At 66.3% G+C, this 57,671-nt stretch carries 49 protein-coding genes (1 of these 49 running past the window's edge); 16 read left to right on the top strand and 33 right to left on the bottom strand.

The genetic code is table 11. The annotated features are described in order from the left end of the window. Positions 1 to 305, bottom strand: a 305-nt coding sequence (locus tag ABD002_RS13185) for a TonB-dependent receptor plug domain-containing protein (protein ID WP_343792155.1), incomplete at its 3' end; no start/stop codon positions are given. 233 nt (positions 306 to 538) lie between these two features. Further along, on the bottom strand, positions 539 to 1,429 hold the full coding sequence (locus ABD002_RS13190; protein ID WP_343791837.1) for an AraC family transcriptional regulator: 891 nt from the start codon (positions 1,427 to 1,429) through the stop codon (positions 539 to 541). Positions 1,430 to 1,714: 285 nt separating this feature from the next. On the opposite strand from ABD002_RS13190, the gene ABD002_RS13195 reads away from it, so the two are divergent. Then, on the top strand, positions 1,715 to 2,482 hold the full coding sequence (locus tag ABD002_RS13195) for a DUF1223 domain-containing protein (RefSeq protein ID WP_343791839.1): 768 nt from the start codon (positions 1,715 to 1,717) through the stop codon (positions 2,480 to 2,482). Positions 2,483 to 2,764: 282 nt separating this feature from the next. Here ABD002_RS13195 and ABD002_RS13200 read toward each other — a convergent pair whose 3' ends face one another. The 3 genes from ABD002_RS13200 to ABD002_RS13210 form a co-directional block, all read right to left on the bottom strand. Continuing rightward, positions 2,765 to 5,008 carry a winged helix-turn-helix domain-containing protein gene (locus tag ABD002_RS13200; RefSeq protein WP_343791841.1) on the bottom strand — a complete coding sequence of 748 codons (2,244 nt, stop codon included), beginning with the start codon at positions 5,006 to 5,008 and terminating at the stop codon, positions 2,765 to 2,767. A 133-nt stretch (positions 5,009 to 5,141) separates the two neighbouring features. Then, positions 5,142 to 7,097, bottom strand: coding sequence for a M48 family metallopeptidase (locus ABD002_RS13205; RefSeq protein ID WP_343791843.1), 1,956 nt, complete (start codon positions 7,095 to 7,097; stop codon positions 5,142 to 5,144). A gap of 83 nt (positions 7,098 to 7,180) precedes the next feature. Beyond that, entirely contained in the window at positions 7,181 to 7,768 is a 588-nt protein-coding gene (locus ABD002_RS13210; protein ID WP_343791845.1) for a LemA family protein, read from the bottom strand. A gap of 83 nt (positions 7,769 to 7,851) precedes the next feature. Between ABD002_RS13210 and ABD002_RS13215 the strand changes: the two genes are divergently transcribed. Continuing rightward, a complete protein-coding gene (locus tag ABD002_RS13215; protein WP_379989123.1) occupies positions 7,852 to 9,234 on the top strand; it encodes a serine hydrolase domain-containing protein in 1,383 nt (460 codons plus the stop codon). Positions 9,235 to 9,470: 236 nt separating this feature from the next. On the opposite strand, the gene ABD002_RS13220 is transcribed toward ABD002_RS13215, so the two are convergent. Further along, entirely contained in the window at positions 9,471 to 10,553 is a 1,083-nt protein-coding gene (locus ABD002_RS13220; protein WP_343791847.1) for an energy transducer TonB, read from the bottom strand. A gap of 253 nt (positions 10,554 to 10,806) precedes the next feature. Between ABD002_RS13220 and ABD002_RS13225 the strand changes: the two genes are divergently transcribed. From ABD002_RS13225 to ABD002_RS13240, 4 genes are read left to right on the top strand one after another with little or no spacing between them, the layout of a single operon-like run. Beyond that, positions 10,807 to 11,103: a hypothetical protein gene (locus ABD002_RS13225; protein WP_343791849.1), complete on the top strand. Its 297-nt coding sequence runs from the start codon at positions 10,807 to 10,809 to the stop codon at positions 11,101 to 11,103. A gap of 1 nt (position 11,104) precedes the next feature. After that, positions 11,105 to 11,503, top strand: coding sequence for a hypothetical protein (locus ABD002_RS13230; RefSeq protein ID WP_343791851.1), 399 nt, complete (start codon positions 11,105 to 11,107; stop codon positions 11,501 to 11,503). Then, positions 11,500 to 11,799, top strand: a complete 300-nt coding sequence (locus ABD002_RS13235; RefSeq protein ID WP_343791853.1) for a hypothetical protein — start codon at positions 11,500 to 11,502, stop codon at positions 11,797 to 11,799. Before ABD002_RS13230 ends, ABD002_RS13235 begins: the two co-directional genes overlap by 4 nt. Then, a complete protein-coding gene (locus ABD002_RS13240; protein WP_343791855.1) occupies positions 11,768 to 11,896 on the top strand; it encodes a hypothetical protein in 129 nt (42 codons plus the stop codon). The genes ABD002_RS13235 and ABD002_RS13240 overlap by 32 nt, the downstream gene beginning before the upstream one ends. 330 nt (positions 11,897 to 12,226) lie before the next feature. On the opposite strand, the gene metJ is transcribed toward ABD002_RS13240, so the two are convergent. From metJ to ABD002_RS13300, 12 genes are all read right to left on the bottom strand, one after another. Then, positions 12,227 to 12,649, bottom strand: a complete 423-nt coding sequence (metJ, locus tag ABD002_RS13245; RefSeq protein ID WP_343791857.1) for a met regulon transcriptional regulator MetJ — start codon at positions 12,647 to 12,649, stop codon at positions 12,227 to 12,229. A 928-nt stretch (positions 12,650 to 13,577) separates the two neighbouring features. Next, positions 13,578 to 13,976, bottom strand: a complete 399-nt coding sequence (gene gcvH, locus ABD002_RS13250) for a glycine cleavage system protein GcvH (protein ID WP_343791859.1) — start codon at positions 13,974 to 13,976, stop codon at positions 13,578 to 13,580. A 203-nt stretch (positions 13,977 to 14,179) separates the two neighbouring features. After that, on the bottom strand, positions 14,180 to 15,268 hold the full coding sequence (gcvT, locus tag ABD002_RS13255; protein ID WP_343791861.1) for a glycine cleavage system aminomethyltransferase GcvT: 1,089 nt from the start codon (positions 15,266 to 15,268) through the stop codon (positions 14,180 to 14,182). Positions 15,269 to 15,356: 88 nt separating this feature from the next. Further along, positions 15,357 to 15,800 carry an NfeD family protein gene (locus tag ABD002_RS13260; protein ID WP_343791863.1) on the bottom strand — a complete coding sequence of 148 codons (444 nt, stop codon included), beginning with the start codon at positions 15,798 to 15,800 and terminating at the stop codon, positions 15,357 to 15,359. A gap of 51 nt (positions 15,801 to 15,851) precedes the next feature. Further along, positions 15,852 to 16,820 carry an SPFH domain-containing protein gene (locus tag ABD002_RS13265; RefSeq protein ID WP_343791865.1) on the bottom strand — a complete coding sequence of 323 codons (969 nt, stop codon included), beginning with the start codon at positions 16,818 to 16,820 and terminating at the stop codon, positions 15,852 to 15,854. Positions 16,821 to 16,977: 157 nt separating this feature from the next. Next, a complete protein-coding gene (locus tag ABD002_RS13270; RefSeq protein ID WP_343791867.1) occupies positions 16,978 to 18,291 on the bottom strand; it encodes a sensor histidine kinase in 1,314 nt (437 codons plus the stop codon). Positions 18,292 to 18,325: 34 nt separating this feature from the next. Continuing rightward, positions 18,326 to 19,672, bottom strand: a complete 1,347-nt coding sequence (locus tag ABD002_RS13275) for a sigma-54-dependent transcriptional regulator (protein ID WP_343791869.1) — start codon at positions 19,670 to 19,672, stop codon at positions 18,326 to 18,328. Positions 19,673 to 19,790: 118 nt separating this feature from the next. Continuing rightward, entirely contained in the window at positions 19,791 to 21,551 is a 1,761-nt protein-coding gene (locus tag ABD002_RS13280) for a DUF885 domain-containing protein (protein WP_379989133.1), read from the bottom strand. 153 nt (positions 21,552 to 21,704) lie between these two features. Further along, entirely contained in the window at positions 21,705 to 22,922 is a 1,218-nt protein-coding gene (locus ABD002_RS13285) for an ABC transporter permease (protein WP_343791875.1), read from the bottom strand. 11 nt (positions 22,923 to 22,933) lie between these two features. Then, positions 22,934 to 24,238 carry an ABC transporter permease gene (locus ABD002_RS13290; protein ID WP_343791877.1) on the bottom strand — a complete coding sequence of 435 codons (1,305 nt, stop codon included), beginning with the start codon at positions 24,236 to 24,238 and terminating at the stop codon, positions 22,934 to 22,936. Between the two features lie 20 nt (positions 24,239 to 24,258). After that, positions 24,259 to 24,987, bottom strand: a complete 729-nt coding sequence (locus tag ABD002_RS13295; protein WP_343791879.1) for an ABC transporter ATP-binding protein — start codon at positions 24,985 to 24,987, stop codon at positions 24,259 to 24,261. 98 nt (positions 24,988 to 25,085) lie between these two features. Then, a complete protein-coding gene (locus tag ABD002_RS13300) occupies positions 25,086 to 26,354 on the bottom strand; it encodes an efflux RND transporter periplasmic adaptor subunit (RefSeq protein WP_343791881.1) in 1,269 nt (422 codons plus the stop codon). A 245-nt stretch (positions 26,355 to 26,599) separates the two neighbouring features. On the opposite strand from ABD002_RS13300, the gene ABD002_RS13305 reads away from it, so the two are divergent. The 3 genes from ABD002_RS13305 to ABD002_RS13315 all read left to right on the top strand — a co-directional run bounded on the left by ABD002_RS13305 (position 26,600) and on the right by ABD002_RS13315 (position 29,081). Further along, positions 26,600 to 27,181, top strand: a complete 582-nt coding sequence (locus tag ABD002_RS13305) for an RNA polymerase sigma factor (RefSeq protein ID WP_343791883.1) — start codon at positions 26,600 to 26,602, stop codon at positions 27,179 to 27,181. A gap of 137 nt (positions 27,182 to 27,318) precedes the next feature. Then, positions 27,319 to 27,915, top strand: a complete 597-nt coding sequence (locus ABD002_RS13310) for a hypothetical protein (protein WP_343791885.1) — start codon at positions 27,319 to 27,321, stop codon at positions 27,913 to 27,915. A gap of 8 nt (positions 27,916 to 27,923) precedes the next feature. Continuing rightward, positions 27,924 to 29,081 (top strand): PDZ domain-containing protein, encoded by a 1,158-nt coding sequence (locus tag ABD002_RS13315; protein WP_343791887.1) that lies wholly within the window; start codon positions 27,924 to 27,926, stop codon positions 29,079 to 29,081. A 24-nt stretch (positions 29,082 to 29,105) separates the two neighbouring features. Here the strand turns inward: ABD002_RS13315 and ABD002_RS13320 are convergent, their stop codons facing one another. From ABD002_RS13320 to ABD002_RS13355, 8 genes are all read right to left on the bottom strand, one after another. Further along, positions 29,106 to 30,992 (bottom strand): ATP-binding cassette domain-containing protein, encoded by a 1,887-nt coding sequence (locus ABD002_RS13320; protein ID WP_343791889.1) that lies wholly within the window; start codon positions 30,990 to 30,992, stop codon positions 29,106 to 29,108. Positions 30,993 to 31,113: 121 nt separating this feature from the next. Next, positions 31,114 to 32,118, bottom strand: a complete 1,005-nt coding sequence (gene dusA / locus ABD002_RS13325; RefSeq protein WP_343791891.1) for a tRNA dihydrouridine(20/20a) synthase DusA — start codon at positions 32,116 to 32,118, stop codon at positions 31,114 to 31,116. 141 nt (positions 32,119 to 32,259) lie between these two features. After that, positions 32,260 to 32,673, bottom strand: coding sequence for a VOC family protein (locus ABD002_RS13330; protein WP_343791893.1), 414 nt, complete (start codon positions 32,671 to 32,673; stop codon positions 32,260 to 32,262). A 283-nt stretch (positions 32,674 to 32,956) separates the two neighbouring features. Beyond that, positions 32,957 to 34,447, bottom strand: a complete 1,491-nt coding sequence (locus ABD002_RS13335; RefSeq protein ID WP_343791895.1) for a S41 family peptidase — start codon at positions 34,445 to 34,447, stop codon at positions 32,957 to 32,959. Positions 34,448 to 34,735: 288 nt separating this feature from the next. After that, a complete protein-coding gene (gene recD / locus ABD002_RS13340; protein WP_343791897.1) occupies positions 34,736 to 36,550 on the bottom strand; it encodes an exodeoxyribonuclease V subunit alpha in 1,815 nt (604 codons plus the stop codon). Next, the gene (locus tag ABD002_RS13345) at positions 36,547 to 40,149 is read right to left on the bottom strand and encodes a UvrD-helicase domain-containing protein (RefSeq protein ID WP_343791899.1); all 3,603 of its coding nucleotides are present in this window, start codon (positions 40,147 to 40,149) and stop codon (positions 36,547 to 36,549) included. Before ABD002_RS13345 ends, recD begins: the two co-directional genes overlap by 4 nt. Beyond that, complete coding sequence (recC, locus tag ABD002_RS13350; RefSeq protein WP_343791901.1) at positions 40,142 to 43,576, bottom strand: exodeoxyribonuclease V subunit gamma; 3,435 nt, start codon at positions 43,574 to 43,576, stop codon at positions 40,142 to 40,144. Before recC ends, ABD002_RS13345 begins: the two co-directional genes overlap by 8 nt. A gap of 278 nt (positions 43,577 to 43,854) precedes the next feature. Beyond that, on the bottom strand, positions 43,855 to 44,238 hold the full coding sequence (locus tag ABD002_RS13355; RefSeq protein WP_343791903.1) for an HU family DNA-binding protein: 384 nt from the start codon (positions 44,236 to 44,238) through the stop codon (positions 43,855 to 43,857). A 259-nt stretch (positions 44,239 to 44,497) separates the two neighbouring features. Between ABD002_RS13355 and ABD002_RS13360 the strand changes: the two genes are divergently transcribed. The 3 genes from ABD002_RS13360 to ABD002_RS13370 all read left to right on the top strand — a co-directional run bounded on the left by ABD002_RS13360 (position 44,498) and on the right by ABD002_RS13370 (position 46,666). After that, a complete protein-coding gene (locus ABD002_RS13360; protein WP_343791905.1) occupies positions 44,498 to 45,190 on the top strand; it encodes an SDR family NAD(P)-dependent oxidoreductase in 693 nt (230 codons plus the stop codon). A gap of 189 nt (positions 45,191 to 45,379) precedes the next feature. Then, complete coding sequence (locus tag ABD002_RS13365) at positions 45,380 to 46,042, top strand: energy transducer TonB (protein WP_343791907.1); 663 nt, start codon at positions 45,380 to 45,382, stop codon at positions 46,040 to 46,042. Positions 46,043 to 46,177: 135 nt separating this feature from the next. Next, the gene (locus ABD002_RS13370; RefSeq protein ID WP_343791909.1) at positions 46,178 to 46,666 is read left to right on the top strand and encodes a DUF456 domain-containing protein; all 489 of its coding nucleotides are present in this window, start codon (positions 46,178 to 46,180) and stop codon (positions 46,664 to 46,666) included. Positions 46,667 to 46,676: 10 nt separating this feature from the next. Here the strand turns inward: ABD002_RS13370 and ABD002_RS13375 are convergent, their stop codons facing one another. The 3 genes from ABD002_RS13375 to ABD002_RS13385 are packed head-to-tail and all read right to left on the bottom strand — an operon-like array spanning position 46,677 to position 47,947. Further along, positions 46,677 to 47,078: a GFA family protein gene (locus ABD002_RS13375; RefSeq protein WP_343791911.1), complete on the bottom strand. Its 402-nt coding sequence runs from the start codon at positions 47,076 to 47,078 to the stop codon at positions 46,677 to 46,679. Between the two features lie 21 nt (positions 47,079 to 47,099). After that, positions 47,100 to 47,762, bottom strand: coding sequence for a PAQR family membrane homeostasis protein TrhA (trhA, locus tag ABD002_RS13380; protein WP_343791913.1), 663 nt, complete (start codon positions 47,760 to 47,762; stop codon positions 47,100 to 47,102). A gap of 53 nt (positions 47,763 to 47,815) precedes the next feature. Continuing rightward, positions 47,816 to 47,947 (bottom strand): hypothetical protein, encoded by a 132-nt coding sequence (locus ABD002_RS13385; RefSeq protein WP_343791916.1) that lies wholly within the window; start codon positions 47,945 to 47,947, stop codon positions 47,816 to 47,818. On the opposite strand from ABD002_RS13385, the gene ABD002_RS13390 reads away from it, so the two are divergent. Then, positions 47,946 to 48,785 (top strand): universal stress protein, encoded by an 840-nt coding sequence (locus ABD002_RS13390; protein ID WP_343791918.1) that lies wholly within the window; start codon positions 47,946 to 47,948, stop codon positions 48,783 to 48,785. The two genes, ABD002_RS13385 and ABD002_RS13390, sit on opposite strands and share 2 nt — an antisense overlap. Further along, on the top strand, positions 48,782 to 49,357 hold the full coding sequence (locus ABD002_RS13395) for a GNAT family N-acetyltransferase (protein ID WP_343791920.1): 576 nt from the start codon (positions 48,782 to 48,784) through the stop codon (positions 49,355 to 49,357). Before ABD002_RS13390 ends, ABD002_RS13395 begins: the two co-directional genes overlap by 4 nt. Before the next feature lie 165 nt (positions 49,358 to 49,522). Here ABD002_RS13395 and gap read toward each other — a convergent pair whose 3' ends face one another. Further along, positions 49,523 to 50,536 carry a type I glyceraldehyde-3-phosphate dehydrogenase gene (gene gap, locus ABD002_RS13400; RefSeq protein ID WP_343791922.1) on the bottom strand — a complete coding sequence of 338 codons (1,014 nt, stop codon included), beginning with the start codon at positions 50,534 to 50,536 and terminating at the stop codon, positions 49,523 to 49,525. Positions 50,537 to 50,733: 197 nt separating this feature from the next. On the opposite strand from gap, the gene ABD002_RS13405 reads away from it, so the two are divergent. Together ABD002_RS13405 and ABD002_RS13410 are read left to right on the top strand one after the other, a co-directional pair. Next, positions 50,734 to 51,534 carry a S1/P1 nuclease gene (locus ABD002_RS13405; protein WP_343791924.1) on the top strand — a complete coding sequence of 267 codons (801 nt, stop codon included), beginning with the start codon at positions 50,734 to 50,736 and terminating at the stop codon, positions 51,532 to 51,534. Positions 51,535 to 51,874: 340 nt separating this feature from the next. Beyond that, positions 51,875 to 52,453, top strand: coding sequence for an outer membrane protein (locus ABD002_RS13410; RefSeq protein WP_343791925.1), 579 nt, complete (start codon positions 51,875 to 51,877; stop codon positions 52,451 to 52,453). 178 nt (positions 52,454 to 52,631) lie between these two features. Here ABD002_RS13410 and ABD002_RS13415 read toward each other — a convergent pair whose 3' ends face one another. The 3 genes in view from ABD002_RS13415 to ABD002_RS13425 are tightly spaced (at most 13 nt apart) and all read right to left on the bottom strand, a layout consistent with a single transcriptional unit that may run on beyond the window. Beyond that, positions 52,632 to 54,710 carry a DUF2961 domain-containing protein gene (locus tag ABD002_RS13415; protein WP_343791927.1) on the bottom strand — a complete coding sequence of 693 codons (2,079 nt, stop codon included), beginning with the start codon at positions 54,708 to 54,710 and terminating at the stop codon, positions 52,632 to 52,634. A 13-nt stretch (positions 54,711 to 54,723) separates the two neighbouring features. Next, entirely contained in the window at positions 54,724 to 56,445 is a 1,722-nt protein-coding gene (locus tag ABD002_RS13420; protein WP_343791929.1) for a BatD family protein, read from the bottom strand. Beyond that, positions 56,442 to 57,671: the 3' portion of a tetratricopeptide repeat protein gene (locus tag ABD002_RS13425; protein WP_343791931.1), read on the bottom strand. 738 nt of this gene lie beyond the right edge of the window; 1,230 of the gene's 1,968 nt are visible here — the last part of the coding sequence; its start codon lies off the right edge, out of view; the stop codon is at positions 56,442 to 56,444. Before ABD002_RS13425 ends, ABD002_RS13420 begins: the two co-directional genes overlap by 4 nt.

Raw genomic sequence — 57,671 nt, forward strand, 5'->3', positions numbered from 1 at the left:
CTGAGGAAGCGGTGGCCATTGATCAGGACCAGCGTGCGCTGCGAGCCGAGGCCGCGCAGGCCAATGCTCGACGAACCGGTACCGCCGCTGTTGTTGACCTGCGGGTTCATGTTCGGACCGGTGACCGCCGGCAGCTGCTGGACCAGATCGCCCAGGGTCAGCTTGCCGGTCTTCTCGATCGCGGCGCGATCGATGGTGACGACCGGATTGGACGTTTCGATATCGACGCGACGGATGTTCGAACCCGTTACCGTGATGGTTTCAAGTTTCTGACCGCTTTGGTCTTGTGCCGCGTCCTGCGCCATTGCCGGGAGCGCGATGAATCCGCTGGCCAGCGTCGCTCCGGCAATGCCGTATGTACGCAAACCGTGTCGAACTGCCTCTCGGAGCAGAGAGTTGGACATGTTTTTTTCTCCTGTCATGAAGCCATGCTATGCGGTCGCACATTCGCGGCCCGCGTCAGTGGGAACTTAAAAACTTGTGAAGCCCGGACGTTGCCGATGACGGGTGCGCGGCGTTGCCGAAATTGCGCGATCGCTCAACGCGCCATCGACACGGCAACCTCGTAGCCGCCACGCCGTACTGCGCCGGCCGTGACCCCGAAGCGCTGGCGGAACAGGCGCGAGAACGCGCAGCGGTTTTCGAAACCACTGGCGAGCGCTATCTCGGCAATGGCCAGCGAACTGGCACTGAGCAGGCGCTTCGCCCGTTCGAGTCGTTGGCGCACGAGATAGGTATGGGGCGTCTCCCCGTACGCCGAGCGGAATGCGCGAATGAAATGCCAGGGCGAGTAGCTCGCCATACGTGCGAGCGCTTCGTTGTCGATGTCCAGATGACAGTTCGCGGCGAGATAATTGCGCACGCGCTGGAGCCGCACGAAGACCTGCCGGCGCTGCGCGAAGGTGCGTCCGGGGCAGCGCAGGATGGCTGGCGCGAATGCGCGCTGGAGCTCGACCAGCCCCTCGAACAGCGTCTCGGCCCGGTCGCTTCGGCTGCGATCATCCAGCGCGCGCACGAACGCAACGGCGTCGCGCCGCATCGCATGACTGGCACGATGTCGGGCCGGCACCAGAACAGGATCCGGCATCGACGGTTCAATCAAGCCGCCCAGCGCGGCGCGCCAGGCCGCGGGGTGGCCGAGCAACGCCAGCCAGATCGCGTTGCCACGCCCGATCGCATGGATGCGCGAATCCGGCTCGGTCACGCGCAACTCCCCAGGCGACGCGACGCTGTCGGCATTTGTCGCGTCGATCTGCAAGCGACCGCGCAGCGGCAGCCAGATGACCGTCGCCGGCCCACTCACACGCAGCGCGCAGCCGCGCCCGCCACCGACGACCGCGATCAGCTTCCTGCCCTCCGCATGAGCCGGCGACTTGACCGCAAGATCGAGGTTGGATCCGTGGCCGAGAGAATGTGTTTCCACCATCATGGGAATTCCTCTTGCGAATCCCCACTCTTCTAGCCAGGGCCGCCCGCCCGGTCAGGAAATCCTTCCGAAATCCTCGAGAAATCTTGCGGTGTCGCAACTGAAATTCTTGGAAATTCAGTGAGTTCTGTGCGGATGGCGCAGACGGCCATCGGCGCCCAGGGAGAACGGCATCGCGGGCGGAGGGCCCTCTCCGGCTCGTCCACCCAGCAACATTCGCAACAGATGGTCGTGGGCAATGCCCTAAGTTTCCGCTGTCGAACGCCGTCAACACGGCGAGGTATCAACATGCGCGAACTCTTCCTGCTTCTTGGCTCACTCGCCATCCTCCCGTCCGATCTGCTTGCCGCATGCGTTGCCCAGAGCGGAGCACAACGACCGCACCTGGTCGAGCTCTATACCGCGGAAGGTTGCGCCTCCTGCCCTCCAGCGGAACGCTGGATGAGCTCGCTGCGCACCAGCAAGGATTATGTCGGCCTCGAATTCCACGTGGACTATTTCGACGCGCAGGGCTGGCGCGACCCGTTCGCCGATCCGCGCTATACCGCACGGCAGAAATTGCTCGTGAAACACAGCGCGAAGACCACGCATTTCAACACCCAGGCCGGCATCGTCTATACGCCGCAGGTCATCGTGGACGGGCATGTCTGGACGAATTGGCCGAAGGCGGCGCCACCAGCGTTCGGAACCGCGGATCCACTCCCCATTAGCCTCGATGTCGCGCTGGGCACCACGATCCTTGCAAAGGTCGCAAGCCCATCGGGCACCTCGTTGCCTTCGAGCTATCAGGTCGATGTCGCGCTCAGTGAAAATGGCTTGAGCAGTTCGGTCAAGGCGGGCGAGAACCGCGGCAAGCGTCTTGATCACGACCTGGTCGTGCGCGACTTCGCAGGCCCGCTGACGCCGGCGCAAGCGGAAACCGGCGCGGAGCTGAAGCTGCCGGCCGGGTTCGATCCGGCGAAGTCCGCCGTGGTCGCGTTCGTCGAGGACGCGAAGAACAGTGAAATCGTGCAGGTGCTGCGCCTGCCACTGGATCAATGCAAGCGCTTGCCGTGATGTGACAGTCCGTCGGGCGCGTGTTCCCCGAATCCTGTCGGGACGGGATCGGCCGGCACTGTGGGCGACGACGAATTGCGCCGACGCGCGCCCAAAAAAATGGCGACCATCAAGGTCCCGAACCCGATGGCCGCCGAGGGTTTCGCACTTCGATGCTGTGACACATCTGCCCGTTGGAGGGCCAGCACAGTGTGTGCGAGCACCCGATCAGGCGGGTTGCACGGAAATACACGCGATGTGACGGAAATTGCGGGCTTGGTGTCGGGCGCGATGCCTGTTCCCTCAGCGCCCGCTCGTGCGCGCGAGGCGGAACATGCCCACGTCGGTATCCTCGACATCGACGGGCGTGAAGATGATGGCGTCGTGGTTGGGAGTCACGCTGAAACTGAGATCTTCCAGCAGTGCGCCGAGCTTCGCTACCGCGCGGTCTTTCCCGTTCGCCGGATCGAACTCGTGCAGGGTCATCGTCCTCACGCCAAGATCCGCGAGATACCAGACACGTCCATCGACGAGGCGCCAACCGTTCATCAGACCCAATGTGGGCCCGGAGGTGATGAAATGATCGGCGCCACCGCCGAGATCACGACGAAAAAGGCCGTCTGCCGCGCTTGTCGTGTAGTACAGCGATCGCGTTTTCTCATCGACTTGCGCATAGGCGACACCGGGGATGATGATCTTGCGCGTCTCCTGCGGCGTGCCGGGATGGTCGAGCTGGATCAGTCCGCTGTTCCTGCCCGATGTGTGGACTGCGAACAGATAGCTGTCCGGATCGACGCCGTACATGCCGTACATGACATTCTCGTCCGGCGCGGACAACACACGCTGGCGATGGCTCGAGAGCTCGATTTCGATCAGCCTCTTGTTGCTCGCATTGCGCTGCAAGGCAACCAGGTGCTTGCCGTCGGCGCTCCAATTCGCGGACATCACGGGCATTTCCGCGTCCTCGGTCAGCTGGACCGTTGAACCGGACGACCTGTCGTGGAGCCACAGCTGCATTTGTCCACTGCGATCGGATGTGAAGACGATGCGATCTCCGGATGGAGACAGCACGGGCGCATAGTCGCTTCCGGTCGATGGCGCGAGCACTCGGGAAGGCGCCGCATCCGCCCGCAGTGACATAGCCGTCAGCTTCTGCTGTGCACGGATGATTTCATAGACCACCGCGTCGCCGGATCGCGCCGCATGCGGGAACTCCGCCGGACCGATTCCGAGAGCCTGCGTGCGACCGCTTTCGACATCAACGGCATACAAGGCGGCAGGCCCCAGGTAGTCGGATGAGTAGATCAATGTCCGACCGTCCGCCGTCCATGTAAACCCGAAGATGCGCGCGGAAATACGCGTCACCTGACGCACGCTGCCGCCTGCCGACGACATCAAATACAGATCGCTGTAAGGCGCGACCCCACGCCGGAACGCGATCCAGCGCCCATCAGGCGAATAGTGTGGATCGAGATCCTGGGCGTCCGCCGCCCGCTCGTATCGCAGGCCGTGCTTTTCTCCGGCATCGAGATTCCACGTGAACAGCGTGAGTCCGCCCTTGCCGCCGTCCGGGCGTTCGGCGGAAATCAGGCTCCGACCGTCCGGGGTCCAGTCGAAGTAGCTGTAGTTGAAGTCCTGGCAGGTACCGACTTCGCGCTCGTCGCCGCCAAGACTTGAAGCGACGAATATCTCGCAATAGTTCGGCCCCAGGCGTTCGAATGCGATGCGCGTACCATCCGGCGACCACGCCGGCAACGCTTCGATCGTCGTTCCGCCGCTGCTGAGGTGAACGAGCTGCGATGGCTCGACGGTGCGCACCACGAGGCGCTCCACGTGGGTTTCCGGATCGAATATCGAAAACGCGACACGCGTCCCGTCCGGCGACAGGTGCGGCCGGTATTCCGACCCGGGGTCCGAGGTCAGCGCATGCACGTCGCTCACGTGCCACGTCGGCGCAGCGGAATCGCCCGGCTGGAGCGTCCTGCCCGCAAGAACCGCGACTGCAAGCCCAACCGCAACCAGCAACAGCGAAGGCACCACCCATTTCCATGCGCGTAACGGCACCGGCTGCCGCGATGCGGCTGATTCCGTCTCGTCTCGCGCGTCAGCCGCGGGATCCTCGCTGTCATTGAGCGACCGGAGCGACGCATTCTCGACGAAGATGCTGTCGGCGGGACCGTCGAGAACCAGGACCGGAGCGATCAGCCGATAGCCGACTTTCGGAATCGTCTCGATGTACCGTGGCGGTTTGCTGTCGTCGACGAATGCGCGGCGCAGTTCCTTGATCGCCTGGGTGAGCACATCGGGGGTCGGAAAGCGACCGGTCCATACGCGGTCGAGCAGTTCATCACGCGTTACCGTCGCGCCGGCATGCCGCACCAGCTCGATCAGCACCGCAACAGCCTTGCTGGTCAAGCGCGGGAAATCCGGCCGCGTGACGATGCGCAACGCACCGACGTCGATCACGTGCTCGCCGATGCGCAGCCTCAGATTCGAGCGCGCCAGCAGGGTGTCGGTCGCACGTTGCGGGGAAACATGCAGATTCATGACGGGATATCCACGAGGAGCCGCATCGGCAGGAACTGAAGCGCGCTGCTTCGGCAACTCCTTACAGCCAGATCGGCAATATGGGCCAAAATGCGCACTAACGGCAACACATTGCGCCTGTTAGACGCAATAGTCAGGCGAACCGTTGCAACAAGGGCGGCAACGGACAATGCAGGGCTGCGCAAACGGTTCGCAGCAATTCGGATTCCGCCACGCTCACGATGCCATCCGCGCTGATCGCCAGCGTCAACGCGCCGACAACGAGTTCCTTGCCCGCAGGCGCGAGCAGATCGAGCCTCGGCAACGCGCGATCCAGCGCCAACGCCCATTCGGACGGCGGTGCATAGGTGATCGCGGCGTCCGGCAGTACCGCGTGCAGACCCAAGGCATAAGCACGCTGCGCGGGTGCGCTGTCGTCATGACCGTATTGCGCAACGATCGCAAGCAGATCCTTCAGTTCCGCCGCCACTTCGGGCAGCCTCGTGCGTCCGATCACCTGCGTCGCGGCAGGATTCAATGCCTCCATGACCTGCACGCGGATCAGCGTCGCCAGGCAGTACTCTTCGAGCGTGACGCGACCGTCGGCATCGATCAGCTCGCGCAATACGATCATGAACGTGGTCAGCTGCGGACGCGGGCGTCGGCGTAATGCCGGAAACGCGAGTGCGGCAAGCGGCAGACGCTGCATCGGATGCAAGTCGGCGAGTTGCGCCGCCAGCGCCTCGACCAATGCGCGCGTGCCGGCGTCGTAGTGTGCGACGACCCGATCGAGCTGGCGCGCTCGCGTATCCGCCTCGACGTTCAACAGCAGCGCGAACACCAGTGGCATCGCCTGCCCGGCCTGCCAGGCTGCCTGGCGCAGCGGTTCCGGAATCGCCGCATGCAGGCTCCGCGCTGCGGCGCGGTCATCGTTGCCGGGATTGCCGACCTGACGCACGACCGCCTTCGGCGACACGCGCAATTGGGTGTCCGCCGCAGGCAATGCCGCACCGGTGCTTGCGCGCCCGGACGGAGTCGCGAATGCCGGCGCGAAGCCCGCGATCGAAACGTCCGCGCGATCGGCGCCGTCCTCGCCGACCAGCGTCGGCTGCGCCCACGCCGTGGCGATCGCTGCGAACTGCTCGGTGTGAAACGACGGATCGAGTCGTCTGATCCGCTCGTCCAGCGGTGGATGCGTCGCGAACAGCGCGGAGTAGCCGACGCCATCGCCGAACAGCATGTGCGCGACCTCCTCCTTGTCGCTGCTGGCGAGTTTGGACCCCTCGGCGAGGCCGCCGATCTTCTTCAGCGCACCGGCGATGCCCTCGGTCTGGCGCGTGAACTGCACCGCCGATGCGTCGGCGAGGAATTCACGTTGGCGCGAGATCGAGGCCTTGATCATGCGTGCGAAAACCACGCCGATGTAGCCGACCGCAAGCAGCGCAAGGCCGAACATTACGGCCCCGCCGGAGTCGCGGTCGCGGCCGCGACCGGACAACTCGGCGATCTTGCGCCCGATCGTGGCCAGCACGAGGATGCCGAACACGACACCCATCAGGCGGATGTTGAGCCGCATGTCGCCGTTGAGGATATGGCTGAACTCGTGGCCGATCACGCCCTGCAGTTCCTCGCGCGTGAGCTTGTCGAGCGCGCCGCGCGTGACCGTGACCGCAGCATCGGTGGGCGCATAGCCGGAAGCGAAGGCATTGATGCCGGCCTCGTCCTCGAGCACGAAGATTTCCGGCACCGGCACGCCGGCCGCGATGGCGATCTCCTCGACCACATTGCGCAAGCGCCGGTACGCGAAGTTGCCGGTGTCGGTCGGTACCGGCATGCCGCCGAGCTCGCGTGCGACCACCGCGCCGCCGCCGCGCAAGGTCGCGATGCGGTAGAGCGAGCCGAGTCCGATCACGATCAGCACGAACACACTGACGACAAACAGGCCGCCCCAACTGCCCTGGCCATTCGTGTGACGCGCATCACCGAGGCCGAGCGCGACGACGAGCACGAAGTCGACCGCGGCGACAATCGCGATCACCGCGAGCGCGAACAGCAGCAGCATGCGCCGGGTCTGGCGCCGGGCCTGGTCCTGGTGTGCGAAGAAATTCATGCGAAGCGAGCGAGCGGTGAGCGGTCAGCCGTGCGCGGTCGGCATGGCCGGCGGCGAGCGCAGCTCCGCTGTGCCGCTCACGCTTACCCGAACGCCACCTTTGGCACGTCGCGCTTGGCGTCGGATTCGATCTTCAGCGGCTCGGCCGCCTGGAATGCGAACATGTTCGCGACGATCGAGCCCGGAAACACCTCGCGGCGGTTGTTGTAGCCCATCACCGCATCGTTGTAGGCCTGCCGCGCGAAGGCGACCTTGTTCTCGGTCGAGGTCAGCTCTTCGCTGAGCTGCATCATGGTCTGGTTGGCCTTGAGATCCGGGTACGCCTCGGACAACGCGAACAGCCGGCCGAGCGTCTGCGTCAGCGCGTTGTCGGCGCCGGCAAGCTGCTGCATCGCGGCCGCATCGCCCGGATTCGACTTCGCGGCGGACAGCCCCGACACCGCGGAATTGCGCGCCTGGATCACCGCTTCGAGCGTGCCGCGCTCATGCGCCATGTAGGCCTTCGCGGTCTCGACCAGATTGGGGATCAGGTCATAACGGCGGGTCAACTGCACGTCGATCTGCGCGAACGCATTCTTGTAGCCATTCCGGCCGGTTACCAGTCCGTTATAAAGGCCGACAACGAAGAATCCGATACCGATCAGTATCGCCAGCACGATGACCAGACTCATGTTTCTTTCCTTTTCATTATGGGGCTAGAATCGGCGCGATTTTGAGCATAACACGAGGGTCGATACAGACCCCGGAGACCGAATTGAGCAGTACCCCGCGCGTCCTGATCATCCTGTTTGCGGCACTTGCAGCCGCATTTTCAGCATCCGCCGGCGCCACCGGCAAAACGCAGAAGTCGAAGTCGACGCAAGCGACCGCCAACACGGCCGCTGCGAAGAAGGCCGCTGGGTCGCGCGGCAAGAAGGCGCAGGCGAGTCGCGGGCAAAAGGTCTCCATCCACGCGCGCAACGTCGTCATCGCCGCGCCGGTCGTCATTCCGGTTGCCGACCCGCGCGCGGTCTCGCACGACGCTGCCGGCATCGCGCGCGAATTCGACCGCTGGCTCGACGGGATCGAGGCATCCAGCGACATATCCGGACTCGCCGCGGCAATCGTGAAGGACGACAAGGTTCTGCTCGAACGCGGCGTCGGTTTTGCGAACTGGAGCACACGCGAGCATGTCTCCGGCGACACCGTGTTCCGCCTCGCCTCGCTGTCCAAGGCGTTCGCGACCGCGATGGCCGGACTGCTGGTCGAAGACGGCCGGCTGCACTGGGATACGAAGATCGCCGGCGTGCTGCCGACGTTCACTCTTAACGATGTGACGGGCGCGCAGAAGCTCACCGTGAGCGACATCCTGAGCCACCGCGTGGGCCTGCCGCACAACACCTACGACAACCTGCTCGAACAGGACGAGCCTTACGAGTTGCTCGTCGACCGTCTCAAGGAAGTGCCGCTGGCCTGCCCGGTCGGCGACTGCTACGGCTACCAGAACATCGCGTTCAGCCTGATCGGCGATGTCACCTACGCCACGACCGGCGATTTCTACTACCACCAGGTCGAGAAGCGCATCTTCCATCCGCTGCAAATGGACACCGCGACCTATGGCCGCGACGCACTGGAAGGTTCGAAGAGCTGGGCGCGCCCTCATCGGCGCGCCGGCGGCGGCTGGGTGCCGTTCACACCCAATGAAAGCTACTACCGCGTGGCACCCGCAGCCGGTGTCAACGCGAGCATCCGCGACATGGAGCAGTGGCTGATCGCGCAGATGGGTGGCCGACCGAACGTGATGTCGCCCGCCCTGCTGAGCGAACTGCATACGCCGCTGGTCGAGACCACGCGCGAAACGCGCGCCTCGCTGTGGCGGCGCGGCCGTCTGAACGATGCGAAATACGCGCTCGGCTGGCGCATCTATGACTATGCGGGCGAGACCCTGGTGTTCCATGCAGGCGCGGTGCAGGGCTATCGCGCGATGATCGCGTTCCTGCCGAAGTACCGCTTCGGAGCGGTCATGCTGTGGAACTGCGAGTCGGGTCTGCCGGCCGGCCTGATGCCGATGCTGCTCGATCGCTATCTCGGCCTGCCCGAGGTGAACTGGGCGGGAATCGACAGCGCCACGACCTCCGATGTAGGTGGCGCGGACTGACCGGCCACGTGTTCCCGCGGAAGCCGATGCATGCCGTCGCGGAAACATCCGGCTGCAAGGCCCAACCAGAGACAACTAATCAGCCAGCAGCTGGCCTGATTTGTCCGAAATTGACAGCACGGGCGCGCGCATGACATCCGGGCGTCTCGGTCCGGCACATGCAGGAATGCCGACTGATCCCAGTCGACCAGATCCGGAGATGACCGCGACCCGACGCCGCGGCCATCTCCCACTTGTCACTGACCGAGCTTGAACTCGATCCGGCGCCGCATGGTCGTGGCGACTGCCTGACCCTTGTCCAGTCGCGGCTCGAACTTCGCCTGCTCGATCGCGCGGACCGCCTCACGGTCGAACAGGCGCGCCGGGTTGGCGCCGACGACTCTCGCGTTCTGAACAGAACCGTCCGCAGCGACCGTGAACTCCACTTCGACCCAGCCGTCCTGGCGATTGCGCGCGGCGGCGGCCGGATACGACGGCCGCGGCGGCGTGACGACGCGCACGTCGCGCGTCTCGCCGACCGGTTGCTCGGGCGATGCAGCCGGCGGCGGCGCCACCGTCGGCGTGGGCGTCGCACGCGCGACTGTCTGCTTGGGCGCGGCGGCGCCCGGCGTCTCGGCCGCGGGAGCCGCTGTGCTGCCGGCCGCTGCCGTCGATTCCGGTGTGGCTGCTCCAGCCTGAGCAGGGGCCTGCGCTCGCGCCGCGGCAGCCGCAGCGGCGGTGGCGGCCTGCTGCGCCTGCTGCTGCTCACGGTCATTCTGTTTCTTCTTCGCGTCGAGCTTGCTGCGCAGGATCGTCAGCGTGTAGTTGCTTGGATCCGCCTTCGCGAGCAGGCCCATGATGCGATTGGCCTCGTCGAAGTTGCCCTGATTGATCTGGTCCTCCGCGCTGCCGGTCGCGAACGGAAACAGTTCGCGCAACGCGTCGGTCGCACCCGTATCGTCAGGCTGCTTGGCAAGAATGCGCAGGTAGTACTCCAACGCGTTGTTGCCGGTCGGCGCGACCATGCGGTTCTCGCCCATCGCAACACGTGCTTCCTTGTAGAGCTGGTCGACCGTGAGATCTTCTGCCGCGGTGGGCGCCGGCGCCGCAGTGGTGCCGGGAGCCGCGGTCGTCGATGGGGCGGTCGCGGTGATCGAGGTTCCGGACTGGCCGAGAAACCACCACGCCACGAACCCGATAAGGGCGATCAGGATCGCCGCGACCACGAGCTGGGTCACCGAAACCGCACCGCGCATCCGACGCAGGGACGCCCGGCCGAAATCGATCGATACACCGCCGCGCGCAATGGTCGACACGCGGCCCAAGTTGTTTGAACTCAACATCTCATCCCCCCGAGCATTGGATTTCGCACACGGCGGTTGTGCCGCATGCAAACGCAAAGATAACGCAATTGGCAAATGCACGATGCATGCCGCCCAGCCAGGCCCACGGCTGGGGCGCTGCGGAGCCCGCCCGTTCAGTTTCGACTGCTTAAGCTCGACCGACACACGACACACTGGTCCGCGACAGCGATCCAATCTGCGTGTACCGGCATCGTCGCGTGGTCATCCACGACCAATCGAGGATCAAGCCATGGCAAACGTACGCGATATGAAGCAGCCCCTGGACGAGGCCACCGATGGGATCGCCGCGGCGGCACATGAAACGGCAGAAAGCACCAAGGAGGAGCTGCAGCGGCTGCGCGCCAAGTTGCGCGCGAATGGCGCGCAGCTCGAGGACGACCTGCGCGACGCCGGCACGCGCTTCGCGGAGGGGGCGAAGAAATTCAGTGACGCGGCCGTCGAACAGGTGCGCGAGCATCCGCTGGCTGCGTTCGGCATCGCGTTCGCGGCGGGCGTCGTGGTGTCGCGCTGGCTGCGAGGCCGCTGACATGGACAAGCCTGAGGAGTCGACGCACGAGTCGCCCCACGCGGCCGACACGCTCTCCGTGGCGGGCGCCGCGCTCGTGCAGGCAATGCACGTAGCGGAAGCTGCATGGGCGCTGCTGCGCGCCGAGTTGCGACTCGCGCGCAGCAGCGCGCTGGTGCTGGTCGGATTGGCTTTCGTCCTGGTGCTGCTCGGCGTCGGTACGTGGCTCGCGACCAACGCGGCGATCGCGGCCGGTATCTATGAACTGACGGGCCACATGTTCTATGGCATCGGCGGCATCGCACTCGCGAACCTGCTCGGCGTCGGCATCGTGCTGATTGCGATGAGAGGTTGCTGGCGCGACTTGTCGTTGCCGCGCACACGGCGCGTGCTCGGCCAGATCGGCCGCGCGCGCGCATGAGCCTGCGGGCACGCCGACGCGACGCCGCGCTCGCCGAGCGCTGCCTCCTTCTGGAACGTGCGGAGTGGGACGCGCAGACACGGACGATGCGCGACCGCATGATGCGGCATCGCGAAGCCTGGATCGTCGGCGGCGGCTTCGCCGGCGGCCTGGCAACCAGCCTGTTGCCGCTGCGCGGGCTCGTGCGCATCGGCAGCCTGCTCGCATCCACGTTGCGCACGCCGGTCAGTGCGCTGTTCGTTCGTGACAACGTGGACTGCGACGATGCCGCCCATCATCCGGAACCGCGCGCATGACGACATCGACGGAATCGCCACCGCCCATGCCCGCCGACGCGCAATCGCCGTCAGCACAGCGGTGCCACTGATGAGCTGCGCGAAGATCATCGCCTGAGCGCGCGTTCAGGACGGCGTGCTCGCGATGCGGCTATCACGATGATCGGTTCCCGGCGCAGGCGCGCGACGACGTCTGACGAGACGCGTCAGGGCTGGCGGATCGGACGGGGGAGAGTTGCTGCGAGGGGTTTCGGAAATGCTCTCCCTGCGCTGGGCGTATCCGCAGGGAGAGTAATTCGGTTTCCGAGTACTGCTTGGGTACTGCTTTGTTACAGGTATTGCGAACTACAGGTATTGCTTGCTGCTGACCAGCTTCGCACCAGACACCGGTACGAAGCCGGTAGCGATAATCGGCGCGCAGACACCGCGCTCGATCGACAGGCAGGCCTTACTTGGCCTTCTTGGCTGCCTTCTTCACAGCCTTCTTCTTCGCTGCCGGCTTCTTGGCCGCGCCGGTCTTGCGAGCGGTGGCGGTCTTGGCCTTGGCGGTGGTCTTCTTCACCGCCTTCTTGGCGGCCTTCTTGGCGGGTTTCTTCTTCGCAGCTGCTTTCTTCATAGCCATATCGCGTCTTAGCTCCTCGTCAGTTGGCAGTGGTTGCCCAGTAAAAGCGTGAAGGAATGCTTCGCACAGCAGATCGCTGTTGGTGGCGTGGCGCAAGTTGCCGACTTGGCGGCGGGTCCGTTCGTCGGACAGAAGCTTGAGAATGTGGAAGGGAACCGACACCGTGATCTTTTTCACCGACCCGGCTTTTGTACCGTGCTCAATGTAGGGGACGATGAAACGAGTCGCGGTCATGATTCCTTTATTCATTTGTCACGCCGACGCGGAAACTATTACTGTCGCGTGCGCGTGTCAACAAATTTCTTAGGGGAAACAAGCAGTTCCCACACGACTGCTGGACGCCGGAAACGCCCCCCGAAAATTCCATAAATCGGGCTCGAGATACGCAACGTTCAAGACGCATAGACGTCCAGACGTCCAATGTAAAATACGCACATGGAATATATGAAAAGCCCTGAGAGCAAGCAGTGGCGCGGCTTTCAAGGACTTTCTCCACTCGCATATACCGCGCGATGCTCATGCGAAAATTGACCGCATGCGAATGATTCCGCAAACGCGCGCGCGCGTTCGGTTCGCACGCGTCGTGCGCCCCAATGGCGGGTGAACGGCCGAAAAATATTTTTGCGATCGGGGGAGCGCGGAGAGCGGCTCACGGGCAAATCGATCGAACCTCGGCACTCTGCTTCGTCAGGTTGCGCACACCGCGAACGCGTCGCCGGGTTCCGGATATTCATCGCCGGGCGTGACGCCGCGGCCGACTTCTTTCCTTCGCGTGTACATCGGCGATCATCGCGGCTGGCTTCAACAAATCGATCGCGAATTCACGAAAGACCGCTCGCTCGAAACATCGTGCACGACGGAATCGTCGCGAGCTTCGAGCGCAACCTGAGCGTGCTCATGCTGCCGTTCGCGGCGCCGCAGTGTCCGTTCTCCGGACTGGACTCACTCACGCTGATCATCTCGATGGCGACTTGCACAGCCGCTTGGGACCGGAGTCGCGCCGGCGCTACGGACGGCGATGCCGATCACTTCCAGTGCCGCGCCGACGTCCGCTTCGCGTTGCGGGACGAACCACCCGGCGGTCCTCGGGGTTCCGGACCGGGAATTTCGGCATCCCGAAAACGACAAGGGCGCGTCAATGCGCGCCCTTGTTCGATGCTCGCGCGGAACGCGCGGGTCAGTGGTCTTCGCTCTCGATCAGTTCGGCGTACGCGTCCGGATCGAGCAGCTCTTCCTGCTCCTCGGCAAGGTTGTCCGGCTTGATCACGAAGATCCAGCCGTCGCCATAGGCATCCTCGTTGATCGTCTCGGGCTTGTCCGGCAGCGCCTCGTTGACCGCGACGATCTCGCCGGAGACGGGCGCATAGACGTCCGATGCCGCCTTCACCGATTCCACGACCGCACAGGCATTGCCGGCCTTGACCGTATCGCCGACGCTCGGCAGCTCCACATAGACGAGATCACCGAGCAGGCCCTGCGCATGATCGGAGATCCCGCAGGTGACCGTGCCCTTGTCTTCAACGCGCGCCCACTCGTGGGACTTCATGAACTTCAGATCGCCGGGAATCTCTTGCATGACGAATGTCCTGGATGTGTGATCGATTCGAACCGCTCGGCGCGGATTCTACATGGCCCGAATAGCTAGCGTAGTCGAACCTTCCCTGGTGCGCACCCCGATCGGCATCCCCTCAGCCGGATCGAGATGCCATTACTCGCGCCATCCAGGCGCTCGCCCTGCGGGTCGGCTGCGCTGTTCGCATGCGCTCCCGGCGCACGCAGTCAAGGCATCTCTATCTGGCTTCGACCGTCGCGCACGAACGGGTACTTGACCACGCGCACCGGCACCAGCTTGCCGCGGATGTCCGCCTGCAGGGTTCCGGACGCGCCAGCCGGCACGCGCGCAAACGCGATCGACTTGCCGAGCGTCGGCGAAAAGCTTCCCGACAGGATCTCGCCATCGCCGTTCGGCGTGACCACGCGCTGACCATGGCGCAGCACGCCCTTGTCATCCATGACCACGCCGACCATCACGCGATGTCCGCCATCGGTCTTCTGCTTCTCGAGCACGCCGCGGCCGATGAAGGCACGGCCCTCGTCGAGCGCGACGGTCCAGCCGAGATTCGCCTCCCAGGGCGTGATCGTCTCGTCCATGTCCTGGCCGTACAGGTTCATGCCGGCTTCGAGGCGCAGCGTATCGCGCGCGCCGAGCCCGGCCGGCGCAACACCGGCCTCCTTCAACTTGTTCCATAGCGCAACTGCCTGCGCCTCCGGCACGATGATCTCGAAACCGTCCTCGCCGGTGTAGCCGGTGCGCGCGATGAACAAGCCATCGCCTTCGGCCGCGACGAACTTGCCGATCTTAGCCGCCTTCGCGCGGGTCTCCGGCGTGAGCAGGCCGAGCACTTTGTCGCGTGCATTGGGGCCCTGCACCGCGATCATCGCGAAATCGGGCCGCTCGGTGACCTTCACGTCGAACGTCTGGGCCTGCTTTTCGATCCACGCCAGATCCTTGTCGCGCGTCGACGCATTGACGACGACACGGAAGAAGTCCTCGGCCATGAAATACACGATCAGGTCGTCGATCACCCCGCCCTGCTCGTTCAGCATGCACGAGTACAGCGCCTTGCCCGACACCTTGAGCTTGTCGATGCTGTTGGCGAGCAGATGGCGCAGGAACTCGCGGCAACGCGTGCCGCGCAGGTCGACCACGGTCATGTGCGAGACGTCGAACATGCCGGCGTCGCGGCGCACCGCATGGTGCTCCTCGATCTGCGAGCCGTAGCTGATCGGCATGTCCCAGCCGCCGAAATCGACCATCTTGGCGCCGAGCGCACGGTGGGTTTCGTTGAGGACGGTCTTCTGGGTCATGGCGGCGATCTGGATTTGGGGGCGCGCATTATCGCGGGAAGACGACCTCGCGTCTTCCTCCCGCGTACGTCCGACGAACGTGCGGCTGCTATACCCGGGCCTTGACCCGCAACGTCGTCCCGTCGACGGCGACGACCTCGACCTCGCTCCCCGCCGGAAGATCCGGCCCCTCGGCCAGCCACGAGCCGTCGCCGACCTTGACCTTGCCGCGGCCATTGACGATCGGTTCGACCAGTACGAAGCGCTGGCCGACGAGTTTTTCGCCGCGCCGGTTCAGCAGCGGCTGGTCGTCACGCTGCTCCGCGAGTGGACGGATGAATTTCCAGTAGAGCGCGCAGGATGCGATCGCGAGGACGCCGAACAGGATCGCCTGCACGATCGCGGGCATGGCCGGCGCAACCAGCGCGATGAGACCCATGATGCCCGCGGCGATGCCGATCCAGAGCATGAAGTAGCCCGGCGCGATCATCTCCGCCGCGATCAGCACCAGCGCGAGCAGCCACCAGCCGTAGTTGTCGACGAGGTTGTCCATCAGCATGCCCCAAGGCAATTTTCGAAGCCCAAGTTGGTTCGTCGCCGAGTGCTAGCGCGGATTCGGCGGCGGCGCTGGCGTACGCGGCGGCGCGACCTTGTCGACAGCCTGCTTTTCGAGGGCATTCTTCGCCAGCTCGGCGATGCCGGCCAGCGAGCCCAGCACACCGGTCGCCTCGATCGGCAGCAGCAGCATCTTCTGGTTCGGCGACTCCGCCATCGCTTTCAGCGCCTCGATGTACTTGTTGGCGACGAAATAGTTCAGTGCATTGACGTCGCCACCCGCGATCGCGGTCGACACGACTTCGGTCGCCTTCGCTTCGGCGGCGGCCAGGCGCTCGCGTGCCTCGGCCTGGCGGAACGCCGCTTCCTTCTCGCCTTCGGCGGCCAGGATCACCGATTGCTTCTCGCCCTCGGCCTTGAGGATCGCGGCCTGGCGGAAGCCCTCGGCGTCCAGGATGTTGGCGCGCTTCTCGCGCTCGGCCTTCATCTGGCGTGCCATCGAATCGACCAGATCGCGTGGCGGCTGGATGTCCTTCAGTTCGATGCGCGTGACTTTGAGACCCCATGGATGAGTGGCCTCATCGACCACCCTGAGCAGACGCGCGTTGATCTCGTCACGCTTGCTCAACGACTCGTCGAGATCGAGCGAGCCGAGCACGGTGCGGATGTTGGTCATGATCAGGTTGACGATCGCGACTTCGAGCTGGGCCACCTCGTAGGCCGCCTTCGCCGCGTCGAGCACCTGGTAGAACACGATGCCATCGACCTTGACCACCGCGTTGTCCTTGGTGATCACGTCCTGCGAGGGCACATCGAGCACCTGTTCCATCATGTTCATCTTGCGGCCGACGTTCTGCACGACCGGAATCAGCAGATGGAATCCCGGGTCCAGCGTGTGCGTGTACTTGCCCCAGCGCTCGACGGTCCACTCGTATCCCTGCGGCACGATGCGCACGAGCTTGTAGAGGATGATGACCGCCACCGCGACGATGATGATCGGCAGGATGCCCAGACCCATTGTGTGCGCTCCCCGGTTATGAGGCGGCCAGTATAGGCGAGGCCATTCAAACCGTGAGCGGTACGTCAGCAGTCAGCGGAAAGGGCAGGCGGCACGCCCTTGGAAATTTGACACGCCAAAGACGGTTTTGCGGCTTTCCCGCTGACCGCCGTACCGCTCAGGTTTTCTCCGATGGCAGCACCAGCGTCACCACGAGTCCGCCGTCACGCCGGTTCGCGAGATGCACGCGGCCGCCGTGCGCCTCGGCGATCTCGCGCGCGAGCGCAAGACCGAGACCTGATCCGCTGCGCTTGGTCGAGTAGAACGGCAGCAGCGCATTGGCCAGCACGGTCTCGCTCATGCCGCTGCCGCGATCGGCGACCTCGATGCGCACCTCGCGCCCGTGCTGCACCACGCCGAGTTCGACCGCATCCGCCGCGCCGCCGGATTCGTGCGCGTTCTTGAGCAGGTTGATCAGCACCTGCTCGACCTGCACGCGATCGAAGAAACCCGGAGACGCCGGCAGGGCCCCTTCCAGGCGGAACGCATAGTGGCGCGACAGCGCGTCCAGGAACGGCACCCATTCGACCGCCTGCGGCCGCGGCAGCGGCAGTTTCGCGAAACGCGCGTAGCCCTGGATGAAACCCTCGAGATGGCGCGTGCGCTCCTCGACCGTGTCGAACACCGTGGTCAGGCGCTTCATGTCGCCGAGCCTGGCGAGTTCGCGGCCGGAATGCGACAGCGAACGGATCGGCGCCAGCGAGTTGTTCAGCTCGTGGCTGATCACGCGGATCACCTTCTTCCAGGTCGCGACTTCCTGACGCGCGAGTTCGCGCGTCAGTCGCTTGATCTGGTAGAGCCGATGCGGCTGCCCCTGCAACTTGAACGCGCGCTGCGAGAGATGGAAGGTTTCGTCCTCTTGCTCGAACGGTACGCTGAACAGGCCGTCGACATCCCGCGCGATCGCGCGCGCGAGCGGCTGCGGCGCGGTCGCGACGATCTCCTCGAAACGCTCGCCGTTCAGCGGCCGTCCGCCGTTGAGCAACTGCCGCGCGGCGAGGTTTGCGTAGACGACATGGCCGCCCTGCTCGACCAGGACCAGGGCCGTCGGCGTGTGCTGCACGACGGTATCGAGCAGCAGCTCGCGCTGGAACAAATGCTGGCGCTCCTCGCGCAGCACGCGACCGAGTTCGTTGTGCGCACTGACCAGATCGCCGATCTCGTCTGCACGCTTTGCGCCGATCGAGAAGCTGAAGTCGCCATCGCGGAACGCGACCACGCTGCCGGACAGCGCGCGGATCAGCGCCGCGATCGGCCGCGCGAGCAGGTGCGCGAACACCAGCGCTGGGATACCCAGCGCCAGCACCGCCGCCGCGGCGCCGACCCACGGCGACGCGAACCAGATCGTCGCGCACGCGGCCAGCGCGGCAGCCACGACCACGGCGACGGCAAGCGCGGCGGCGAGTTTCCCTTCGAGCGAGACCATGCGCATCGGCGAAGCCTAACCCGAAGCACGCGAAACCGGGCTATCCAGCCGACACTCCGAGCTTGTCCATGCGCCGGTACAGCGCCTGCCGCGAGAGACCGAGTTCCGCAGCTGCCTGGCTGATCACGCCGCGCGCGCTCTTCAGCGCCGACTCGATCATCTCGCGGTCGGGTTCGGCATCGGGCGCCATGCGGCCGTTGCCACCGCGCGCTGCCACCAGGCCGAGATCGCGCGCGGTGATCACGCCCGCCTGGCACAGCAGCGCGGCGCGCTGGATCGCGTTCTTGAGTTCACGCACGTTGCCGGGCCACGCATGCGCAGCCAGCGCGCCGCGTGCGCTGTCGTCGAGCGCCGCGACGCCGTCGAGGAAATGCTCGGCGAGCGGCACGATGTCGTCGCTGCGCTCGGCCAACGGCGGCAGGCGCAGCTCGATCACGTTGAGACGGTAGTAGAGATCCTCGCGGAACCGGCCATCGCGGATCATCGCGCCGACATCGGCATTCGTCGCGCTGATCACGCGCACCTTGACCTTGCGCGTCCGGCTGGAACCGAGGCGCTCGAACTGGCCGCTCTCGAGCACGCGCAACAACTTCGCCTGGCCGGCCAGCGGCAGGTTGCCGATCTCGTCGAGGAACAGGGTTCCGCCATCGGCGATCTCGAAGCGGCCTTCGCGCGCCTTGTTCGCGGCGCCGGTGTAGGCACCGGGCTCCGCGCCGAACAATTCCGCCTCGATCAACTCGGATGGCAGCGCGCCGCAGTTCACGGTCACGAACGGGCCGCCCTTGACCGAAGAATTCGCCTGGATGATCTCGGCGATGCGTTCCTTGCCGGCACCGTTCGGTCCGGTGATCAGCACCGGGATGTCCGCTCGCGCGACCTGGCAGGCCAGTTCGACGACGCGCATCGTCGCGGCGGATGCGAACACCAGGCCACGCAGGTCGTACTTCGCGTCGAGCGCCTTGCGCCGACGCCGGCGCTCCTCGCGAAAGCGCGCGACCTCGCGCGTCGCCTCGGAGAGTTCGAGCAGGTTCTCGACGGTCGCGACCAGCTTGTGGTCATCCCACGGCTTGGCGAGATAGTCGGCCGCGCCGGCCTTGACCAACTCGACCGCGGTCTCGAGATGCGTCCACGCGGTCAGCAGGATGATCGGCAGGTCCGGGTGGCGTTCGCGGATCGCACGGAACAGCGCGACGCCCTCCTCGCCCGAAGTCGTGTCCGCGCTGAAATTCATGTCCTGCACGACGAGGTCGACGTCCTCGCGCGCGAGCGTGACCAGCCCCTCGTCCGGCGAATGCGCGATCAGCGTGCGGATCTCACGCAGACTGAGCAGGAGGTCGAGCGCGGTGCCGACCGCCGGATTGTCGTCGATCACCAGTACGGTGCGCATGACTTCGTTCTTGGATGTGTGGTCGCGCATGCGCCGCTTGGATGCGGCACAGCGCTGGAAGGTTGCAGTTCTAACACATTGTCCGCCCCGCGCCGCACGCGACGCGGGGCGAACGGGTTCATGACGCGTGCGCGACCGACGTGGCCGCCTTCGTCGCCGTGATCCATGCGGTCACCCGCGCATCGAGCACGTCGAGCGGCAGCGCGCCGCCGTTGAGGATCTCGTCGTGAAACGCGCGGATGTCGAAGCGGTCGCCGAGTTCCTTCTTGGCACGCTCGCGCAGCTCAAGGATCTTGAGCTGGCCCAGCTTGTAGGCCAACGCCTGGCCCGGCGTGGAGATATAGCGGTCGGTCTCGGCCTGGATATCCGGCTCGTCCTGCGAGGAGTGCTCGCGGAAGAAATCGACCATCTGCTCGCGCGTCCAGTGTTTGAAGTGAACGCCGGTATCGAGCACGAGGCGGTCGGCACGCAGCAACTCGTCGGAAAGCCGGCCGTAGTCGTTCAGCGGGTCCTGGTAGAAACCGACTTCCTTGCCGAGGCGTTCGGAATACAGCGCCCACCCTTCGATATAAGCGGTGTAGCCGGCCTGTTGGCGGAACGGCGGCAGGCCCGGCAGAGTCTGCGCGATCGAGATCTGCATGTGATGGCCGGGCACGCCTTCGTGATAGGCCGTCGATTCGATCGTCAGCAGCGAACGGTTCTTGAAGTCGCCGGTGTTGACGTAGACCCGGCCCGGCCGCGAGCCATCCGGCGTACCCTGGTTGTACTCGGCTGCCGAGGCTTCCTTCTCGCGATACTCCTGGGTCGGCAGCACTTCGACCTTGGTCTTCGGCAGCAGGCCGAACAGTTCCGGCAGCTTGGGCTGCATCTGCTTGATGTACTTGGTGTAGAGGTCGACGATCTGCTGGCGCGACGCGGCGTGCACCTTCGGATCGGTCTTCAGCGCCTCGCGCATCGCCTTCAGGTCCTTGTAGCCGAGCTTCACCGCGATCGCAGACTGATCGGCCTCGATGCGCTTGACCTCGGCGAGGCCGAGCTGATGGATCGCCTCGGGATCCATCGTCGTCGTGGTCATCTGCTCGACCGCGAAGCGGTAACGCTCGGCGCCGTTCGGCAGGGCCCACAGGCCCGGCTCGTTGCGTCCCTTCGGCGCATAGTCCTTCTCGACGAAATCGGCGAGCTTGCGATAGGCGGGGCGCACCTCGCTGTCGACCGCTTTCACGATCGCATCGTGCAGACGCTTGCGATCTGCCTCCGGGACGCTATCCGGAAATTTCGCCACCGACATCCCGAACGCGCTGGCCTCGCCAGCCGGCTCGGCGATCGAGCGGCACTGTCCGATCACCTTCTCGAGCAGGAAACGCGGCGGCATCAGCCGGTCCTTCTCACCCTGCCTGAGTACGTCGATCAGCTGGTCGACCAGATGCGGTACCTGCTTCAAACGCGCGAGATAGTCCTCGTAGTGCTTCGTGCTGTCGAGCGGCACGGCGGAGACGAACTGCGCGAGTTGCAAATGAGCGCCGCCGAATTGGTCGATTGGCATCTCATAGAGCTTGAGGTCGACCGCCTTCAGGCCATCCTTGAGCTGGCGCACCATCAGCTGCTGGTTGAGGCGGTCCTGTTCGCCGAAACCGCGGGTATCGATCGCCTCGAAGCGTTTGAGGAAGCCTTCCGCATCCTTCTTCTGCTGTGCCACGTGTGCCAGCGACACGTCGCTCCACTTGTCGTTGTAGCGGTAGTCGCCGAGCATCGTCGCGAACTCGGGCGACTCCTTCATCTGGTATTGCCACTGTTCGGCGAGCAGCGCGTTCAGCGCCTTGACGCGCGTCGCGACATCGTCGCCCGCATGCACGGACTGCATCAGGCCAGCGGCGATCATCACAGTTGCGACAGAAAGCACGGTTGGTTTCAGGAGATTGGGCAACACGGAAACTCCAGGTCGGGAAGGCGGGATCGAGCGCCATTATCCGCGGCGCCCGTGCGTTGCGTCAGTAGGCCGGAAGTGAGGGTCCTCGAAGCGGCGCCGCCGCTCTCACACGCTGCGTGTCGCCACCGCCGGCGGCACGCGCGAGGCACGCAGCGCAGGCCCGAGCACGGCGAGCTGGCCGAGCGCCCACAGGCAGAGGAAGCCAATCGGCACGTAGTACCACGGTAGCCGCGGCGACTGGTAGTTCTGCATCAGCCACAGGCTGAACGCGTAGGCGAGGATGCCGCCGGCGATCAGGCCCATCGTGGTGATGATGAAGTTCTCGGTCTGGAAATACCGAAGGATGTCGAACTTGGTCGCTCCAAGCGCCCGCCGCGTGCCGATCTGCTTCGTGCGCTGCGCGACCCAGAAACTGGCCATGCCGACAATGCCGAGCGCGGTCACGCCGAGCAGCGCGAAGATGACGGCGCCGAGGATGATCGCCATTGCCCGATCGCCCGCATAAGCCTCCCGGCGCACCTGCTCGATGCTGCGCAGCTTGCCGATGATGCGACTCGGGTTCGCCTCTGACATCTTTTGCTCGACCGCTTTCATGACCTCGTCGCGACGGCCGGGCTCGGTGCGCACGAGATAGCGCGTGGAGTTTCCGTACGGCAGGTAAGTCGGCACCAACGTTGCGTTCTCGATCGAATCGTTGTCGGCCCAGACCCATGGCTGTTGTGCGCGCTCGACAATGCCCACGATCGTGCTGGCCGGCGAGTCATCGTCCAGATAGATCTGCTTGCCCAGCGCATCGCCATTGGGGAACAACTTGTCAGCCAGGGCCTTGCTCATGATGACGGCCGCCGACTGCAGGCGCTCGCTCTGCGTGTGCGACTCGATTTCCTCGGGCTTGAAATTACGCCCCGCAACGAGGTTGAAACCAAAGGTATCGAGCGCGTGCGCATCGACCATGTAGAGCGTCGTACGCGCAGTTTGCGTCTTCTGCTTCGGCTGCAGGTTGACGCCCGTGCCCCAACCGCCGCCGCTCATCGGAACCGAGTTCGTGCTGGTCGCGTCGGCAACGCCGGGCATCTGCCGCAGCAATGCGAGATCGGACTGTTGCACAGCTTTCACGTCGTAGCCCTGGCCGAAACCGTTGCTGCCGAACCAGAACGTGTCGGTCTCGTTCATGCCGCTCGGGCGATGCATGCGATCGAGGCGCTGGCCGATGATGAACAGCGCGTTGCAGACGATCGCCAGGGTCAGCGCGACCTGCAGGCCGATCAGGATCATCGACACCTTGCTGCGCATCAGCGCGGAAAGAATCGGACGGAGTTCCATCATGTTCTCCTTCAGACCTTGAGCTGTGCCGCGGGTTGAACGCGGCACGCGCGCCATGTCGGGTACAGCCCGGCGAGCACCGCCGAAGTGATGGCCAGGACGATCGTCGTTGCAATCATGGACCAGTCGAGCTGTGCGACCGTCTTGTACTCGGTGTACAGCGCGCGTACGGCGAGAAGGCCGAGCCCGGTCAGCAGCAGGCCGAGGAAACCACCGGTCAGGCCGACCACGCCGGATTCGATCAGGAACTGCGCGAACACCTCACGCCGGCTCGCGCCGAGCGCACGCCGCAATCCGATCTCGCCGGACTTGCGCGTGAACTTGGCGAGCAGCAATCCGATCGTGTTGACCAGGCAAACCGCAAGAAAAGCGAACGCGAGCCCGGTCTGCACTTCGACATCGCGCGAGATGACGCGCTGGTCGCGCATCCACTCGGTCACGTCCAGAAGCCGGTTGTTGATCGGGCGCGGGAAACGGCCGAGTTTCTTCTGCTCGCCCACGTAGCTGTCGAGGAACGACTTGTATTCGGCCAACCGCGCGGGCGAATCGAGCTGCACCCACATCTGGATCCAGATGCAGTCCGAGTCGAGATACGCGTCCCAACCATCGGCCGGCGTTTTCCAGCAGCTGTTGTTGCCGCTCGCACGCTGCTTGAGGTCGATCGCGGTCGTGAACGGCATGAAGAACTCGTCGGGCTCGCTGAACGCGCCGACAGTCAGGTCGTAGTACTTCGAATGCAGCTTCCAATCATCGAGCACACCCACGATGCTGTAGTCGACGCCGTTCATGCGCACCGTTCGGCCGACGCTGTCCTGGCCGCCGAACAGCTTCTCATTGATGTCCTTGCCGAGCACGACGACGCGCGCATGGCTATGGTCCTGATCGCGGTTCCAGGCGCCGCCGTACTTGAAGCGCGGCTCGAACATCGCGAAGAAATCCGCATAGGTCACGCGGCCCAGCGACTGGAACGGTTTCAGTTCCTTGTTCTCGGGCTGGATCGGCAACGACAGCTTGAACATCGCAGCCTGCTTGTCGGCCTTGCCGGCCTCCATCAGCGCCACCGCGTCGCGATAAGTGACCTGGTCCGGAGGACGTCCGTCATCGAAGAAAGGATCGTCCGCGCTCCAGTTGTCCAGCTGCACGTAATGCAGCTTGTCGCTCTTCCATGGAATCGGATTGCTGCCCATCAGGTGCAGCACCGTCAACGTGGTCATGCTGGCTGCGATGCCGAGCCCGATGCCCACGACCATCAATGCGGTCAGGATCGGGTTGCGGCGCAGGCTGCGCAGGCCGAGTTGCAGGTAGTAGGCGAACATGGGAATTCCTCCTGCCTGTCTCAGGCGACCGCTTCAGCGGCCGTACTGTCGTCCAGCGCGGGCTTGCGCAGTGTCGGCTCGTCGTCGAAGTCGGTGACTTGGCCATCGATCACGTGCACGTTGCGGTGCGCGCGCGCGGCGAGTTCCGGATCGTGCGTGACCATCACGATCGTCGTGCCGTGGCGATTGATCTCCTCGAGCAGCTCCATGACACCGCGCGCCATCAGCGAATCGAGGTTGCCGGTCGGTTCGTCGGCGAGCAGCAGGCGCGGCGAGCCGGCCAGTGCGCGTGCGATCGCGACGCGCTGCTGCTGGCCGCCGGAGAGTTCCGACGGGTAATGCTTCATGCGCGAGGCGAGGCCGACGCGGCCCAGCGCCTCCTCGATACGCTTCTTGCGATCGGGCGCCGCGAAGCCGCGGTATCGCAGTGGCACATCGACGTTGTCGAACAGGTTGAGGTCAGGAATCAGGTTGAAGCTCTGGAAGATGAAGCCGATCTTCTCGTTGCGTAACTTCGACCGCTTGTCGTCATTGAGGCCATGTACGTCGACGCCGTCGAGCTGGTACTGGCCACCGGTGAATTCCTCGAGCAAGCCGGCGATATTGAGGAAGGTCGTCTTGCCGGAACCGGATGGGCCGGTCACCGCGACGAACTCACCCTCGCGCACGTTGATCGAAAAGTCACGCAGCGCATAGGTCTCGATCAGATGGGTCCGGTAGACCTTCTGCAGATGGGTCATCTTCAACATCGGCTTCGCCTCGTAGGGGAATCGGGAATCGGGAGTGGAGATTGGGAAAGCTGGAAGCGGCATGGGCGCTCTTTCGATGCCCCATTTCCGATTCCCGGTTAATTCAGTGCCACACGCTGGGCGCCCTTGAAGTCGTCAGTACCGGAAATCACGATGCGGTCGCCTTCCCTGACGCCGCTGACGATCTCGACGGAGTTGAGGCTGGTCGCGCCGATCTGGATCGGCGTGCGTTCCGCAGTGCCGTTGCGCACGACGTACGCGACGCGGCCGGCGCCGGTGTCGATGAACGGGCCACGCTCGACGATCAGCACGTTCGGATGCTCGTCCATCAGGATGCGCGTGGTCAGCTGCTGGCTCTGGCGCAGTCCGGCCGGCTTGCGGTCGCCGAAGCGCACGCGGCCGGTAACCTGGCCGTTCAGCACCTCGGGCGAGATCGCGCTGACTTCACCGCTGTACTTCTCGCCCCCTTCCTGGATCTCGGCCGCCATGCCGACGGTCAGATCGTGCGCGAACACCTCCGGCACCTGCACCTCGACCTCGAGCGCGCTGAGGTCGACGACGCTCAGCACCGCGGCATTCTGCGCGACGTTCGCGCGCTGCTGCACGATCAGCTGGCCGACCTGGCCATCGACCGGCGAGCGCAGTTTGAGTTCGTCGACCTGGCGGCTCAGATCGTCGACCAGCAACTTCTGCCGGTCCAATGCGAAGCGCTTGGTCTTGAGGTCGAACGCGAGGCTCTCGCGATCGAGTCCGACATTGTGCTGCGCGTTGATCTCGCTGAGCTTCGCTTTCGCGAGCGCGTCCTTCGCACGCAGCACGGTCATCTCCGGCTGCGCGCCGAGCGTGAAGGCCTTCTGGTTGCGCTCGACCTCGCGCTCCGCGGTCTGGCGATCGATCACCGCCTGCTCGAAGGCCATCTGCACCGCGGCCTCTTTCTTGCGGTTGTCGATGCCGGTGCGCTCGACGTCGAGGCCGAGGCTGTCCAGCGTCGCCTGTTCCTGCTTCAGCTTGTTGGTGAGCTCCGGTGAATCGACCTCGGCGAGCACGTCGCCCTTCTTCACCTTGTCGCCGGCGTGCACGTCGAGCGTGACCGTGCCGGCGTTGCGCGCGTACAAGGTCGGACTGACCGCGGCGACGACCTTGCCCTGCACCGACACGTCGCGGGTCAACGTGCCGCGCTTGACCTCGGCGATGCGCAGCCGCGCGGTGCTCGCCGACGAGTCCGCGGACATCAGTCGCACGATCGTCGGGATGCAGGCCAGCAGCGCCACCAGCACGGCCGCGCCGATGCCGATCCAGACGATCTGCTTCCTGCGGTTCTTCTGCGGGGCGAGTTGGCGGTCCTGTGCCGAGGTATCGCGGATCATTGGGGGTCGGGCTCCGTGGTGGGCTGTGTCGCCCGATTTACAGCAATGAGCGTGCCATACTTCAACTAATTGATTATTAATAATTAATTGGCAATCTCATCGCCGACGGACAGTGTCCGGGCAAGCGGCGGACAAGGTGCGGACAAGGTTCCCGGTCGCACTCGCGCGGCTCCTACAATGGATCGCGGACGCGACATCGCGACTGCACTGCGACCAAACCGCATCGGACCGCATCTGATGTTCCCGTGAGCGCTGCCAGTTTCCAGATCGATGTCCCCGACACCGTCCTCGCGCGAGCGCGCCGCGGCGAGATCGGCGCGCTCGAGCAGATCTACCGCGCGTTCGAGCGGCCCGCGTACACGCTCGCGCTGCGCATGCTCGGCAACCCGGACGCTGCGCGCGAGACCGTGCACGACGCGATGCTGCGTCTGCTCGAACGCATCGGCCAGTTTCGCGGCGACGCGCCATTCTGGGGCTGGTTGCGCCAGATCGTCGTCAACGAAGCGCTGATGCATCTGCGCCGCGAACGCGGCCTCGCCTTCGAGGAGCTGCCCAACGATGACGACACACCCGGCAACGCGCCGCCGCCTTGGGCACTGGCCGACGCGAAACATCTTGAACGTGCGCTCGCGCAGCTGCCGTCGCTGACACGCAGCGTGCTCTGGCTCTATCACGTCGAGGAATACACGCACCAGGAAATCGCCGCGATGACCGGCAAGTCGGTGAGTTTCTCGAAGTCCCAGGTCGCGCGCGGCAGCAGCCGTCTGCGCACCTTGCTTGAACCACAGAAGGAGGCCGCGCCATGTCTGACCGCGACGGCACATTGATCGATGGTCTGATCAAACCCGTTCTGGGTTTGATCCGATTCGCTCGCGTCCGGCGCATGTCCGGACCCGGCTCCGCGATTCAATCGCTTGCGCGATCGACTCGCGAGCGGTCCACCCCCGGGCCCGCGGAAACTCCGATGCATCAGGGTTTCCCGAACACGAATCCGGATCGCTCGCTCGCGGCCGCGCTGCGCGCGCTGCCCGATGCGGCTCCGCAGCCGGACCTCTGGCCCGAACTCGCACGCGTGCTCGGCGAACGCCGCCGCCCGCAGGCATGGCGCTACGCGGTTCCCGTTGCGCTCGCGGCCGGCCTCGCGCTGGCGATGCTGGTGCCACGCAGTGCGATCCGGCCGACGGCGCCGGAAACGACGCCCGCGGTCGCGATCACGACACCGCCACCGAATACCCCTGCGCCCGCCAGTGCGACAGCGCCAGGCACCGATGAACTCGCCGGCCTGCACCAGCGCTCCCAGTCGCTCGAACGCTGGATCGCCGCATTCGCCGCGCACGCGCCGCAGGACAGCCGCGATCTGATGGCCGCCATCGAGGTCGAGGACCTCATCGGCCTTGTCGATGTGCAGCTCGCTGCGGCGCGCGACAACAACGACGCGTTGCCGCTGTGGCGACAGCGGGTCGCCCTGCTCGAAGACCTCGCAACGATCCGCAGCAATGCGTTCGCAGTCGCCGCCAACGACGAAAGCGTCGCGCGCGGTTCGTCTCATCTGCTGAACTGAGGAACACCATGAAACGCACCGTCCTTTTCGCCGCACTCGCACTCGCCGCTCCTGGAGCATTCGCCGCCGATGCGACCTCGAAGAGCGCGCCAGCGGCTCCGGCTGCAACCTCCCCCTCCGGCGTCACGCCCACCGTCGACACCGCAGCCGCGCGCACCGAGCTCGCGGAGCTGCGCGCCCAGATGCAGGAGCTCTCGCGCAAGATGGCCAAGCTTTCCGGCGAACTCGGTGACGTTGGGCCGCGCGCCTATGCCTACCGCTATGTCGGTGACCCCAACCGCGGCATGATCGGCGTCGTGCTCGCGAAGGACGAGCGCGGCCTTCGTGTGACCGCAGTCACGCCGGGAGGCCCCGCCAGCAAAGCCGGGATCAAGAACGGCGACGTCATCGCGAACGTGCGCGGCGACCTTGAAGGCCCATCCGGCGATACAGCGACCTTCCTCAACGAGGCGCTGCGCAACCTGAAAGTCGGCCAGGAAGTGAAACTCTTCGTCCTTCGCGACGGCAAGAAGTCCGAGGTCACGGTGAAAGCCGAGCGCCGAGAGCCCTACAACTTCGCCGATGCATTCGGCGCCGATTCGGGCGATGGCGGGATGTTGCCGCCGGACTTCGACAAGCACATCCGGAAAAGCGTCGAGATCGCCACACGCCAGGCGCAACGCGCCGCGGAGCACGCGCAATTGACTCAGGAACAATCACTGCGCATCGCGCAGCGTGCGAACGAACAAGCACAACGCACGCTTCGGCATGTGAGCCTGTCGATGCCATGGTGGGGTTTGAACCTCGCCAGCCTCAATCCCGAGCTCGGCCGCTACTTCGGCACCGACAAAGGTGCCTTGGTGATTTCCGCCGACGCCGATGCGCTGCCCGGCCTGCGTGGCGGCGACGTCATTACCAGCGTCGCCGGCGAGACCGTGAGCCGTCCCGAGGATGCGCTGCGCGCGCTGCGCGACCAGCCCGCTGGCAAAGACGTGCCGATCCGGCTCTTGCGCGACCACAAGACCGTGGCATTGAACGTGAAGGCACCGGAATTCAAGTCGATCTTCAGCATGCCGCCGATTCCACCGACACCACCCGTGCCGCCGGCGCCGCCAGCAGCTGCAACACCACCCGCACCACCGGTTCCGCCGGTTCCACCCATGCCGTCGCTGTCCGACGATGACTGAGGCCGGGATCGCGACCGAACAGCGCTAGCCCGCGTCGAGTTCCTGCCAGCGCAGATACGCGGCATCGAGTTCGGCCTGCAGCGCGGCGAGTTCGTTGTTGGACACGATGATCGCCGCGCTGTCCTGCTGGTAGAACGCAGGCTCCTGCATCCGCGTGCCAAGGTCGGCGATGCGCGTTTCGAGTGCCTCGATCCGCTGCGGCAGTTCGTCGAGTTCGCGTGCGTCCTTGTAGCTCAACTTGCGCTTCATCGGCGCAGGAGCTGACGCGACAGCGCCAATCGGAGTATCCGCCGCTGCGCGTTCCGGCTTGCGCGTCGCGGCGGCCGGAGGCGCCTGCCGCTGCCAATCGCTGTAGCCACCGACGTATTCGCCGACGCGGCCCTCGCCTTCGAGCGCGAGCGTGCTGGTGACCACGTTGTCGAGGAATTCGCGATCGTGCGAGACCAGCAGCAAGGTGCCCGGATAGGCCGCGAGCAGTTCCTCGAGCAGCTCCAGCGTCTCGACATCGAGGTCGTTGGTCGGTTCGTCCATGACCAGCAGGTTCGACGGCTTCGCGAACAGTTTCGCGAGCAGCAGACGGTTGCGCTCGCCGCCGGACAATGCAGTGATCGGCGCGCGCGCGCGTTCCGGCGAGAACAGGAAATCCTGCAGGTAGCCGAGCGCGTGCTTGCGCGCGCCGTTGATCTGGATGAACTCGGCGCCTTCGGAAACATTGTCGAGGGCGGAGAGGTCCTCGCGCAGGTGCGCGCGATGCTGGTCGAAATACGCGATCTCGAGGTTCGTGCCCAGACGCACCTCGCCCGCTTGCGGCGCGAGTTCGCCCAGCAGCAATTTCAGCAGCGTCGTCTTGCCCGATCCGTTCGCGCCGATCAGGCCGACTCGATCACCGCGCTGGATCGTCGTCGTCAGCCCGTCGACGATCAGGCGTTCGCCGAAACCGAACCGGATCGCGTCGACATCGATCACACGCCGACCCGACCCAGCCGCCGTGCCAACCTGCAGCTTCGCGGTGCCGCCGAGTTCGCGCCGCTGCGCACGCTCGCGACGCATCGCCTGCAACGCGCGCACGCGGCCCTCGTTGCGCGTGCGCCGCGCCTTGATGCCCTGGCGGATCCAGACTTCCTCCTGCGCGAGCTTCTTGTCGAACAGCGCGCGCTCCTGCGCCTCCGCATGCAGGCGTTCCTCGCGACGGCGCAGGTAGTTCTCGTAGTCCCCCGGCCAGCTCGTGACCTGACCGCGGTCGATCTCGACGATGCGTGTCGCCAGCGCGCGCAGGAAGCGACGATCGTGCGTGACGAACACGACGCTGCCGGCGAAGTCGAGCAGCAGCTGTTCGAGCCAGGCGATCGCCTCGATGTCGAGATGGTTGGTCGGCTCGTCGAGCAGCAGCACATCCGGATCCAGCACCAGCGCGCGCGCGAGCAGCACGCGCCGCTTCATGCCGCCGGACAGCGCGGAGAATTCCGCGTCGTCGGGCAGGTCCAGGCGCGTGAGCACCTGCGTCACACGCTGGTCGAGATTCCAGCCATGCCCGGCATCGATACGCGCCTGCACCTTCGCCATCGCCTCGGCGTTGCCGGGCACGTCGAGATGATGGGTGAGACGATGGAACTCGGCGAGCAGCGCGCCGAGGTCACCGAGCGCGCCGGCAACGACATCGAATACGGAGCCGTCGACATCGCGCGGAACTTCCTGCGCCAGCTTGGCGACGCGCACGCCGGTTTGCATGCGCACCTCGCCATCGTCCGGCCGGATCTCGCCGGCAATCAGCTTCAGCAGGGTCGACTTGCCGGCGCCATTGCGGCCAACCACGCAGACACGCTCATTGCGTTCGATCGCGAGATCGACGTTTTCGAGCAACAGCGGACCGCCGACCGAGTAGTCGAGGTTGACGAGATTGACCAGGGACATGCGTGCAGGGAATCGAAATCGCAGCGCGTATTGTGCCTTGAATGCCGTGCGAACTCGCGGGCGAGCGCTCAGAAGCCCTCCCCTTCAAGGGGAGGGTTGGATGGGGATGGTGTTCAACAACTCACGCCGCCCGACTGCGCACCTCACCGCCGCGCGCCGCGAGCGCGCGCTCGATCACCTTCCAGCCCGCATCCGCCCGATGCGCCTGCTCGCTGAGCACGCGCCGGTACGCGCGCGCACCGGGCAGCCCCTGGTACAGACCGAGGATATGCCGGCTGATGTGCTGCAAACGGTCACCGCGCGCGAGATGCGCCTCGACGTACGGACGCAGCCGCTCGAGCACCTCATCGCGATCAGGCAGCGGTGTGCCGAACAGTTCCGCCTCGATCTCGGCGAGACGATACGGTTCGTGGTACGCGGTGCGGCCGAGCATCACGCCATCGACGTGACGCAGGTGCTCGCGGATCTCGGCCACGCTGGTGACGCCGCCGTTGATCACGATCGTGAGTTGCGGATGCTCACGCTTGAGCCGATACACGCGTTCGTAGTTCAGCGGCGGCACCTCACGGTTCTCCTTCGGCGAGAGGCCCTTGAGCCATGCCTTGCGCGCATGCACGATGAACACGTTGCAACCGGCCGCGTGGACCCGATCGACGAACTCGGAAAGTCCCGCATACTCGTCCTGGTCGTCGACGCCGATTCGGCATTTCACCGTGACCGCCGCGCGTGCATGCGTGACCGCATCGCGCATCGCCGCCACGCAATCGGCCACCAGCGCCGGCTCGCGCATCAGGCAGGCGCCGAAGCGTCCCGACTGCACACGATCCGACGGACAGCCGACATTGAGGTTGATCTCGTCGTAGCCCAGCTCGGCGCCGATGCGCGCTGCCTGCGCCAGCTCGTCCGGCTCGGACCCACCGAGCTGCAGCGCGACCGGATGCTCGGCCGGATCGAATCCGAGCAGGCGCGCGCGATCGCCATGGATCACCGCCTGCGCGGTGACCATCTCGGTGTACAGCAGCGCACGCGGCGACAGCAGGCGATGGAAGAACCGACAATGCCGATCGGTCCAATCCATCATAGGTGCTACGGATAGGTGGAAATCATTTCGATTGATGCTGTGCATGACCAATATTCTACCTGCACGGCCATGACGCCCACCTTATGCGATCCGCCAAACGCATCGCGCGATGTCCGCATCGGGTCGGAAGCGGACTTTCTCGGCCGATGCGACGAGACGCGAGACTCCTGCTCGTTGAAGGAATGCTCAGCCGTGTGGCGGGAGGGCGTTGGGATCCATCCACATCACTTCCCAAATATGACCGTCCGGATCCTCGAAGCTGCGGCCATACATGAAGCCGAAGTCCTGCACGGGCGAGGGGTCCGCCTTGCCGCCTGCAGCACTCGCCTTATCGACCAGGTTGGACACCTCTTCGCGACCATCCGCTGACAGACACAGCAGTACCTGCGCGTCCACGTGCGCATCGACGATCCGCTTGCTCGTGAACTGGCGCCACTTGTCGTGTGTGAGAAGCATCGCGTAAATCGTATCGGAGAACACCATGCACGCTGCAGTGTCGTCGCTGAATGCGGGATTGTTGACCGCACCAACGGCTTCGTAGAACGCCTTTGATCGTTTCAGGTTTGTCACCGGCAGGTTAACGAAGATCTGCTTGCTCATTACTTTGACCTTTGGATGTAAGCTGCGGCAGGATTGTCGCGGCGTCTTACTGACGAGTGAGGAGGGGGGAAATCGACAAGAGCTGCAATAGAAGCGGCTGTTACATAGGTCAATTCGCCTCGGATGCCGCCAGTGCTGAGGGGCGGCATTGGCGTCGTAGGTGCGCGTGGTGGTCAGCGCGCTACCCTGATGGAACGGCATGCCGGCTCTGATCACCCGCTGCTGGCGTGCAGTGGCAGATCCGGCAGCCCAAGGCTGGTAGCGTTCTGATGATCGAAACAATTCAAAAATACCTCTGAGCCGTCCTGGGCTCTCGCGCCTTCATCATCGTGTCGGAAATCCACTTTTCCAAGGCCGCAGTGTCGGAGATGTCGCCGTCGTATTCGTATTGCGGCGCATAGGGGCCCAGCTTTTGCGGTGCGTCCGGCATCATCGCCACCAGGGTGGAGAAGGTCGACAGGCCTGAGGGCAAGGTCACTTGGCGGTATTCCGAATAGTGGGTGTCGCCACCGGTAGGCTGGCCGACCTGGACCGCGCCCAGCTTGCGCAGGAAATCGACCGCCTGGAGGCATGAGCTGAAGCAGACGGCGTCGGTGAGCACAAACACCTTTCCGGCCATCATCGAGGAGGCCGCCGGTCGCAACGCGGGCGGTGCCCCCCGGGCCGGACAGGTGGGATCGCCGGTCAAAGCGCGACCCGCGGCCATGGCGGCCTTCATCGCCTGGACAGCCTGGGTGTACTCCCGAGCCCCTTCCGCATCACCGCTCTTCTGGAACGCCACGATGGACTTGTCGAGCGCTTCGATATTGCCCGGCGAGGCGCGGAAGACGGACGTGCAGCCACTGCCGTCGGCACTCGGACCCAGGACCTGTGCGACACGGCCCGGGCCGTAGATCTCCTGGGCGAGCGCATAGGCATACGCATCGTTGCCGCCGTCGTTTCCACGCAAGTCCACGACAACCCAAGGCGCGGCGCGGACCGCGGCCTCCTGCGACTTGACCGCGTCGATCACCGCCTGGGCGCGCGGATCCAGTTCCTGGATCGCGATCCAGACACCGGCACCGCTCCGCCGCACGCCGAACCCTGCGGCGCCATAGGAGCGTTTCCACCACTGGCTGAGAAGCTTGCTGCGATCGATCTCGCTCCAGCGCAACGTGAGCGAGATGCGTTGGCCGCCCTGTTCAAGAACGCAGGCTTGCGGGCGCGCCAGGAACGGATTGCCCTCGTCGATCAGCAGCCATGCGCCCCGAACGACCTGCATGGCGTCCACCGAGACGTCCGTGCGGAAAGCGAGCGCTTCGCGGGCGCGGGCGTCGGCGGATTGTCCGTCGCACTCGACGATGCGGGCGCCGGTGAACTCCCCTCCGGCGACCTCGGGATCGTCGTTCGCCACCACCCAGTTCGCGCCATGCTTGGCGGCGATGAGCCCCGCCCAGGATACGGATCTCGGCAGGAACTTCGGACCCGACGCGACGTGCCCGTCGCCCATTGCTCCCGCGAACTCGCCAAGGGTGGCGACATAGCCCTCATAGTTCGTGACGGCCGCGGCGCGCGCCAGCGCCTTGGCGTGGCCGGCCGCAAGCGCTGCGGTGAAGATCCGGTCGCCTACCTCCCGCGTCGCTCCGGGATGGTTGTCCCTGAGCAGCGCGAACGCTGCCTCGACGTCGGTCCGGGTCAGGGCGCGCCAGTGGTCGGCAGGTCCCCCGTCGCCGGCTTGGGTCACGCCGCCGCTCAGGCAGAGCGCAACCCAGGCACTGACAAAAAGCGCGCGCATGATTCCCCCCGCAGGAAAGGTACGATGAACGGAAAGCTGCTGGACAGCACGGAATATTGCAATGTGGTGTGCGGCAAGGCGTGCTCGAAATCCAATAGATTGTTGGATTGGAATTTGCGCCACTTGCCATGGCACACCGTCGCGTGAAGCCGGGCACGGGCCTATGGGTCATCTCCCTCAACCGAGCCCAATTTTTCCCGCAAACTCCCGTTGCTGTCATCGTCGCTTGAACACCAGCGGCGGCGGCGAATACGCACGACGCATTCATCCGCGCCGCGCCGACACGCTTCACACCGAGCGGCCAGCGATGCCCGAAAGCCGCGCCGCCAGTCCGCCCGCGCGCCGGATCGGATGCGCCAGCGCGGCCTCGACCGCCGCGTCAGTCGCCCACAGTTCCACGTCCTGCTTCGCGCGAGAAAGGCCGGTGTAGAGGAGCTGGCGCGACAGGATGCGGTGCGCGGGATCGGGTGGCAGCAGCACCGCGGTGCGCGCGTATTCCGAACCCTGGCTCTTGTGGATCGTGATCGCAAACGCACCATCGTGCGGCGGCAGCGCGCTCGGTGAGATGAAGCGCGCGGCGGCGCGGCCGTCCGGCAACGTGGTCTCGAACCACACGCGCAACACGCCGGACGCGTCCATCAGCGCGAGACCGACATCGCCGTTGAACAGGCGCGCGGCATAGTCGTTGCGCGTGATCATCACCGCGCGGCCGGGATACCACAGCGTGTCAATCGGCACCTGCCACAGGCGCTTGAGTTCGCGCTCGATCAGCGCATTGATCGCCAGCGCGCCGAACGTGTCCTCGCGTAACGCGCACAGCAACTGGCGCTCGGCCAGCGTCCGCATCGCCATGACAGCAGTCGCGATGCGCGCGCCCTCCGCGTGGTCGGGCAAGATCGGGCGCAGATCGAGCTGCGCCAGCTCGCGCGCCCAGCGCAGTACTTGCGCACGCAACTGCACCGGCGTCTCGACGACGTGGCGCTGCGCACGCGCGCCAGCCGCGTCGAACGCAGCGGCCAGCGCCGCCGCATCACCCGCGCGGACCGCGCGATTGATCGGCACCAGATGCTGTTCGGCGCGGAAGCTGTGTTCGAGGCGGACCAGATCCGGCGCCTTCTCGTGCTCCATCGCGGCCACGAGGTCCATGAACACCGAGCCGGTTGCCACCGAAGTCAGCTGGTCTGCGTCACCGACCAGGACCACAGTCGCCTGCGGAAGAGTGGCCTCGAGCAGCGCACGCAGCGTGTCGAGATCGACCATCGAGGCCTCGTCGACGACCACGACGTCCGCCGCCAGCGTGTTGCTGCGACCATGCGTGAACACGTTGCGCCGCGGGTCGAAGCCGAGCAGGCGATGCAGGGTCAGCGCGTCGGTATCGGGGATGCGCTCCAGCAGCGGCTGCCAGTCGGCCGGCAATGGCGCATCGGGTGCGTCCAGCAAGGCTCTCTTGACCTGGCGCAGCGACTGCACCAGGCGCTGTGCGGCCTTGCCGGTCGGCGCGGCGACCTGCACGGACAGCGCGCGTTGCGCATGCCGCTGCAGCATCAGCAGCATGCGCAACACGGTCGTGGTCTTGCCGCTGCCGGGACCGCCGGTGAGCACGAACAGGCGACAACCGACGACACTCGCCACCGCCTCGCGCTGGCGCTGCAGCGCGGCGTTATCGATGCCATGAAACAGCGCATCGAGATCCGCCGCGAGATGCGCGGTCGATGGTTCCGATCGGGCGGCGCGTCGTGCGGCGATCATCTGCGCGACCGCGACCTCATGCGCATGGTTGCGCCACAACGCGAAACGTCCATCCGCGTCCAGCACGAACGGCGTCGCTGCGTCCGACCCGCCATCGCCGACCAGCGCCTCGCCACGCAACGCATCGACCATGGCGGCGGTCAACGGCGCCATGCCGTGACGGCCGGCCTCGTCGCCGCAGAGCGGCAGCGCTGCGTCGCCCATGCCGTCGGCCAGGCTCGCCCACGCGGCGACCGACGCCAGGGTTACCGAGCCGCCGTGTGCGCGCACCCAGTGCGCGAGCGCGCGATCGAGCGGACGCCATGCGCCCTCCGTGAGCTCGCTGTGGGTGCGCGTGAAGCTGTAGCCGCTCATGCGGCCTCCTGATCAGGCCGGTCGCCGAGCGCATGGTCCACCGCGTCGAGCAAGGCGGAATCGAACCGGTGGCGCCACACGCCGGCACCGGGCGCGAGACCGACCGCGCGCACGAACAGATAGACGGCCTCTCCGAGATGCCGATCGCGCTCGTAATTCGGCACACGCTGGCGCAGATAGCGGTCGACCGCGACCGTGTACAGCAAGGCCTGGAAACGATAGTCGTGCGCGTCCATGGCCGCAGTCAGCGCTGTGGGTGCGTAGTCGGCGAGACGATCGCCGAGATGGTTGCTCTTGTAGTCGAGCACGTGGAAGCGACCGTCGTGTTCGAACACAAGGTCGATCTTGCCGGTCATCAAACCGCGCAAGGTCGTGGCCGGAATCCGCTCGGGCACGAGACCGGGCATGCCGCGGCGTTCGCACGCTTCGCGCAGGCGCGCGACCGAAACCGCGTCGAGCACGAAATGGAACGCCATCTCGGCGCGCTGCTGCGGCACCGGCACCGCGGCGAGGCGAAGACCGGGCGCGAGTTCGGCGCTCAGCGTCGCATCGAGGCGCTCGGCGATACGCGCGACCAGCGCCGGCACCGGAAGATCGCCGAGTGGCACGCCGGCCTCGCGCAGTGAGCGTTCGACCCGTGCGGTCTGGGTGCGCAGCGGCTCGCCGATCCGGCGGTTTTCAAAGATCGCATGCAGCGCATTGCCGAACTCCGCGCCGCGCAGCGCGCCCAATGCGACGATCTCCGCATGCGGCTTCGCCTCGACAAGTCCGCTGGCCGGTTCGGGCGCGAGCGGATCCGCAAGCGATGCACTGTCGTCCGCGGCCACGACTTCGTCATCGGCCGGCTCGTCCTCGAGCGCGAAGCTTCGCGAGCTGCGGGTCAAGGTCGAGAAGCTCCAGGTCTGCTCGTACAACGGACGGCCGGGTTCGGTCAGCACACGGGGTGGCGCGGCGATCGCTTCCGCCGTCGTCCGATAGCGGACTGACCGCCATGGCCAGCCCTCCGACCAGCGCAGATGCTCGAATGCTCGAGCGACCGGCTCACCGCGCGTGCTGGCGTGCTGTTGCAGACGTTCGACCACCGCATCCAGCGCTGCGCGTTCCGGATCGGTCGCAGGGTTCGCGGACCCGGCCTTCAGCGGGCGCTGCGGCGACAACGCATAGACGTGGCAGGCGTGGATCGCGCGCGTCAACGCGACATAGAGCACGCGGAAGCGTTCGTCCTGACCTTCACGCAGATACTGGGCCTTCGCCGCCTCACCGAAGCCGACCACGCGCCGATCGCACAAGGTTTCGTGGATCACCGGCGTCGTGTCCTGTCCATTGCTCCGGTGCGCCCACATCAGTGGCAGGAACACGATCGGGAACTCCAGTCCCTTGCTCGCGTGCAGCGTCATCAGGCGCACGCGCTTGGCGTCGGACTCGATGCGCAACTGACGCTCGTCGGCCGCATCGCCGGCATCGTCGCCCTCGCCCCGGCGTTGTGCCGCGAGCCAGGCGAGCAACTGCTCCGCCCCCTGCATGCGTTCGTCCTGCTCCTGCAGCAGTTCGCCGAGGTGACGCAGGTCGGTCAGCGCGCGCTCGCGATCTGCCGGCTCAGGTAGATGCCGCAGTGCGCCTGCCGCAAAATCCAGCACTACCGCGAGCACGCCGTCGCGCTGCCAGCGGCGACGCGCCGACTCGAAGCGCTGCGCATGCGGATGCCAGGCGTTCGGGTCGTCGCGCAGCGCGCGCAACTGCGCGAAATCCATCCCGCCGAGGCGTGTCGCGAGTGCGGCGCGCACGGCGCCGCCGTCATGCGCATGCTCGACCGCGTACAGCACGACCTGCAGGTCGCGCGCCCAGTCAGTGTCGAACACGCTGCTCTTGCCGGCGCCGACGCAGGGCACGTGCCGCGCCTGCAGCAGGCGTCGCAGGGTCGTGATGTCGCTGTTGTTCGGCAACAGCACGGCCAGATGCTCCGGCGCCAGCGGTTCGTCGCCGATGTGATGCGTGCCCGCATGCAGCATCTGCGCGATCTGGTTCGCGCAGGCTTTCAGCGCGAGCTCGCGGCAGCGACCGACCGCATCGGGAGCCTCCGCGTTGTAGTGCAGGACCAGCGTGCGCGACGCGCCCTCGTCGGGTGCGCGATACGCGGCCTCGTCGCCACGATCACTGGACTTGACCGCGTGATAACGGATCGGATGCGCGGGATCCGCGCTCAGCGCCGCGCCGGCTTGCGCATACAGCTCGTTGATCGCAGCGACATAGGCGCGCGAGGAACGGTAGTTGGTATCGAGTTCGAGGCGCGTATCCACCACCGCCGAGGCGGCAAGATAGGCGTCGATGTCGCCGCCGCGGAAGCGGTAGATCGCCTGCTTGGGATCGCCGATCATGACCAGCCGGCCGCGCGGCTGCGCTGCCGCATCGCGATAGATGCGGTCGAGGATCGCGTACTGCTGCGCGTCGGTGTCCTGGAACTCGTCGACCAGCGCGACCGGCCATTCCGCGAACAGGCGATCGGCGAGGCTGCGCGAGGCGCCGCTGAGCGCGCCATGCACGCGCGTGATCAGTTCGTCGAACGTGAGCTGGCCGCGCGCGGCAAGGCGCTCGTCGCGCCATTCGCGGACGCGCGCAGTCCAACGCTGCCACGCCTCGATCTCGGGCGCGGCTGCGACATAGCCGACCACGCGCAGACTGGTTTCGACGAACGCGGCGGCATCGCGCGCAACCTGCTCCGTGCACTGGCCGAGCACATCGACCGCCGCGGACAGATCCGCGAGCTGTTTCGCGGAAAACGGTTGAGCGTGATCGCGCAGGAATGCCGCGAACGCGACCAACGCATGCGGCGCTTTCGTCTTGCGTCCCCAGATGTCCCTGCGTGCGGCAAGCCCCTCGATCGGCGCGGCCCATGTCACCGGCAGCCAGCGCGCGATCTCGGCGGCGTCCGGCGTCCACAGCTCGACGCCGGGTGTCAGATAACTCGCAAGCCGCCTGCGCAGCGCGGACAACGATGCCGGCGCCCGCCGCGCATCCGCGCCCGGTGCTTGCTGTAGCCGCCGCCAGAGATCCTCGGCGAGTTCGTCGAGCAGGCTTTCGGTCGACACCATGTCACCGGGCGCGAACGCGCCGCCGCTCTCGAACGGATAATCGCCGAGGATGCGCCGGCACAGGCCGTGCAGTGTGGTGATCGGCGCGAGGTCGAGTTCGGCCTGGGCCAGGCGCAGGCGTCGCAGGTCGTGGTTCACGCGCGTCGCGTTGCCGCTCCAGCGGCGCAGCAGCCAGGCCCGGTCGGGTTTCGTGTCCGCATCGATGACGACGGTGCCCGCGGTGATCGCGTTCAGCGCCAACTGTTCCGCCCACGCGAGGCGCTCGCGCAGCCGTGCGCGCAGTTCCTGCGCAGCGGCGTCGGTGAAGGTGGTTACCACGATCTGGCGCGGACCCAACGGTTCCGCGTCCGCGCCGGACGCTTCCAGCAGCAGACGCAGATACAGCACCGAGATCGTCCAGGTCTTGCCGGTGCCGGCACTGGCCTCGATCAGGCTGCGTCCGCCCGAACCGAGCGGCATCGCGGTCCAGTCGGCGACCGTGGTCGGCGTGTGCATGCGTGCTTCACTCATCGAGCGTCTCCGCGACCGGCTCGAACGAGATCAGCGCATGCAGTTGCCGTGCGATCCGTTTCAGCGATTCGAGATCGGCCTGTCCCGGCTCGAAGCGCGCGTCGCGCGCAAGCAGCGCGGCGTAGCCGGGCGCGTAATCGCGCTCGCCGGTGCCGTGGTCGCCGCTCGCGATCCACGTCGCGGCCAACCTGGCATCGTCTTTGCCGCTCGCCGCAGCCCAGCTCGTCTTCGGGAAATACCACACCGGTTGCCGCTGCGCGTCGGCCCAGAAGGTGAGCAGTCCGCCGACGCGGCGCTGCAGGTCGGCGAGCTGCTGCTCCACCGCGTTGCGATCGCCGTCGCGCAGCGCCACTGCATACGCCTCGGCCCAGCGATTGAGCGAGTCCTGCCAGGGATGCTGATTGGACGTCAGCAGCACGGCACGCACGGGCAGCGGATCGTGCGGCTCATGCAGGCGCAGCAGTGCCCATTCCAGGAAATATCCGATGCGCTCGCCGAAGGCGAGATCGGCTTCGTCCTTGCGCGGATACACCTCGACGACCCACCACGCATCCGGCGTGCGTCGCACCCGCGCCAGCTCACCCTGTATACGCAGGCCGGAGATCGTGCGATCGATGCTCATCGCCGCGGGCGCGGGCACGCCGTCGGCAAACTGCGCGCGGACCCGGTCCAGCAACACCTGCACCGCCGTCGCTTCGTCGATCCAGGCTCCGTCGCCGAGCCGTCCGGGCGGCCACAATCCGGCCAGGCGCAGCCAATCCGGCGGTGCGTCCGGCATGCGGAATCCGTCGGCCGCATCGAGCACCTCGAAGAACAGGCGCCGTCCGACACGGTCGATGCGCTCGAACTGCGCATCAAGGGGCTCGCTGCTGCGCAGTGCGTCGTCCTCGAGCGCATCGAGGCGCAGGTCGAGGCGATTGCGCAGCACCTGACGCGCCGGATCCTTGTAGTAGGCGAGCACCTCGCGCAGCGGCACGATCGCGTCGGTAGTCGGCGCAACGGGCGGTGGTGCCGTGCCGAGGAACGGCGGCGCTGCCACGTGGTCGCCATGCGCGAGCGCGGCGAGATCGGCGCGGAACGAAAACAGGCGTGGATCCGCGCCATCGAAATAGCGCGCGTCGAACGGCTGCAACGGATGCCTGACGCGCCACGGCCGGTCGAATGCCTCGGTGTCCTTGCCGCGCAATCCCGCCTGGTCGTCGAGCACGCCGAGCAATTCGGCCAGCGGCGCGGCCGGATTGCGCGCCTTGCCGTCGCGCACGCCCTCGCCGATGTAGCTGAGGTGCAGCCCATCACGCGCGGCCATCAGCGTTTCCAGGAACAGGTAGCGATCGTCGCTGCGCACATCGCGATCGCCGAGACGGCGGTGGCGCACCATCAGGTCGAGCCCTGCATCGGACGGCGTGCGCGGAAACTCGCCATCGTCGAGACCCAGTACCGCGATCACGCGGAACGGGATCGCGCGTTGCGGCACCATGCCGCAGAACGTCACGCCGCCCATCAGGAAGCGCTGGCGTTCGGACGCGGCGCCGAGGCGTTCGACCAACACCTCGCGCACGACCGCGAAATCAAGCATCGGGTCGAGCCCGCCATCGCGCGTCTCCCCTTCGAGTGCGCGGACGAAGCGGCGCAATTGGACGAGCGCGTCGCGTGCCTCGGCGTCGGTCGGATCGACGCGGAAGAGCGCGTCGATCAACTGCTCCATGCGCGCGCACCAGGCCGACGCCGCGCGCGGTTGCGCCGCGTCACGATGCAGCTCCGCGAGTTCGCGCAGCAACCGATCGAGCGCACCGAGCACCTCGGTCTGCGGACCGTGCACGCCTTCGAGCGGGACCAGCGCCGAGCCATCGGCGAGATGCTGCGCGACCGGCTCGCCATCGACGGCCTGTCCGAACACATAACCGCCAAGCAGCCGATCCATGCCCCAGGCAAACGTGTACTCGGCGATGCCCGGCACATCGAAGCCTTCGCGGAACGCCGCATCGAGTCCCCAGGCGACGCGTGCACGCCGCAGCCAGTCGCCGAGCACGTCGATCCCGGCTTCTTCCAGACCCAGCGCACGTGCGATCTCGGGCACCTCGAGCAGATCCATCACCTCTGGCGCGGTGAGACGCGACTGCGGCAGCGCGAGTAGCCGCTCGAACGCGGTAAAGATCCGATGCGAACGCGCGATCGCGACATCGGCGAGGTGATACGGCAACGGCCCCTGATGCCGGCCCGCCTCGCCGAACACGGATGCGAGCAGCGGCACATAGGCCTGGATGTCGGGCGCCATCACGACGATATCGGAGGGCTTCAGGCTGGCGTCCGCGGCGCGTTCGCGCAGCAGCGCATCACGCAGCACCTCGAGTTCACGCAGGCGCGTGTGGCAGGCATGCACGCGCAGCGAACGATCGGCCAGTGCGGCCACATCGCCAGGCTGGCCAGGACAAATCAAGGCCGGATCCAGCCGGCGCACGCTTTCCTGCACGCGTTGCAGCAGTGACATCGACGGCGCGGGTCGCGCCTCGTCCTGCCAATGGCGCAGATCGAGTTGCACGTCGTCGCCGCCCTCATGCAGCGCGAGCATGAAATGCTGGCCGAGGCGGCCCCAGCTCGCCAGCAACGGATGACCGAGATCGAGAAAGCGTTGTTCCGAGATCGGCGAGAACGCGTCCGGCGCAGCCATCTCGCGCAAAGCCGTGCGCTCGCTGGGCAAGCCGGCCCAGTACTCGACGCAGGGATCGGGCACGTACAACACGACCAGGCGATGGCGCGCGACTGCGCGCAGCATCGCCAACTCCGACGGCGCCAGATGGCTGATGCCGAACACATGCAACGGCTCGTCGGCGAGACCCGGCGGTTTGCGGCGCAGCTGCACAGCGAGCGCCTCGAGCAGCTCGCCGCGATGCGGCAGTCCGATCTGCGCGCGCAGCGCACGCCACAACGGCGCGAGGAAGGTCGGCTCCGGTACATCGTCGCGTCCGGCCGCCCACGCCTTCAACCAGTCGGGCCGATAGACGAGGTAGCGGGTATAGACGCGGGCCAGCCGATCGGCGAGCTGGAAGCGCCGACGCGGCAGGTCGTTGCCACGCAGGTAGGCCGCAACCTGCGCGTCAGCGACGTCGTCGAGGGCGGCGTGGATGCGCCAGCGCAACGCCTCGCGGCGATACGGCCGCAGCGCGACCACGGACTCGCCGAGCACATCGTGCGCCAGCTCATCGAGCCACGCGCTCGGCAGATGGATGTCGACGTTCGCAACGATGCCGCCGACACCGCGCTTGCGCGCCAGCGCGCGGGCCAGCCATTGACGGATGCCCGGATGCGCGGCGATCAGCGTGTGCGGTGCCAGCGGGTTCGCTGGTGGCACGCGATCCATCAACGTGACGAGCGGATCGAGCAGCGCCTCCAGCCGGCTGGCGCGATAGACCGCGATTCCCCGATCCATGGAATCCATGAGGGCCTGTGATCAGTGAGGTACCTGACATCTTGCCGCGCGTGCATCGCACGGGCCGAGACGACGCGGCAGGCAACGCAGGACGTCCGCTTCGCTGTACGGCATCACCGCTGCGCGACAGGCGGGTCGCGGGGTGCTGCGATTCAACTCCCCGCCGGCGAGGCTGTCGCGCGGCGCTCCGCTGCGGGCTCGAGCCAGCTCCCGGACGCGGACGATACCCATTGCGGCAAGGCGCCGCCGCGAGCGTGCGCGGCGGCGCCTTGATCGATTTACAGTGCGGCGTCCTTGAGCTTCTTGAGAGCGCGCGCCTTCACGCGCACCGTGGCCGGCTTCGCATCGAACCAGCGCTCCTGACCGGTGAACGGATCCTTGCCCTGGCGACGCGGCTTCGCGGCAACCTTCAACGTGGTGATCTTGAACAGGCCGGGCAGCGTGAAGACGCCCGCGCCGCGCTTGTGCATCGCGCCGAAGATCGTCGCCTCGAGCGAGGCCAGCACTGCCTTGACGTGCTTGCCTTCCACACCGGCATGATCGGCGAGATGACGCACGAGGGCGGACTTCGAGAAGTTCTCGGTGATCGGCTTGATCGCGACGGCCTTCGCCGGCGCCTTTGCGGCTTTCGGTTTGCGCGCAGGGGCTTTGCTCTTCGCCATGTTGATTTCTCTCTTTGGTTAACGGGGTTGTCGCGATACCGGCGTGATTCCGGCGTCGCCGTCGGCCACTCTACCGGACAAGGCCGCACGGAGAAACCGATCAGTGATGTGGAGCTTCTCCCCCTGCGGGCGCCGGCTTGGCCGGTCCTGGGCTCGTCGGAGGGGGTGAGGGTTTGGCCAAAGCCCTAGGGCCGACCCTCTGTGGATCAGGTCGGCCTATCATCAGGGATTGCAAAACTTTCAAACGGAGCGGACTTCGATGAATCTCAAAGACAAGCGGATCGCGGTGACCGGGGGATTCGGAACACTGGGAGCTGAGCTCGTGCGCGCGGCGCAGGCCGCCGGCGCGAGAGTCGCGGCGATCGATCACGCCGCGGTGCCGGCCGCGGCCGCGCTTGGGGATGCGACCCTGATCGGCGGCGTCGACCTGGCCGATCCGGCCGCCGCGAAAGCCGCGCTGGAGCAGGCCGTGCAGGCACTCGGCGGTCTCGACGCGCTGGTCAACATCGCCGGCGGATTCCGCTGGCAGACGCTCGCGGACGGCGACCTCGACACCTGGGATTTCCTCTACCGCGTCAATCTGCGCACCGCAGCCGCGGCGAGCAAGGCGGCGATTCCGTATCTCGTGCAGCGCGGCGGCGGCCGTATCGTCAACGTCGGCGCAGCCGGCGCAGCGAAGGCCGGCGCCGGCATGGGCGCGTACGCGGCCTCCAAGGCCGGCGTCGCCAAGCTGACCGAGGCGCTGGCCGAGGAACTCAAGGAGCATCGCATCACGGTCAACGCCGTGCTGCCGAGCATCATCGACACACCACCGAACCGCGCCGACATGCCGAAGGCGGATTTCGACCGCTGGGTCAAACCCGCGCAGCTCGCCGACGTGATCCTGTTCCTGCTGTCCGATCAGGCGCAGGCCGTGACCGGTGCGCTGCTGCCGGTGGTCGGTCGCGTCTAGGAAATCCTCGCCCGCATCCGTGACGAATGCGTCCGACGCCCTCGGGCGCATTCGGATGCACGAATGCACGCATCCACCGCCACGGTGTCGCGGACGAGACGGCCCGCGCTGACGCCATAGGCAGGCACCGCCCAACCCCGTTTGGCGCGCGCTGTCGTTGCAAGGCCCGACTGCCATCGGGAGCCTGCCATGACTGTCCACGCCGTTACCGCAACACGCTCGCTGGATTGGTCGCGCGTCACCGCCATGAGCACCGCGGTCGCGGCGCATGTCGTCGCGGTCGCGCTGGTCGCGATGCCATTGGCGCTGCCTTCGCCGCGTATCCTGCCGGCGGCCGTCGAGGTGGCGCTGCGCGAAGTCGTGCCGCCGCCCGTGGTGCCGACACCGCCCGAGCCGGTGGCGCCGCCGCATGTGCCGCGCCTGCACACGCCGGTCGCGACGACACCGAAAGCATCGCCCGTCAACGCGGTGACGACCGACATCACGAGTCCCATGCCTGTGTCGGCCGCAACGACCTCGATCGCCAATGCGCCCACCGACATCGCGCCTGCTTCCGCGCCCGCAGCGGCCGGCGAGACACGCACGCTCGCCTACAACGGCGCGTTGCGACTCGTCTACCCACCCGCGGCGGCGCGCGCGCACGAACAGGGTACGGTGCTGCTGCGCGTGCTGGTCGACGTGCGAGGCGCCGCGCAACGCATCGAGATCGCGCGCAGCTCTGGGCATACGCAGCTCGACGCCGCCGCACGTGAGGCCGTCCGGCACGCGCGCTTCCGGCCGGTCCTGCAGGGCGGCCAGCCGGTACCTGCCTGGGGGCTGGTGCCGATCGAGTTTCGCCTGGACCGCGCATGAGTCCCTCCATCGCGCGCGGCGTTCACGCCATCGCGTCAGGTAGAGTACGCCGCCGGCGCGTTCGACCGACCGACAGCGCGAAGCGTTTGCGATGCGCCGGCGACGTCCTCGCGCGAAGCGGCTTCGAATCCGAACATGGACCTGCAGATCCTCTGGTATGTACTCGCCGCGGTGCTGATCGTGCTCGGCATCGTCGGTGCGATCCTGCCTGCGTTGCCGGGTGTGCCGATGGTGTTCTGCGGCATGCTGCTTGCGGCCTGGGCGGATGGTTTCGCGCACGTCGGTGCGTTCACGTTGATCGTGCTCGGCGTGCTCACCGTGCTCGCGCTCGTGGTCGACTTCATGGCCGGCATCCTCGGCGCGAAGCGGGTGGGCGCGAGCCGTCCCGCGGTCATCGGCGCGGCGCTCGGTACCCTGATCGGAATCTTCTTCGGCCTGCCCGGCCTGCTGCTCGGACCGTTCATCGGCGCCCTGCTCGGCGAGCTCGGCGCCGGTGGCACGCTCGGCAAGGCGACCGGCGTCGGTATCGGTGCGTGGCTCGGCTTCCTGGTCGGCACCGTGTTCAAGCTCGGCGTCTGCTTCGCGATGCTCGGCGTTTTCGCGTTCGCGTTCGTGGTCGGCTGAGTGCAGCCCGCTAGCTGATGCGCGAGAGATGCGCGATCGCAGCGTCGCTGTCCGCGCGGCGCGTGTCATCGAATGGCGTTACCTCGACTCGCTCGATCGTCGCCGGATCGAGGCAGCGCACGTTGACGTCGACGCCATCCGGATTCGAACGCGGGATGTAGAAGCTCTTGATGCCGCAATACCGGCAGAACCGGTGCCTGGCCGCGCCGGTGTTGAACGTGTATTCGGTCAATGCGTCTGCGCCCGCGAGCAGGCGGAAGCGTGCGGCCGGCACGATCAGGTGCAGGAAGCCGCTCATGCGGCAGATCGAGCAGATGCAGTCGAGCGCATCGATGACCGCCGGCGCATCCACTTCGAAACGCACGCGACCGCAGTGGCAGCCGCCGTGGTGCGTGGTCAGGCCTGCGTCCATCGCGTATCGTCTCTACGCAATTCAGGCGCCGGGCAGCACATAGAACAGCACCGCAAAGAACTGCAGCACGCTGCCGAGCAACACGAACAGATGCCACAGTGCGTGGTTGAACGGCAGCCGCTTCCACAAGTAGAACGGCACGCCGAGCGTGTAGGCGACACCGCCGCCGAACAGCAGCCACAGACCGCCGGGCGCGACGTTTGCGACCAGCGGCTTGATCGCGACCAGGCCGACCCAGCCGATAGCAACGTACAACGCGGCCATCAGCGCGCGGTTGCGCACGCGACGCAGCTCCAGCGCGATGCCGGCCAGCGCGAGCGTCCAGACGATCGCGAACAGTGCCCAGCCCCACGGCCCATGCAGGCTGATCAGCGTGAACGGCGTGTAGGTGCCCGCGATCAGCAGGAAGATCGCCGCGTGGTCGAGCAGGCGCAGCACTGGCTTCGCGCGTGCGTGCGGAATGCCGTGATAGAGCGTCGACGCCGTGTAGAGCAGGATCAGCGTGGTGCCGTAGACGCCGACGCTGGCGACATGGCGTGCATCGCCGCCGCGCGCCGCCACCGCGACGAGGATCGCCAGCCCGGCAATGCTGAGCACGATGCCGAGGCCGTGGATCACGCTCGATGCGATCTCCTCGCCCGTGCTGTACCCGGTCGGCAATACGGTGTCGGGCGAATACGTCATCGCGACCTCCAGCTCGACGCAGCGCGCATGGCGCAGCGCAACATCGGCGCACCCTACCCGATCGCCACACCACTGCCAACCGCGGTGTGGATCGTTTGCGCACGTGTCGTCGGTGAACCCGCCGGGCGCGACGCCGCGCCCGCGCCGCCGTAAGCTAGGCACATCGCCTCATCGGAGGACGTCATGACGAACTCTCCCGTGTCCAGCCTGGATGTGCTGATCCACCTGCGGCGTACCGACGCGATGTCGCCCGCCGCAGCCGCTGGCCTCGTGCTGACGCAACGGCTCGGCGCCCGCGCGATCGGCCTGTACATCGTGCCGATCGCGCCGACGGCGTTCGCCTCGCCCGAGGCGGTCGCGCTGTATGTCAACGAGGCCGACTCGCTGTATCGCGAAGCGCAGCAGCGCGAACCGTTCTGGCGCGCACAGCTCGAAGCACACGGCGTCGGTGGCGAATGGCACGTCTCGCAGGGCGACGTCGTCGAGTCGCTGTGTCATGCCTCGCGCTGGTGCGATCTCGTCGTCGTCGAGCGCCCGCAACTGAATCCGGACGCGCCGACCGGATGGGGCGTGGTCTCGCGCACCGTGTTCGCCGCGTCCGCGCCGGTGGTGGTCGTGCCGGAAACCATGAAGTCACCAAAGGTCGGCGCGCGCATCGTCGTGGCCTGGAACCAGAGCCGCGAAGCCACGCTCGCGGTTCGCGGCGCGCTGCCGCTGCTCGCACGCGCCGAACACGTGACCGTGCTCGAGGGCGACCCGGGCGAGAATCCGTTCGGCCTGCGTCATCTGCCGAAACCCGATCTGCGCGCATGGCTCGCTCGACGCGGCGTCACCGCCGAGTACCGCGCATTTACCGCGCGCAAGGAAGTCGGCGCCGCCCTGCTCGACGCGGCGCACGCGGCGGATGCGGACCTGATCGTGATGGGCGCATGGGGCCACTCGCGCATCACTGAGCTCGTGCTCGGCGGCACTACGCGGCACCTGTTCCAGCACACCGACCTGCCGCTTCTGGTGGCTCATTGAACGCTGCGGCGTTTCTACCGGTTCCGGAACTGGCTGGCGCCGGCGTGCGTCTGCGCGCGCTCGCCGCACGCGACGTCGACGCGCTGTTCGCGTTGCACTCCGATGCACGTGTGATGCGCTACTGGAGCTTCACCGCGTGGACCGCACGCGAACAGGCGGTCGAGCATATCGCGCGGCTCGCGCGCGAGCGCGAGGTGATGGAGTTCTATCCCTGGGTCGCGACACGGCCGGACAGCGATACGTTGATCGGCACCTGTTCGCTGTTCGGCATCCATCACGAGCATGCACGCGGCGTGATCGGCTACGCGCTGGCGCCACAGTTCTGGGGCCGCGGTCTCGCCGGCGCGATGCTGCAACCGGCGCTCGACTTCGCGTTCGATACGCTCGATCTCAACCGCATCGAGGCCGATATCGATCCACTCAACATCGCCTCGTGCAAGCTCGTCGAACGCGCGGGTTTCCAGCGCGAAGGGTATTTGCGTGAACGTTGGCGCGTTGGCGGCGGCGTGCAGGACACCGCGTTGTACGGGTTGCTGCGCATGGACTGGCGTGGTGTCGCAACAGCAACCTAGTGAACGGCGAAGGCCGGCATCGAGCCGGCCTTCGCGCATCGATGCAGGTATTGGATCCCGGATCAATACATATCCCTGTGCTGTCCGGGATGGGTTCGTGCTGGTGACATTGGATCCCGTGTCGTCGGCCATCCATGGCCTGCACGGGATAAGTTCATCCTGAACTTACTTTGCGTTGGCGAGCGCGAGGGTCATGTCCAGCATGCGGTTCGAGAAGCCCCACTCGTTGTCGTACCACGCCAGCACCTTGACCAGGGTGCCGCCCATCACGCGCGTCTGTGTCGCGTCGTAGACCGAACTGCGCGGGTCGTTGTTGAAGTCGACCGAGACCAACGGCCTGTGGTTGATGCCGAGGACATTCTTGAGCGAGCCCTCGCTGGCTTCCTTCACCGCCGCATCGATTTCCTCGTGGGTGGTCGCGCGCTGGGCGACAAACGAAAAGTCGACGCACGAGACATTGATCGTCGGCACGCGCATCGAAAATCCGTCGAGCTTGCCCATGAGCGCCGGCAGCACCAGGCCGATCGCGGCGGCGGCGCCCGTCTTGGTCGGAATCTGGCTCATCGTCGCCGAACGCGCGCGGCGTAGGTCCGCGTGGTAAACGTCGGTCAGCACCTGGTCGTTCGTGTACGCGTGGATCGTCGTCATCAGGCCGTGCACGATGCCGATCTTCTCGTGCAGTACCTTGGCCAGCGGCGCGAGGCAGTTGGTCGTGCACGACGCGTTCGAGATGACCTGGTGGCTGGCCTTGAGCTGATCGTGGTTGACACCGTAAACGAAAGTGCCGTCCACGTCCTTGTCGCCCGGCGCCGAGATGATCACCTTGTTCGCGCCGGCCGTGATATGTGCGCTCGCCTTCGCTTTGCTGGTGAAGAAGCCGGTCGATTCCAGCACGATGTCGACACCGAGTTCCTTCCACGGCAGCTTGGCCGGATCGCGTTCGGCGCAGACCTTGATGCGGTCGCCATTGACGATGAGATCGCCGCCGTCGACGCCGACCTCGCCCGGGAACTTGCCGTGCGCCGTGTCGTACTGGGTCAGGTGCGCATTGGTCTCGGCATTGCCGAGATCGTTGACCGCAACGATCTGGATCTCGTGGTTGCGCTTCGCCTCATACAGCGCGCGCAGCGTGTTGCGGCCGATGCGGCCATAGCCATTGATCGCGACTTTCACAGCCATGAAACAGCTCCTTCGGAGGGCGGAAATGAAGGCGCGCATTCTACCGGCCCCGTCCGGCATGCGCACGGGGCCATTGTGATGGAGCCAATAAATGGCGCTCCGAAAGATTCCAGCAGACGTTGTCATCGCTGGCTGCCGTACCGTCGCGAAGCGACATGGCACACTTCGCGGCCATTTCGAATCCACCCCCACCGGACATGCTTCGTTACGCGCTTCGACTGCTCGGCCTGCTCGCCTTCGCGCCCGCGCTGGCGCATGCATGGGGGAATGCCGGACACCGCATCGTCGCCGAACTGGCCGAGCAGCGGCTGTCGCCGACCGCGCGTGCCGAAGTGCATCGCCTGCTCGCGGCGACCCGCGATCGCTCGCTCGCCGATGTCGCGACCTGGGCCGACGACCTTCGCGACGATCCGCCGCAGCACGTGTTCGCGCGGGCGACGGCGCCGCTGCACTACGTGAATTTCTCCACGTCGAGCTGCCGCTACGATCCGCCACGCGATTGTCCGGGCGGTCGTTGCGTGGTCGCCGCGATCGAGCGCTACGCGCGCGTGCTTGGTGACCGCTCACGTTCCGACACCGAGCGCGCCGAGGCGCTGCGTTTTGTCGTGCACTTCGTCGCCGATGCGCATCAGCCGCTGCATGCAGGCTATCGCCGCGACAAGGGCGGCAATCGCTATCAGGTGCAGCTGCGCGGCCGCGGCACCAACCTGCATGCGGTCTGGGACACGCCGGTGCTGGCGAACCGCCGGCTTGGCTGGCGCGCGTACGCGACACGACTCGCGCGAGCGCCGCTGCCGGCCGCGACCGGCACGCCCGCGCAATGGGCCGAGGAATCCTGTCGCGCGACGCGCGACGACGGCATCTATCCGCACGGACACGCGATCGACGACGCCTACCTCGCGCGCATGCGACCTCTTGCGGAACGCCGCGTGCGTCTGGCCGCGGCACGTCTGGCCACGCTGCTGAATCGGGAACTCGGCGCCGCACGGCGACGCTGACGCCGACACGCGCGTCCGACCAGCGGGCCACCGCACCGCGGTCGCGCCCGATGCTCAATCGAAGTCGAGCGCGTTCCACGCGGGTGTTGGCGCGCCCGATGAACGCGCGTGCACGACCGAGCGATTCCGTCGCTGGCGCAGCGATCGCACCCGCCGCATCAACCGGTTCAGGCTCCTGAATATTTTATAAACCGCTCAGTATTGAAATTGGCAGGCTGAATCCCATCTTAAGCGCGCCGCCACGGAATCGAACCGAACGCGAAGGCGACAGTCGAAGTTGGGGCGACACAGGACGTGTCGCAGAAAGTTCTTTTATCCACAAAGAGTTGGAGTAGAAAACATGAAAAATGCAGTGCTCGCTATTGCCCTCGCGACGGCCGGTCTGATCGCGCTCCCGGCCGCGCATGCCGCCGACAACAGCGGTTTCTTCGTCAACGGCAACATCGGCCAGTCGAATCTCAGCAAAGGCGCCTACGACGACAACGACACCGGCTACGCCGCGAACGTCGGCTACCGCTGGGCGGTCGCGCCGAACCTGCTGCTCGGTGTTGAAGGCGGCTACGCCGACCTCGGCAGCGTCTCGCCGAAATCCGCGTTCAACGGCGCCGGACTCGGCGACGCCAGCATCAAGGGTTGGACGCTCGGCGCCAACGGCCATTTCAACGTGACCGACAACTGGTACGTCAGCGGCCGCGCCGGCTTCTTCCGCGCGGACCTCAAGGGCGGCTACCTGGGTGCGGCCGGCCTTCCGGTGCGCGTCGATGACAGCAGCAACAAGTGGTACGCGGGCGCCGGCTTTGGCTACGACTTCAGCAACAACCTCAGCGTCGGCCTGAACTACGACTACTACAAGGCGGACAAGAACGGCGTGAGCTTCAACCCGGACCTGGTTTCGGTCAGCGCCGAATACCGCTTCTGATCACGCCTCGCGCCTGATGGCGCGACGCAAGGTCTCCAACGGGAGCCACAGGGCAGGGATGCCGTCACAGCAACCCGACCTGCGCAAGCAGGTCGGGTTTTTTGCGAACCGAAGTCCAGCCAGTTCAGCACCGGAGACCGCTGCGCTGCTTGTGGTGTGCAGTCTCTATCCCGGAACGTCATTCCGCGAGAGGCACACTCGACGCGTCAAAACCGTCCGCGAAGATCGCGTCCTTCCAGCCGCCGCGCAGTTCCCAGCTCGATTCGCTGAAAACCGGCGTCGCCGCAGAAAACGCTGGCACGATCTCGATGTCCATCACGTTCGCGGCCGCCGCGGGATCGAGCACGATCTCCTGCTGTTGCCAGCGCTGAGCCGGGTTCGCGATAACCGGCGGAAACCAGCCGGCGACGACGCCGTTGACGCGTACCTCGGCAGGCGCCGATCCGGCCGTGGCGCCCGGCGCGCCGGAACCCGCATCGAAGGTGCGGCGCAGGCGCAGTGGCAGCGCGATCGAATTCTGGCGAAAGCGGAAATGGCTGCTGCCGCCGGTGTAACGACACGCCGTCGCCGTACGTGGCGTCTCGGCCGCGTCCTCGAATACGGAGTTCAGCGCCGTGCAAACGGCACCGCTCGCAGCCTGGTACGCATGTGCGGCCGCGACTTGCACGTCGCCAATCTCAAAACCGGCATAGCCGACCATCGTCGGCTGCGCGTTGTGGTAGGCGAAGGCGACATCGCGCACGCACATCGGGATCGGCATAGCCGCCGAGAAACCGGCCTGCTGGGTCAGCTTGAGGCCGCTCGTGTAGGCGATCGGATCGGTGAGCAGCAGTCGATAGACCGCGGTCGTGCCGTTGCCGTCGGGATCGACCTCGGTCGCGCCGGACAACGCGTGGGCGTAAGGACATGCCCGCTGGCCGCAGTCGAAATAGAAACCGCCGTTGTAGAGATCCTCGACGCCGGTGCCATACCAGGACGGCGCGACCGCGTCGTCGAGATACGCGCGCTCGTCGCCTTCGAGATAGCCGCGCGTCGTCGTACCGTTGGCGCGATAGCGCGCAGCGATGCCGACCAGCTTGCCGGCGCCACGGGCCGCGTAGAGCGGCGGATCGCCGGACACGACACAGCTGTCCGCGAGCGTCGCCGTGAAGCGACCTGCAGTCGCGGGCACGGCCGAACCGTCGAAGCTGAGTACGGTGTGGATCTGGACTGGCGTGGAGAGATTGGACGATGCGACCAGTTCCACATCGGCCGCTTGCGCGAACGGCATCGGGAACCATGCGTACAGCCAGCCCGCATCCTCGCCGACGAGCACGCCGCGCGCAGGCACGCTCGCCGTCGCAGCCGTTGCGAAGAAGTCAGCCAGCGGCACATCGACCGTGGTGATCGCATCGAAGGTCAGGCGCAGGCTCACATCCGCATACGCGGCGGGCGGCAACTGCAGGCGGATACCGCGCAGCCAACTCGGCCCCGCGTGCGAAGCGATCGCCAAGGTCGCACCCGGCGTCAACGTCCAGACGCCGCTCTGCGGCGCGAGCAGGCCGTTCCACGGATCACCACCTGCGTGCGCGAGAAAGGCGCGCCACGCAGGCTCGTCGTGCCCGGCGACGAAACTCGTGATCGGCGTGCCGGGTGCGATGCGATGATGCTGGACCTGGAACCAGAGCAGGCGCTCGCGAGGATTTGCGCCCTGCGGCTGGCACGGATTCGTGCCACCGTTCTCGGCGTTCACTAGCGCGATGCGCAGCGATTGCGCATAGGCGATCGGTACGTAACTCACGTAGCCGCCACTCGAACTCAGACGATCGGCAACCAGTGGCGCGGTGAACGGCGGCGTCGAGCCATCGAATAACGCAGCGAGCGGAACATCGAGGGTCGGCACGAGTGTGCCATCGACATAGAAGCGCACGCGCGTCGCCGGATCGATGCAGGTCGCGTGGCCAAATCCGGTGGTGAGCCAGATACGTGTCAGCGCACCCGGCCCGCGCTCGTCGAACACCACGACCTCGGCACCGTCGCGATACAGCCAGCGCTCCGGATACGCATTCGCCAGCGCACCCTCAGGACCCGGATTGCTGCGGTCGTAGCGGCAGCCATCGAGGCAATGGCTGGAGCGCTCGAGCACGAGATCGGTCGCGTCGAGTTCGGCGAGGCGCGCAGGCGACTCCCAGATCGCCCACGGCAGACCGGCGGCGACGACAGCTCGCGAAACCAGCAGCAGGATCACAAACGATGCGTAGTGGCCATGGCGCGTCACCGGGCCGGCCCGCTCAGTCGCGCTCGGGGTACAGCGCCGGCAGTGCGGAAGCACTGGCCTGTGGCACGGGTCGATCGCGCCAGGCAATGCCACCCTTGAACGCCTGCGTCAGACGTGTCGCCAAACCCTGCGGCGAGGCGCCCGCGTAGCGCGCGCGCTGCAGGTCGACGAGCGCATCGCGTTGCACGGCGTCGCCGAGCCGCGCGACGAGCTCACCGAGATTGCGCACATCCGCACGTTCGGCACGCGCCCACGCGACCAGCACGCGCTCGGCAGCGGCGAATTCACTGAGCGAACACGCGCGTAGGAACGCAGCGCGTTGCGACGACGAATCCGGCAGCACGGTTGCTGCGGCCTTCGCGATCGGCATTACCCGACGCGAACGCCACCACAACGCGAGCGTGATCAGCCACAGCGCAAAGCCGAGTATCGCCAGCGCACGCCAGACGCGCAGACGCTTGGGGGCCGCGGCCTTTGCAGGCGGTGACGGCGCGATCTGCGCGATACCGGGAACAACCGCATTCGACGCTGGCACTGTGCCGGTAGAGGTCGCCGCCGACGCCGCACTCCCTGCAACGGGCAGCACGCGGATCGTGTGCGGCGGCAGCTCCGCGGTCTCGGCGCGGTCGCGCACCGTATCCCACCACTGCACTTTCAACCCGGGAATCGTGAGCGTGCCGCCCCGGTTCGGCACGAATGCAAACTTGCGCACGCGTTCGCCGTACAGCCACTCGCCGTCGTCACGCGTGCGCGTGTCGGCCTTGTCCGGATAGACCTCGGCGCCGTCCGGTGCGGCAAGACTCAGCTCCGGCAGCTGCTCGAAGCCGAGACCTTGCGCCTGCAGGCGGATCGTACGCGTGACCGGATCGCCGACATGGATCTCGCTCGGCAGTTCGGTCTCGTCCTTGAGCAGCAGCGAAGCGGCAGGCAGCCAGTTGCTGTCGGTCCACTGCGCGGGCTTCGGCCTGACCTCGAGCTGCATCGGATCCGAGCGTGCGCCGACGCTGCGGCCACGGCTGAAGAAACCGGTCGGGTCGGTGACATCGAGCGCGGTGCCACGGAACGCGAGTGCAGGAATCGCGATCGCGCCGCTGCGTTCGGGCGTCAGCGCGTAGTGACGTTCGACGACGTGATAACGACGACCATTGAGCGTCGCCACATAGGACTTGTCCTGACCGAGCCGCTGCACGCCGATGCCATCCGCCTGCGGCTCGCCGAGATTGCCGTCGGTGAGGTCGAACGCGTAGTAGAGCTTTGCGATGTAGCGCACTTCCTGCTGCACGTAGGGCGTCAACGGTTCGGCGCTGACCTCGAGGAACACGTCGCCGCCGGGCTTCGCCTGCGTACCCGCCGCCTGCGCAAGCACGCTGAGCTGGATCGGTTCAGTCCTCGCGTTGCCGACCGCGATGGGTGCGATCGTGATGCGCCCCTCGCGCTTCGGTTCCAGCCCGACTGCCCACAGCGTTTTCGCGCTGCGCGTGCCGTTGATGATGCTGATCTGCTGGCTGGATTGCGTGCCGGTCAGGTTGAAGTCCTGCGCAAGCGCGGAAAAGTCCGGCTGCGCGCTGCTGCCGCCTTCCGCCTCGACGTTCAAGGTAACGGTTTCGCCGAGCTGCATGGTGTCGCGATCAAGCCAGGCGCGCACGCCCGACGCATCCGCAAACGCAATCATGGATGCAAGCAGGAGAGCGCACGGCACCAGCCAGGCGGCGAGCCGGATCGAAGTCCTTGTCACTGTCCGTTTCCTCCGCCCTGCTGGCGACGTTGGTATTCGAGCTGGAACTTGCGCCGCAGCAGACCGCCTGGATCATCCGGCACGCGCTGCAGCAGATGATCGAGCGCCTGCCGCTTCTCGCGCGTCGCCTCGTCTTCCTGCGTCACCGCGGCCTGCGGCTTGCCATCCTTGTCGTCGGGCCGTGCCTTGTCCGCAAGCGACTGATCAATGGATTGCGAAAGCGCCTTCTGCTGTTCGGCATCCGGCTTCTGCGTGTCCGCCTGCGCGGCCTTTTCCTGCTTTTCGGCGCCGGTGCCGGATGAGGACCCCTGCTGATCCTGCTGCGCATTGTCCTTCTGCGTGTCCTGGTGCCGTTGTTTCTGTTCGGCATCCTGCTCACCCGACGCTGCCGACTGCGACGAATCCTGCTGGCCGCCCTGCTGCTGGTTCTGCGGCTGATCCTGCTGGCCGCCCTGGTTCTTGTCCTTTGCCTGCTGCTGCGAATCCTGGCCGGATGATGGCTGCTGGTCCTTCGCATCCTGCTGCTCGGAATTCTTGCCGTTCTGCGGCTGCTGCGAGTCTTGCTGCTTCTGCCGCTTCAGGAATTCCTCGACCGCGCTGCGGTTCGCCTGCGCATCGGTCATGCCGGGCGCGCGCTTGAGCGCCTCGTCGTAGGCGGCAATCGCGTCCTCGTAACGACCAAGCCTGGCCAGCGCGTTGCCCCTGTTGTAGGCGCCGTCCGCATCGGCGGTCTTTGCATAGTCGGCGGCAGCGGCCTCGTAGTTGCCGGCCTTGTACTCGGCACCGGCGCGCCATTCCGGCGCGCGCGCGACCGCCGCCGCCTGCTTCGCATCGCCGTTCGCGAGTGCGCGCGCGGCCTGCTGGTCCGTGCGCTGCCAAAGGTCCGCGAACGATGCGGCCTGCGCCGGCGGTGTCTGCGCGAACATCGCCAGCACAAGCATCATCAACCAGCCGCGCCGGAAGCCGAGCAACGCGAGCGGCACGAGCAGCAGCAACAGCCACGGCCCTCGGTCACGCCAGCGTGCGCTCTCGGCGATCTCGCCGCCGGCTGTCGTGCCCTGCGCGTTGCGGTCGACGCTATCGACGCGATCGGCGAGCAGAGCGTCGAGATCGCGTGCATCCGGACTCAGGTTTGCATAGCGTCCACCGCCCGCATCGGCGACCGCGCGCAGTCCGGCCTCGTCGAGGCGCGACACGGTCACGTTGCCACTGTCGTCCTTCAGGAA

It is taken from the genome of Dokdonella soli, from assembly GCF_039523175.1.
In the GTDB taxonomy this organism is placed as follows: Bacteria; Pseudomonadota; Gammaproteobacteria; order Xanthomonadales; family Rhodanobacteraceae; genus Dokdonella_A; species Dokdonella_A soli.

Coding starts and splice junctions, on each gene's coding strand:
- ABD002_RS13190 (WP_343791837.1), bottom strand. CDS start 1,429: ATGATGGTGGAAACACATTCTCTCGGCCACGGATCCAACCTCGATCTT.
- ABD002_RS13195 (WP_343791839.1), top strand. CDS start 1,715: ATGCGCGAACTCTTCCTGCTTCTTGGCTCACTCGCCATCCTCCCGTCC.
- ABD002_RS13200 (WP_343791841.1), bottom strand. CDS start 5,008: ATGAATCTGCATGTTTCCCCGCAACGTGCGACCGACACCCTGCTGGCG.
- ABD002_RS13205 (WP_343791843.1), bottom strand. CDS start 7,097: ATGAATTTCTTCGCACACCAGGACCAGGCCCGGCGCCAGACCCGGCGC.
- ABD002_RS13210 (WP_343791845.1), bottom strand. CDS start 7,768: ATGAGTCTGGTCATCGTGCTGGCGATACTGATCGGTATCGGATTCTTC.
- ABD002_RS13225 (WP_343791849.1), top strand. CDS start 10,807: ATGGCAAACGTACGCGATATGAAGCAGCCCCTGGACGAGGCCACCGAT.
- ABD002_RS13230 (WP_343791851.1), top strand. CDS start 11,105: ATGGACAAGCCTGAGGAGTCGACGCACGAGTCGCCCCACGCGGCCGAC.
- ABD002_RS13235 (WP_343791853.1), top strand. CDS start 11,500: ATGAGCCTGCGGGCACGCCGACGCGACGCCGCGCTCGCCGAGCGCTGC.
- ABD002_RS13240 (WP_343791855.1), top strand. CDS start 11,768: ATGCCGCCCATCATCCGGAACCGCGCGCATGACGACATCGACGGAATC.
- metJ (WP_343791857.1), bottom strand. CDS start 12,649: ATGAATAAAGGAATCATGACCGCGACTCGTTTCATCGTCCCCTACATT.
- gcvH (WP_343791859.1), bottom strand. CDS start 13,976: ATGCAAGAGATTCCCGGCGATCTGAAGTTCATGAAGTCCCACGAGTGG.
- gcvT (WP_343791861.1), bottom strand. CDS start 15,268: ATGACCCAGAAGACCGTCCTCAACGAAACCCACCGTGCGCTCGGCGCC.
- ABD002_RS13260 (WP_343791863.1), bottom strand. CDS start 15,800: ATGGACAACCTCGTCGACAACTACGGCTGGTGGCTGCTCGCGCTGGTG.
- ABD002_RS13265 (WP_343791865.1), bottom strand. CDS start 16,820: ATGGGTCTGGGCATCCTGCCGATCATCATCGTCGCGGTGGCGGTCATC.
- ABD002_RS13270 (WP_343791867.1), bottom strand. CDS start 18,291: ATGCGCATGGTCTCGCTCGAAGGGAAACTCGCCGCCGCGCTTGCCGTC.
- ABD002_RS13275 (WP_343791869.1), bottom strand. CDS start 19,672: ATGCGCACCGTACTGGTGATCGACGACAATCCGGCGGTCGGCACCGCG.
- ABD002_RS13280 (WP_379989133.1), bottom strand. CDS start 21,551: ATGATCGCCGCTGGCCTGATGCAGTCCGTGCATGCGGGCGACGATGTC.
- ABD002_RS13285 (WP_343791875.1), bottom strand. CDS start 22,922: ATGGAACTCCGTCCGATTCTTTCCGCGCTGATGCGCAGCAAGGTGTCG.
- ABD002_RS13290 (WP_343791877.1), bottom strand. CDS start 24,238: ATGTTCGCCTACTACCTGCAACTCGGCCTGCGCAGCCTGCGCCGCAAC.
- ABD002_RS13295 (WP_343791879.1), bottom strand. CDS start 24,987: ATGTTGAAGATGACCCATCTGCAGAAGGTCTACCGGACCCATCTGATC.
- ABD002_RS13300 (WP_343791881.1), bottom strand. CDS start 26,354: ATGATCCGCGATACCTCGGCACAGGACCGCCAACTCGCCCCGCAGAAG.
- ABD002_RS13310 (WP_343791885.1), top strand. CDS start 27,319: ATGCATCAGGGTTTCCCGAACACGAATCCGGATCGCTCGCTCGCGGCC.
- ABD002_RS13315 (WP_343791887.1), top strand. CDS start 27,924: ATGAAACGCACCGTCCTTTTCGCCGCACTCGCACTCGCCGCTCCTGGA.
- ABD002_RS13320 (WP_343791889.1), bottom strand. CDS start 30,992: ATGTCCCTGGTCAATCTCGTCAACCTCGACTACTCGGTCGGCGGTCCG.
- dusA (WP_343791891.1), bottom strand. CDS start 32,118: ATGCACAGCATCAATCGAAATGATTTCCACCTATCCGTAGCACCTATG.
- ABD002_RS13330 (WP_343791893.1), bottom strand. CDS start 32,673: ATGAGCAAGCAGATCTTCGTTAACCTGCCGGTGACAAACCTGAAACGA.
- ABD002_RS13335 (WP_343791895.1), bottom strand. CDS start 34,447: ATGCGCGCGCTTTTTGTCAGTGCCTGGGTTGCGCTCTGCCTGAGCGGC.
- recD (WP_343791897.1), bottom strand. CDS start 36,550: ATGAGCGGCTACAGCTTCACGCGCACCCACAGCGAGCTCACGGAGGGC.
- ABD002_RS13345 (WP_343791899.1), bottom strand. CDS start 40,149: ATGAGTGAAGCACGCATGCACACGCCGACCACGGTCGCCGACTGGACC.
- recC (WP_343791901.1), bottom strand. CDS start 43,576: ATGGATCGGGGAATCGCGGTCTATCGCGCCAGCCGGCTGGAGGCGCTG.
- ABD002_RS13355 (WP_343791903.1), bottom strand. CDS start 44,238: ATGGCGAAGAGCAAAGCCCCTGCGCGCAAACCGAAAGCCGCAAAGGCG.
- ABD002_RS13360 (WP_343791905.1), top strand. CDS start 44,498: ATGAATCTCAAAGACAAGCGGATCGCGGTGACCGGGGGATTCGGAACA.
- ABD002_RS13365 (WP_343791907.1), top strand. CDS start 45,380: ATGACTGTCCACGCCGTTACCGCAACACGCTCGCTGGATTGGTCGCGC.
- ABD002_RS13370 (WP_343791909.1), top strand. CDS start 46,178: ATGGACCTGCAGATCCTCTGGTATGTACTCGCCGCGGTGCTGATCGTG.
- ABD002_RS13375 (WP_343791911.1), bottom strand. CDS start 47,078: ATGGACGCAGGCCTGACCACGCACCACGGCGGCTGCCACTGCGGTCGC.
- trhA (WP_343791913.1), bottom strand. CDS start 47,762: ATGACGTATTCGCCCGACACCGTATTGCCGACCGGGTACAGCACGGGC.
- ABD002_RS13390 (WP_343791918.1), top strand. CDS start 47,946: ATGACGAACTCTCCCGTGTCCAGCCTGGATGTGCTGATCCACCTGCGG.
- ABD002_RS13385 (WP_343791916.1), bottom strand. CDS start 47,947: ATGACGTCCTCCGATGAGGCGATGTGCCTAGCTTACGGCGGCGCGGGC.
- gap (WP_343791922.1), bottom strand. CDS start 50,536: ATGGCTGTGAAAGTCGCGATCAATGGCTATGGCCGCATCGGCCGCAAC.
- ABD002_RS13405 (WP_343791924.1), top strand. CDS start 50,734: ATGCTTCGTTACGCGCTTCGACTGCTCGGCCTGCTCGCCTTCGCGCCC.
- ABD002_RS13410 (WP_343791925.1), top strand. CDS start 51,875: ATGAAAAATGCAGTGCTCGCTATTGCCCTCGCGACGGCCGGTCTGATC.